Below are 56,584 nucleotides of genomic sequence, written 5' to 3'. Positions count from 1 at the left end.
TGCTGGCCGACCTGCGTGACGGCTGGCGGGAGTTCAGCTCCCGGCAGTGGATCTGGGTCGTGGTCGCGCAGTTCTCGCTGCTGGTCATGGCCATCCAGGCCGGGCACGGCGTGCTCGGGCCGCTGCTGGCCAAGGAGAGCCTGGGCGGGCCGCTGGCCTGGTCGGGCTTCCTGGCGGGCGAGGCCGTCGGGACGATCGTCGGCGTGCTGGTGTCGCTGCGGGTGCGGCCGCGCCGCCCGATCCTGGTCGGGGTGCTGCTCTGCTTCCCTGCCGCGCTGCCGTACCTGCTGCTCGGGCTGGACGCGCCGCTGTGGGCGATCGTCGGCGGGGCGTTCGTGCTCGGCGTGTGCTTCGACGTGTTCGGCGTGCTCTGGCAGACCACGATGCAGCGCGAGATCCCGGCCGAGTCGTTGTCGCGGGTCAGCTCGTACGACCTGCTCGGCTCGCTGATGTTCGGCCCGATCGGGCTGCTGCTGGCCGGGCCCGCGGCGGGCTGGTTCGGCACCCGGGAGTCGCTGCTCGGCTGCGCGGTCATCGTGGTGATCTCCACGCTGGCCGCGCTGCTGTCGCCCGGCGTGCGCAACCTGCGCGCGCCGGAGCCACGGGCCACCGCTCACGCCGACCTGAAGTAGGCGTTGGCCCTGGGCTGGAACATCAGCACCAGCGCCCCCAGCACGGCCAGCACGTGCAGCACCCGGCTGGCCGCGAAGACCCACGCCATCGCGTCGGCCCCGGCCATGGCCTCGGCGATCGAGCCGCCCGCGAGCAGCCACTCGATCGGCTCCTTGACCAGCGAGATCGTGCCGAACACGCCGAGCGTCCCCGCCAGCGTCCAGCGGGCCCAGTTCGCGCCGCCCTTCAGCTTCAGCGCCAGGAAGACCGCACCGGCGAAGACGGCCAGCCGGAACCCGCCCTGCGGCAGCACGTCGAGCACCGGCGTGCCCTCGTACAGCAGCTTGCCGATCATCAGCACGGCCTCGAACGCGCCGAACGCGACGGCCGACAGCCACAGCATGGCGGCGGTGTGCACGACGGGCGGGGCCGGCTCGATCCTGACGGCAGTGGTGGTGGTGCTCATGACGGAACCTCCGGAAAAAGTGGTGATACCGCAGTCTCCGTCGCGCACCCTGTCCGGATCATGCCCGCCGTCCCCCGAGTTCCGGTGGGGTGCGCCCTACCCCGTCTGACCGCTTGTCCGCAGGCCACGGGTAGGGACACGCTCGTGCAGCCCGAAGCGCGGGTCCGGCGCGTGCTCGCCGTCCAGGACGCCCGCCACGTACCCGGCCAGCGCCGGCGCGTGCTTGAACCCGTGCCCCGAGTCCCCGCCGAGCAGCCACACGCCGGGTGCGGTCTCGGCGAGCAGCCATTCGGCGTCCGGCGTGAGCGCGTACTGGCAGACCTGGCTGAACAGCACCGGCGCCTGCGCCAGCGCGGGGAACCTGCGGCCCAGGTAGCCCGCGGCCCGCTCGACGCTGTCCGCGTCGACCGCGCGGCTGCCGTGCTCCGGCTCGTACGGCCGCCCCTCCGCGTCGGAGGTGGACTTCATGCCCACCCCGTCCACGTCGCCGTGCCCGTAGGCGGAGGCGTCGTAGTCGACCCAGGCCGGGGTCTCGGGGACCGACCAGGCGGGCGGAACCGCGAAGTGCAGCGTGTCCTGCTTGGTCACGGTGATCGGCAGCCCGTCGAAGAGCTGGGGCAGCCAGGCGCCGCACGCCCACACCACCCGGTCGGCGCGGTGGAGCTCGCCGTCGACCATGACCGCGCTCTCCTCCGGCACGGGCAGCGCCCGCGCCCTGACCAGCCGGACCCCGGCGTACGCCGCCAGGCCGGCGGTCACCTGGGTGGCCCGCCTGGCCCTGATCACGCCCGCGTTCGGCTCCCAGAGCAGGAAGCTGAGGCCGTCGCCGCTGAAGTCGGGGAAGAACCTGGCGCCGTCGGCCGGGTCCAGCTCCTCGCACTCGATGTCCAGTCCTTTCAGCACCTGGGCGCTGGCGTGCTCCCACCCGCCGGGGGTCCTGGCGAACCACACCATCCCGGCCTCCAGGTAGAGCTCCTCCCCCGCCCGCTCGCCCAGCCGCCGCCAGCCGTCCCTGGCCTCCCACGCGCGGCGGGCGTACCAGTCGTCGGCCCCGTGGGCGCAGCGCAGCAGCCGCGTCTCGCCGGCGCTGGCCTGCCGTACGTGCCCCGGCCTGTGCTGCTCGACCAGCGTCACCCGCCAGCCGGTTTCGGCCAGCCGCAATGCCAGCGACGACCCCCAAATGCCCGCTCCGACCACAATGACCGATTTCATGAGACCACGGTGACCGGAAACCGGGCCCCGCCACAAGACTCAGACGATGATGAGCCGGACGACCACGCCGGCGCAGTTGCCCGCCACGCAGATGCGCACCGGCACCTCGGAGATGCCGGGCGCGGCGGGGACGCCGCCCACCTGGCCGTCGGGGCCGATGCTCACGCCCTCGGGCACCTTGTCGTGGTCGGTCACGGTGAAGGTGGGCACCACCCCCGCGGGGCCGCCGTTGATGCCGATCTCACCGCTCAGCGCCGTGCCGGCCTTGCCGGGGAAGGTCAGCTCGCGCGGCTCCCACGGCACGTTGGCCAGCACCACGAGCGTGACGTCCTGCTGGCGGCACGACGCCCCGGAGCAGACCTGCACGGTGGCGACGAACGTGCCGGAGCGCTGCGGTTTGCCGTACAGGCGGCCGCCCTGGTCGACCTTGACGCCGACCGCGAGGTAGGCGGGGCGGAAGGTGGCGCCCTTGGCGACGGGCAGCAGCGACTGGTTCACCTCGATGCCCACGGTGACGTAGAACGTGCTCTCCACCAGGCTCTGGTCGGCGGGCGTCTCGCGGGCCATCGGGACCATGGGCGTGGTGAGCGAGGGCATGGCAGGCGAAAGGGCGCACATCGCCAACCCGGCAAGCAGGAGAACCCACGTTTGCCGCATCATTACCCCCCTGCTCTTCTACGCCGATACGTACCCCCTTCACCGTCCCCTTCACAGCAGAGCGTGACTCCATAATCGGTCGCATGGCCGCTGAATCAGCTCAGACCCTGGAACGCGGGCTCCGCCTGCTCCGACTGCTCGCCGACGGCAAGGGCGGGCGCACGCCGACCGAGCTGAGCGCCGAGCTGTCGCTGAGCCGCCCCGTGGTGTACCGGCTGCTGACGACGCTGCTGGGCGAGGGGTTCGTGCGCAGGGACGCCGAGGGGCGGGTGCATCTCGGGTTCGGGGTGCTGGCGCTGGCGCAGGCCGTGCAGCCGCTGCTGCGCGCGGCGGCGGTGCCGACGTTGCGGCGGCTGGCCGAGCAGGTGGGCGCGACCGCGCACCTGACCGTGGCCGAGGGTGACGACGGGCTGGCCGTCGCGGTGGTCGAGCCGTCCTGGACGAAGATGCACGTGGCCTACCGCGAGGGCTCGCGCCATCCGCTGGCCAAGGGCGCGGCGGGGCAGGCGATTCTCGCCCTGCGGGAGGGGCGGCACGACTACTTCGTGACGGAGGGGCAGTTGCAGGAGGGGGCACGAGGCGTCGCCGCGCCCGTGACCGGGCTGCCGTGGCTGGAGGCGTCGGTGGGGGTGGTGACGTTCGGGCCGCTGGAGGAGTCCACGGGGCCGCGCGTGGTGGCCGCCGCCGCGGAGCTGGCCGCCGCTCTGGGTTGACATCTCCTCGCCGATGGCGGACGGTAGTTTCATATAGAGGACACTTACGTCCGATAGTCGGACAGGCATGGAGGGGCCGATGCCGTACTACCGGGTCGTGGGAGAGGTGCCGCGCAAGCGGCACACGCAGTTCAGACGGCCGGACGGCGGTCTGTACGCGGAGGAGCTGATGGGCGAGGAGGGTTTCTCGTCCGACTCCTCGCTGCTCTACCACCGCCACCTGCCTACCGCGATCATCAAGGCCGACGCGGTCACGCCGGCCGTGGAGACGCGGCTCGAACCCAACCTGCCGCTCTCGCCGCGCCACTTCCGCACCCAGGACCTCATCAGCGCGGGCGACCTGGTCACCGGCCGGATGACGCTGGCCGGCAACGGCGACGTCCGATTGTCGTACGCGACCAGTGACCAGCCCAGCGAGCTCTACCGCAACTCCATGGGCGACGAGTGCGTCTACGTCCAGCGGGGGCGGGCGCGCTTCGAGTCCACGTACGGCGTGATCGAGGCCGCCGAGGGCGACTACGTGGTGATCCCGACCGGCACCATCCACCGCTGGGTCCCGCAGGGCGGCCCGGCGAACGTGCTGGCCATCGAGGCGGCCGGGCACATCAGGCCGCCCAAGCGCTACCTGTCGCAGTACGGCCAGTTCCTGGAGCACGCGCCCTACTGCGAGCGCGACCTGCGCGCCCCGTCCGAGCCGCTCGTCGTCGAGGGCGAGGAGGTGCCGGTCCTGGTCCGCACGCGCGGCGGGCTGACCAGGCTCGTCTACCGCAACCACCCGTTCGACGTGGTGGGCTGGGACGGATACCTCTATCCGTTCGCGTTCAACATCGAGGACTTCGAGCCGATCGTGAAGAAGACGCACGCGCCGCCGCCGGTGCACCAGACGTTCGAGGGGCCGGGGTTCGTGGTGTGCTCGTTCTGCCCACGGCCGCTCGACTACCACCCGGAGGCCGTGCCGATCCCGTACAACCACCACAACGTGGACTCCGACGAGTTCATGTTCTACGTCGGCGGCGACTACTCGGCCCGCGCGGGCTCCGGCATCGACGTGGGCTCGATCTCGCTGCACCCGGCCGGCTTCACGCACGGGCCGCAGCCGGGAGCCGTGGAGGCGGTGATCGACGCCGTCTCGCGCGGCGTCACGACGACCAGCGAGGTGGCCGTCATGGTGGACACGTTCCGCCCGCTCGACCTCGGCCAGGGCGCACTGTCCTGCGAGGACCCCGGATACGCCTGGACCTGGGCACGATGAATCTCTACACCGCACTGGTGGACGACGCGGGCCTGTTCCCGCCGACGTCCCTGCACATGGACGAGGCCCTGAAGCGCAACCGGCGCGACCTGGAGCGGGGCAGCGAGGTGCTCACCCACCGCTTCCTCTGCCCGGCCAGCCGCCTGGAGCGGCTGCGCGGCATGGACTACCGGCCGCGCAGGATCGGGCTGATCGCGGACACCAGCACGCTGCCCGACTGGGGCGACCTGCCGGTCGACTACGTCGAGATGCGGCTGCCGCCCGACACCTCCGTAGAGGAGCTGGCCGGACGGCTGGAGTTGCGCGACGGCGTGCGGCTGTTCGCCGAGGTGCCCCCGCGCAAGATGGCCGTGGACGTGCCCGACGGCGTCGGGCTGAAGGTGCGCTGCGGCGGCACGACGGCCGAGGCGTTCCCGCCCGTCGAGCACCTGGGGCAGTTCATCAGGTCCTGCGCGGAGAGCGGCATCCCGTTCAAGGCCTCGGCCGGGCTGCACCACGCCGTACGCCACTTCGACCCCTCGCTCGGCGTGGACCGGCACGGCTTCCTGAACCTGCTGCTGGGCGTCTGCGAGGCCGTGGAGGGCCGCGACCCGGCGCCCGTGCTGCGCACGACCGACGTCGGCCATCTCGTACGGATGGCGAACGCCGTCCAGGAGGACACGGCACGGCGGGCGCGGCAACTGCTGGTGAGCTACGGCTCGTGCAACACCAGCGCGCCCATCGACGACCTGCGCACGCTGGGGCTGATCTCATGAGCTGGGATGTGGACAACCTGCCGTACGGCGTCTTCTCCTGCCCGGGGCAGGAGCCCAGGGTCGGCGTCCGGTACGGCGACAAGGTGCTCGACCTGGCCGCCGCCCTGCACGACGAGGTCTTCGCCGCCCCCTCGCTCAACCCGTTCATGGCCAGGGGCCGCGTGGCCTGGCACGACACCAGGGCCCTGATCAGGAACAAGCTCACCGGCGACCGGTCCGTCACCGAGCGGCACCTGATCCCGCTGGACCAGGTGCGGCTGCACCTGCCGTTCGAGGTGGCCGACTACGTCGACTTCTACTGCTCGATCGACCACGCGAGCAACATCGGCAAGATCTTCCGCCCGGGCTCGGAGCCGCTGCAGCCGAACTGGCGGCACCTGCCCGTCGGCTACCACGGCAGGTCGGGCACGGTCGTGGTGTCGGGCACGCCGGTCAGGCGGCCCCAGGGGCAGCTCGGGGCGGGGGTGTTCGGGCCGTGCCAGAAGCTCGACATCGAGGCGGAGCTGGGCTTCGTGGTGGGCGTGCCGACCACGATGGGCTCGCCCGCGGGGGCGTTCGAGGACCACGTGTTCGGGGTGACGCTGGTCAACGACTGGAGCGCGCGGGACATCCAGGCGTGGGAGTACGTGCCGCTGGGGCCGTTCCTGGCCAAGTCGTTCGCCACGTCGGTCTCGCCCTGGGTCACGCCGCTGGAGGCGCTGCCCAGGATCCCCGGCAGGGCCCAGGACCCGGAGCCGGCCGCGTACCTGCGCAGGCAGGGTGACTGGGGCCTGGACATCGAGCTGGAGATCCTGCTCAACGGCGAGGTCGTGTCGCGGCCGCCGTACTCGGCCATGTACTGGACGCCCGACCAGATGCTCGCCCACCTGACGGTGAACGGGGCCTCGCTGCGGACCGGGGACCTGTTCGCCAGCGGCACGATCTCGGGCCCCGAGCGGGGCGAGCGCGGCTCGCTCATCGAGCTGACCTGGAACGGCACCGATCCGATCAAGCTGTCGGGCGGCGAGACGCGCACGTTCCTGCAGGACGGCGACACGGTGACGATCCGGGCCACCGCTGGCGGGCTGACATTGGGCGAAGTTTCCGGAACTGTCGGATAGCTGACTCCGTGTGCTTGCACGGTGACTCCCCGCTACCCTGGGACCACCCCTTCCCTCGGAAAGCAGGAGTCACATGCGGCGTGCCGCGACGTTTTGTGTCGCCTTTCTCCTGGTCTGCGGGTGCTTGCTCCTGGTCGGTGGCTGCGGTTCCGGCGCGGCAGGGCCTCCGGCGGCGCCGCCCGTCGTACAGGTCTGGCCGCCGTTCGACTCCAAGCGCGCCCGGACCGATCGCGGCCTGGTGATCAGGTCGCAGGGCGGCACGCTCACCCAGGTGCTGGTCTACGAGAGCGGCGAGCCGGTGCCCGGCCGGCTCGACGACTCTCGCACGACGTGGCGCACCGACTGGACTCTCCGGCCCGGGGCCGAATACACGGTGACCGCCACCGCCACCCGCGAGGGCGCGCCCGCCACGGTCGCGATGGGCCGCCTGCGCACCCGCACCGCCGCCCGGACGTTCCAGGTGGCCACCACCGCGCCGCTGCCCGGCGAGACGGTCGGCGTGGGCATGCCGATCGTCATCGACTTCGACGCGCCCATCGAGGACAAGGCGGCCGTCGAGCGCGCGCTCGAGGTGCGGGCGCAGGCGCCGCTGGAAGGCGCCTGGCGGTGGACCTCCGACACGCAGGTGGTCTACCGCACCCGGCGGCTGTGGTCGTCCAGGCAGCAGGTCACGGTCACGGCGCACCTGGCGGGCGTGCGCGCGGGCGACGGCCTCTACGGCGCCACCGACTCCACCTTCGCCTTCACCGTCGGCCGCAGGCAGACCAGCACCATCGACACCAGGACCCATCAGATGGTCGTCCTGCGCGACGGCACGGTCGCCCAGCGCATGGCCATCAGCGCCGGCATGGCCACCACCACCGAATACACCACGACCAGCGGCATTCATCTGACCATGGACAAGGGAAATCCGGTGCGCATGATCTCCCCCGGCCGGCAAAAAGGTGATCCCGGTTATTACGACCTGATGATCGACCATGCCGTGCGCATTTCCAACAGCGGGGAATACGTGCACGCCAAGGACAACGTGTGGGCCCAGGGCCGGTCGAACGTCAGCCACGGCTGCGTCAACGCCAGGCCTGACCAGGCGGCCTGGTTCTACGCCTCCTCGCTGCGCGGCGACCCCGTCACGATCACGGGCACCGACCGCGTCCTCGAATGGGACAACGGCTGGGGTTTCTGGCAACTGCCGTGGGAGAAATGGCGGCAGGGCAGCGCGCTGCCGGAAATCGACGACCCAGGCGCGAGGGTCCCGCAGCGCTGATATCGGGACTACGGTAGAGGGAGGAGGAACCACTCGCGGATGCAGGCCCGTTGTCCCACCAGGAGGGCCAGGACATGGATGAATGGATCATCTGGATAATCCTCGCGGTCGTCCTCGGCGTGGCCGAAATATTCACGCTCACGGCCTCGCTCGGCCTGCTGGGCGCCGCGGCTCTGCTGACAGCCGCCACGGCGGCCCTCGGTCTGCCCGTGCCTCTGCAGTTGATCTTCTTCGCGGTGTCCTCCGCGGCCGGCCTGCTGGTGCTCAGGCCGATCGCGATGCGTCATATCAACCAGCCGCCGTTGCAGCGGTTCGGTGTGGAAGCGCTCGTCGGTAAACCCGCGTACGTCGTGTCCGAAGTGACGGGCCGCGACGGCCGCGTGCGCGTCGGGGGCGAGGAATGGTCGGCGCGTGCCTACGACGAGACGCTCGTGATCCCCACTGGGGCGACGGTCGACATCATCGAGATCGAAGGGGCGACAGCCCTCGTATATCCCCGGGAGTGACCCATGGATCCGCTGTTGCTGGTCGGACTGTTCGTCATACTTTTTGCCGTGATGACCCTGCTGAAGGCGGTGCGGATCATCCCGCAGGCCCGTGCCCGCAACGTCGAGCGCCTCGGCCGCTACCACCGGACGCTCAAACCCGGGCTCAACTTCGTCATCCCGTACATCGACCGCGTCTACCCCGTGATCGATCTGCGTGAGCAGGTCGTCTCCTTCCGCCCCCAGCCCGTCATCACCGAGGACAACCTGGTCGTCGAGATCGACACCGTCCTGTACTTCCAGGTGACCGACCCGCGGGCGGCGGCGTACGAGATCGCCAACTACATCACCGGCGTCGAGCAGCTCACCGTCACCACCCTGCGCAACGTCGTCGGCTCCATGGACCTGGAGAAGACCCTCACCTCCCGCGACACCATCAACAGCCAGCTGCGCGGCGTGCTCGACGAGGCCACCGGCAAGTGGGGGCTGCGGGTCAACCGCGTCGAGATCAAGGCCATCGACCCGCCGAAGACCATCAAGGACGCGATGGAGAAGCAGATGCGGGCCGAGCGCGACAAGCGCGCGGCGATCCTGAACGCCGAGGGCCAGCGGCAGTCGCAGATCCTCACGGCGGAGGGCGACAAGCAGAGCCGCATCCTGCGCGCCGAGGGCCAGCGCACGGCCGCGATCCTGGAGGCCGAGGGCCAGTCGCGCGCCATCGACCAGGTCTTCCAGGCGGTCCACCGCAACGACCCCGACCCGAAGCTGCTGGCCTACCAGTACCTGCAGGTGCTCCCGCAGCTCGCGCAGGGCGACGGCAACACGTTCTGGGTGATCCCGAGCGAGGTCACCTCGGCCCTGCAGGGCGTCTCGAAGGCGTTCACGGAGGCCCTGCCGCGCTCGGCGGCCACGCGGGACGAGGTGCCCGACACCTCGGCGGCCGACGAGGAGGCGGCCAAGGCCTCGGAGGCCGCGGCCGAAGCGGTGGCCGACGCCCAGGAGGCGGAGAGCCCGAACGGGCCGCGGCAGATCACTCAGGCGGTCAAGGAGCCGTCGCCCTTCCCCGACCTGGACAAGAAGCCTTCCGAGGCCGAGCGCTGAGCCTGGCGGCGCCTGCCGCGTGCGCGGCGGCAGGCGCCCTCGCCCTTCCCCGCCCCGGCGAGGGCGCCGTTCCTGGGAGCCGCGCCCCGATCAGTGCGACAGCGGCGCCTCGGTGGTGTCCACCAGGGTGCACTCGGCGATCGGCCCCTCGCCCACCCGGGCCCAGATCCCCGCGATGACCCCTCCGTTGTTCTCCGACACGCTGAACTCCAGGACCCCCGTCCGGTCCGGCCCGATCACGCGGGGATCGATGACGAAGCCCGGCCCGGCGTCCTCGGGCGTGGGGAACACGTGCAGCGGGGCCTCCTCCGTGCTGAGGAAGTGGCTGCTGCGGGGCTGGGGCTCGCACTTCTTGCCCTGGGGGATGTAGTCCACGACCACGTTCGCCCCCATGTCGCGCAGGTCCGCCTCCAGCTTGTCCGGGTCCTTGGCCTCCCTGATGTCGATGTGGATCAGCCCGTCAGGCAGCTTGGACACCGCGTAGGCGGGCGAGCCGCCCAGGAACAGCGGCACCGCCACCGCCGCGGCGGCCGCCAGCCCCAGGGCGGGGGCCAGGACGGTGAGGCGGGGCAGGCGGCGCCTGCGCGGGGTCGCGTCGATCTCGGTCATCACGAACTCCTTGAGCAGTCGGTGACGGCCCTCGGGAAGATCGCGTTCAGCCGGCATGTTCATCGGATCTCCTCCTTCGCCGGGCCTTGGTCACCTACTACCTGTCGGCTGCCGGGAGGGGGTTCCCCCGCGTCGGCGAGTTTCTTGCGGGCCCGCGAGAGCCGCGAGCGCACCGTGCCCACCGGGATGCCGAGCGCCTCCGCCGCCTGGGCGTAGTCGAGCCCGGCCCAGACGCACAACGCGAAGACGTCCTGCTCCTGGCGGCGCAGCCGCCCGTACGCCGCGCGCACGGCGGCCAGGCGCTCGGCGTCGTCGATGCGGCCCACGACCTCCTCGGCGAAGTCCGGCACCGTCTCGCCCCTGGGCATCCTGGCCAGCGCGTCGTCGTGCCTGCGGGCGGCCCGGCGCACGTTGCGGTGCACGTTGGTGGCAATGCCCAGCAGCCAGGGCCGCAGCGAGCCGCCCTCGGGATCGATCCGCTCCCGTAAGCGCCAGGCCTCCAGGAAGGTCAGCGCCATCACGTCCTCGGCGGTGGACCAGTTGCCGGTCAGCCGGAAGGCATGGTTGTAGACGGCCTTCGCGCATTCGTCGAAGAGCCGTCCGAACGCCTCTTGGTCGCCGGCACGGATGCGGGCGCGTGTCGACATATCCACATATGTCTACTGTCCGGACGCGCTCCCCGGTTCCGTCTGGCCGCGGTCGAAGTACGCCGCCAGGTCCGCGTCCAGGGCCGGCACGTCGTACGGCATGCCGCCGTCCCGCAGCGACATCGTCGCCATGTACCCGGCCGCCACGCTCATCCTGGCCGCCACCGGCGAGGTGTCGGTCGCCCCGCCTTCCCTGACGAACCTGAGGAACTCCGTGACGATCTCCATGTCCGCGCCCCCGTGCGAGCCCGTCGCCGCCGGCACCCTGTACGCGATGTCGCAGTCGTCCCGGTACCCGGTGGGCCCGGTGTTCCACACCTTGACCGTGTCCCCGGGCCCGTCGCCGAAGTTCTCCAGGCGGCCCTCGGTGCCGATCACCGTGTAGTTGCGCACGTAGTCGGGCGAGAAGTGGCACTGCTGGTAGGCCGCGATGACCCCGTTGTCCAGGCGCATGTTCATCACCGACACGTCCTCGACGTCCACGACGTGGTGCAGGTTCCTGCGTGCGGTGGGCGGCCACTCGTACTCCTGGAGCCAGCCGTCGGGCCGCGGGGTGCCGGGCGCGCGGCGCGGCAGGTCGCCGTGGAGCATGAGGTCGCCCAGGGCGTTCACCCTGGTCGTGTAGCCGCCGGCGAGCCAGTGGATCACGTCGAGGTCGTGCGCCGCCTTCTGCAGGAGCAGGCCGGTGGTACGGGTGCGGTCGGCGTGCCAGTCCTTGAAGTAGTAGTCGCCCCCGTACGAGACGAAGTGGCGCACCCAGACCGTCTTCGGCTCGCCGATGACGCCCTTGGCGATGATGTCGCGCATCAGCCTCACCACGCCCATGTGCCGCATGTTGTGCCCGACGTACAGCCTGGTGCCGCTCTCGCGGGCGGCGCGCAGGATGTTGTCGCAGCCCTCCACCGTGATGGCCATCGGCTTCTCCAGGTAGACGGCCTTGCCGGCGCGCAGGCAGTCGATGGCCAGGCGCTCGTGCGTGTCGTCGGGCGTGTTCACCACGACGGCGTCGAGGTCGGGCCGGTCGAGCAGCTCGCGGTAGTCCTCGGTGAGGAGTTCTGCCTCGAACTTGCCCGCCTGCCTCTTGAGCACCGCCGGGTCGGAGTCGCACAGCGCGGCCACCACCGCGCCCTTGCCGGGCCGGTGCGCCGCCAGGGCGAGGCTGGTCCGCAGGCCGAGGCCGATGACTCCGATGCGCAGGTCTTCCACGGGGGTTCCTTCCGACAGCGCCGATTTATCCAAGAAGCCAGCTTAAATCATGCGGTTCTACGCAAACATGATTGGTATGCCCTCTTTTCCGGCAGATCTCTTCACGGCGCGGGCGTAAAGAGCTGCCGGTCGGCATGCTCGAGCGCCAGCCTGACCGCCCCCAGCGCGATGCACTCGCCGCCGAGACCCGAGGCCACCACGACCGGCGGGTAGAGGCAGACCTCCGCGAACCTCTCCCTGATGGGCTCGATGAGCAGGTCACCGGCCCTGGCCAGGCTGCCGCCGATCACCACCATCTCCGGGTCCAGCGGGTTGACCACCGTGATCAGGCCCTCGCCGAGATGGCGGGCGAAGTCCCTGACGGCACGCACGGCCTGCTCGTCGCCCGCTCGGGCCCGCTGGATCGCGAACTCGGCGGCCTCGCGCTGCGAGCGCATCTCCCCGGGCTCGACCGAGATCGCGTAGTCGGTCATGTGCCGGTAGGCCCGCCAGTGGTCGCCGGGCTGCCGCCCGATCTCGCCCGAGGCGGCGTGCGCGCCGCGATGCGGCCTGCCGCCGATGAGCAGCCCCAGCCCCAGCCTGCTGCCGGTGAAGAGGTAGACCACGTCCTGGCGGCCCCGCGCCTGGCCGCGCCAGTGCTCGGCCAGCACGGCCAGCCGCATGTCGTTGTCCACCAGCACCGGCGCGGGGATCCTGCGGGACAGCTCGCCCCGCAGGTCGAGCCCCGTCCACCCGGCCAGCGCGACGCTCTTGACGACCCTGCCCGAGCCGTCCACCGTCCCGGTGGTGCCGACGCCCACGGCGGCCACGTCCGGCACCGTCAGCCCCGCCTCGGCCACCACCGCGCCGACCAGCTCCGCGATGGCGTCGAGCCGGTCGCCCGCGGGCGCCGAGGGGTGGCCGGGCACGCGGCGCGCGGCCACGACGGCGCCGTTGAGGTCGGTGACCATGGCCCGCAGCCCGGACGCGCCCACGCCGACCCCCACCACGTGCCCGGCCGCCGCGCGGAACCGGAAGCGCCTGGCCGGCCGCCCGCGCCGGCGGTCCCCCTGCTCCTCGCCGCACTCCTCCGCCCACCCCTCGGCGAGCAGGTCCTCCACGACGACCTCGGCGGTCGGCCTGGATACGCGGGCCGCCCTCGCCAGCTCCGACAGCGTGGCCACCTCGGTCTCGCGCAGGATGCGCAGGATCGCCGCCGAGTTGAGCCTGCGCAGGAGAGAGGCGTCACCGCCCTGCTGTCGCACCTGACCTCCAACCGCTTATTTCAAGAAGTTTGTCTAATTCTGCCAGGTACGGCGGTCGCGTGAAGCAGAGCTGTGGGGGCACTTAAGAACTCCTCGATGGACACGTCCCGTGCCTGGCGGGCACAGTGCACTAGGTTCGTAACGGCGAAAGTGGGGGGCCATGAAAGCGCTGGTCAAAGAGCGGGCCGAGGCCGGCCTGTGGCTGGTGGACGTGCCCGAGCCCGAGGTCGGTCCCGGCGAGGTGAAGATCCGGGTGCTGCGGACCGGCATCTGCGGCACAGACCTACATATTCGGAAATTTGACGATTGGGCGCGGCACGCGCTGGAGCTCCCGCTCATCGTCGGGCACGAGTTCTCCGGTCACGTGGTCGAGGTGGCGCCGGGCGTCGAGGACATCGCCGTCGGCGACCTCGTCAGCGGCGAGGGACACATCGTCTGCGGCAAGTGCCGCAACTGCATGGCCGGCCGCAGGCACCTGTGCGCCAACACGATCGGGCTCGGCGTCAACAGGGACGGCGCCTTCGCCGAGTACGTCACGCTGCCCGCCTCGAACGTCTGGGTGCACCGCGTGCCCGTCCACCCCGACGTGGCGGCCATCTTCGACCCGTTCGGCAACGCCGTGCACACCGCGCTGTCCTTCCCCCTGGTCGGCGAGGACGTGCTGATCACCGGCGCCGGCCCGATCGGCCTGATGGCGGCGGCCGTGGCCACGCACGTCGGCGCGCGCAACGTGATGATCACCGACGTCAGCGACGAGCGCCTCGACCTGGCCGGCAAGCTCGGCGTCTCCCTCGCCCTGAACGTCTCCCGCTCCTCGATCGCCGAGGGCATGCGCCAGCTCCACCTGCGCGAGGGCTTCGACGTCGGGCTGGAGATGTCCGGCAACCCGGTGGCCGTGCGCGACATGATCGCCAGTATGGCCCACGGCGGGAAGATCGCCATGCTGGGCCTGCCCGCCGAGGAGTTCGCCGTCGACTGGTCCACCATCGTCACCTCCATGATCACGATCAAGGGTGTGTACGGCCGGGAGATGTACGAGACCTGGTACAACATGTCCGTCCTGCTGGAGAAGGGCCTCGACCTCTCCCCCGTGATCACCGACCGGTTCTCGTACCGGGACTTCGACGCCGCCTTCGACACGGCGGCCAGCGGCCGGACCGGCAAGGTCATCCTGGATTGGAGTCTGTGATGTTCACGAACGTGCGCCAGCAACTGCGTACGACGCTCGACGAGATCACCGAGGCGGGCCTGCTCAAGCCCGAACGCGTGATCTCCACCCCGCAGAGCTCCCAGGTGAGCGTGGCCGGCCGCGAGGTGCTCAACTTCTGCGCCAACAACTACCTGGGCCTGGCCGACGAGCCCACCGTGGTCGAGGCCGCCAAGCAGGCGCTGGACCGGTGGGGGTTCGGCATGGCCTCCGTACGCTTCATCTGCGGCACCCAGGAGGTGCACAAGGAGCTCGAAGCCCGCCTGTCCGATTTCCTCGGCATGGAGGACACCGTCCTCTACAGCTCCTGCTTCGACGCCAACGGCGGCGTGTTCGAGACCCTGCTCGACGCCCAGGACGCGGTGATCTCCGACGCGCTCAACCACGCCAGCATCATCGACGGCATCCGCCTGTCCAAGGCCCAGCGCTTCCGGTACGCCAACCGCGACATGTCCGAGCTGGAGGCCCGCCTGAAGGAGGCGTCGCAGGCGCGGCGGCGGCTGATCGTCACCGACGGCGTGTTCTCCATGGACGGATATCTCGCGCCGTTGCGGGAGATCTGCGACCTGGCCGAGCAGTACGACGCCATGGTCATGGTCGACGACTCCCACGCCGTCGGCTTCGTCGGCCCGACCGGCCGCGGCACCCCCGAGCTGCACGGCGTCACCGACAGGATCGACATCATCACCGGCACGCTCGGCAAGGCCCTGGGCGGGGCCAGCGGCGGCTACGTCGCGGCCCGCAAGGAGATCTGCGAGCTGCTGCGGCAGCGCTCGCGCCCGTACCTGTTCTCCAACTCCCTCGCGCCCGTCATCGCCTCGGCGTCGCTGCGCATCCTCGACCTGCTGGAGACCTCGAACGAAGCCCGCGAGCGGCTGCGCACCAACACCGCCCGCTTCCGCAGCGAGATGACCAGGAACGGGTTCGACATCCTGCCGGGCGACCACCCGATCGTGCCCGTCATGATCGGCGACGCCGCCGAGGCCGGCGCCATGGCCGAACGCCTGCTCGACCTGGGCATCTACGTGATCGGCTTCTCGTACCCCGTCGTGCCGCACGGGCAGGCCAGGATCCGCGTGCAGCTCTCGGCCGCCCACTCCGAGCAGGACGTGGACCGCGCCGTCCAGGCGTTCGCCCAGGCACGGGGCTGAGCCCTCGCTCGCCGGCGAGCTGAGTATCCTCGCTGCGTGATAGACACGCGGCGGTTGCGTACGCTGCGCGCGGTGGCCGACCACGGCACGGTCACCGCCGCGGCGGCCGCTCTGCACCTGACGCCTTCCGCCGTGTCCCAGCAGCTCGTGGCGCTGGAGCACGAGGTGGGGCACCGCCTGCTGACCCGTGACGGGCGCGGCGTGCACCTCACCGCCGTGGGCAGGATCATGCTGGGTCACGCGAACCAGGTCCTCGCCCAGCTCGAACGCGCCGAGGCCGAGGTGGCGGCGTACACGACGGGCGAGGCGGGCGAGGTCACCGTGGCCTGCTTCGCCACCGCGATCAGCGCCGTGCTCTCCCCCGCCATCGCCGCCCTGCGCGAGACGTCGCCCGGCGTGCGCGTACGCGTGCAGGACGCCGAGGGCGACCACAGCCTGGCCATGCTGCTGGACGGCCAGGCGGACCTGGCCATCACCGTGGAGTACCGCGGTGCCCCCGACGCCGCCGACCCCCGGCTGTCGCGCCGTCCGCTGTACGCCGAGCCGTTCGACCTGGTGCTCCCCCGCGACCACCCGCTGGCCGGCTCGGCCACGCTGGTGTCGCTGGCCTCCGAGACGTGGATCGGCCCCTACCCGGGCAACCCGGTGCACGACGTGATCACCTTCGCCTGCCAGCAGGCGGGCTTCACGCCGGGCCTGGTGCACTGCTCCGACGACTTCCGCGCCGTGGTCGCCCTGGTCGGGGCGGGGGCCGGGGTGGCGCTGGTGCCACGGCTGGCGCTGCGCGACATGGCGCTGTCCGGGGTGGTGGTGCGGCAGACGCCGGGCCCCGAGCGCCGCGTCTTCGCCGCCGTACGCCGCGGCTCCGACGCCCATCCCCTCCTGCGCCCGCTCCTCGCGGCCCTCCGCGAGGTGGCCGGATCCCTCGGAACGGGCTGAAACACTCCGCCCATCCGCGCTCGTCGGCAACGACGACGGCAGCGACCTCAGGACCTCGGTGCCCGGCACCTGGCACGTCGACGGCGGCTTCCTCACCGAGCCCGGCGTGGCCACCCTCTCGGTCTCGGAGACGCCGATGCCGGAGGAGGAGATCACCTTGCGGAACGAGAAGTCGCAGAGAGCGTACGGCTGCTCCATCTTCTGATCTTCAGGGGTAGCGTGCGGCACATGACACGGAACGGGCCGGGCGGCCTCCCCTACCGGAGGTTGCTCGGCCTGCCCGGGGTCGCGCCGCAGGCCGTGCTCGGGTTCCTGGCCCAGCTCACGCAGCAGGTGGCGCCCGTCGGGATCGTGCTCGTGGCGCAGGGCGCGAGCGGTTCGCTGGCCCTGGCGGGGGCGGCGACGGCGGCGTTCTCCGTCGGGGCCGGCATGGGCCGGCCGGTGCAGGGGCGGCTCATGGACCGCCACGGGGCCAGGATCGTGCTGGCGGGCACCGCCCTCCTACACGTGGCGGCCCTGCTGGCGCTGCTCGCGAGCGCGCGGCCCGGCTCGCCGTGGTGGCCCATGGTGGTGCTGGCCTGGATCGCGGGCATCGGGCTGCCGCCGGTCTCCGTCAGCATGCGGGTCGAGTGGGGCCGCAGGGTCGCCGGCGGGGGCCGCACGGCCGCCTACAGCCTGGTCTACCTGGTGCAGGAGCTGGCCATGCTCACCGGGCCGTTGGTGTTCGGGCTGCTGATCGCGGTGGCCTCGGCGTCGCTCGCGCTGGGCCTGGTCGCGGGGGCGGCCGGGGCCGGCACGCTGGCCTTCGCCCGGGCGCTCCAGGCGGGCGGGGACGGGCACCGGCGCGAGCGGGGGCGGGCCTTCGCCGACCGCCGGATGCTGGTGCTGATGGCCGTCGTGCTGCTGCACGGCGGCACCTTCGGGGCGCTGCAGGTGGGGCTGCCCGCGCTGGCCACCGCCCGCGACGTGCCCGCCGCCACGGGGGTGCTGGTGGCGGCGCTGTCGCTGGGCGGCATCACGGGGGCCGCCGCCTACGGGGCCCGCGCGTGGCGCGCCCCGGCCCGGGTGCGGCTGGTGGGGCTGATGCTGCTGCTCGGGCTCGCGCTGGCGCCGCTGGTGCTGATCGAGCCGCTGCCGGTGTTCTGCGTGGTGCTGTTCGCCGGCGGGCTGGTGCTCAACCCGGCGCTGACCACGTCGTCACTGCTCGTGGACGAGTACGCGCCCACCGCGCAGGCGGAGGCGTTCGGCTGGGTCTCGACCGGGCTCGGGGTGGGCGGCGCGGCGGGAGCGGCGGTGGCCGGGATCGTCGGGGAGCGCTTCGGCCACGGCGCTCCCTTCCTGGCGGGCGCCGCGTTCGCGCTGGCGGGGGCGGTGCTGGCGACCCCGCTGCTCCGGCGCCGCTGATCAGGTGGAGGCGCGGGCCAGCTCCAGAGCCTCGGTGAAGCGCGCGTACGTGTCCAGCTCCGCCTCCACCGGCTCCAGCACGAGCTTTCTGCCGACCCCGCCGATGGACTCGCGCAGCGCCCTGGCCGTGCGGCGGGCCCTGCGCCTGCCGCCCGCCCAGGCCGCCAGCCTCGACAGCAGCGCGATCAGCACCCCCGCCAGCGCGCCGCCCACCAGCAGCACCGTCGGCCACGGCACCACCCCGGCGGTCGGCAGCGGCGGCTGAGGCAGGCGCAGGTAGTCCATCCCGAACAGCACGCCCAGCCACAGGGCACCGGCCAGCATGGCCGCGAACACCAGCCACTGCAGCACGTTCACGGCCCGCCACCACCGCGGCCGCCTCGTGCCGACGGCGGACGTCGTGGCCACCGCCCGGTCCACCGCGTCCGCCAGCTCCTGAGCGCGTGACCTGGCCGCCTGCCGCACCGCCACCGCCCACGCCGCGGGCAGCCCGGCAGCCGCCACCTCGCCGACGTCCCTGACCGCCGTCTCGACCTGTGCCCGCTGCACGGCCGACGCCGCCGGCACGGACGTACGGCCGACGATCTCCCCGCCCGCCTGCCCGCCGCCCGATCGGCCCCTGGGCGCCATGCCGCCGAGCCGCAGCCTGCGCAGGGGATCGGGGCGGAACTTCCTGATCCACCTGGTGACCGGCCATCCGGTGGCGACGACGGCCCGGTGCCGGTGCCCCTTCGCCACGGCCTCCACGACCACGGGCACCCCGGCCGCCGCGCACAACGTACCGGTGAGCGCCCGCTCCGCCCCGGCCACGCGCTTGGCGACGCCGCCGCTCCTCGCCTGCGCCTCGCCCTCACCGGACGCCCCCGCCCCGCCGGGCTCCTCCCGCCCGAGCGCCAGCGCCCCACGCTCCGCCACCGCGCCGGCCGGGGGAAGGCCTGGCATGTCGCCGTCGTCCTCCACAGCCTGTGGAGGGCCGGCGGCGGCGAGGCTGCCGGCGGCGGTGGTGATGTCGGCGGCCACCCGGGCCGACCAGGACCTGCGTTCCGAGACCCGCTCCCCGAGCAGCGCCCGGAGCTCGTCCATGCCCCGCCCCGTACGGGCCGAGACGGCGAGCACCGGGATCCCCGGCAGCCCGTCGTCGTCCAGGAGGCGGCGCAGGTCGCGCAGGCAGCGCTCCACCGCGTCGGCCGGCAGCCGGTCGACCTGGTTGAGCACCACGACCATCACGTCCCGGTGCCCGGCCAGCGGGCGCAGGTATCGCTCGTGGAGCGCGGCGTCGGCGTACTTCTGCGGGTCCACCACCCACACCAGCAGATCGACCTGCTCCACCAGCCGGTCCACCTCCAGGCGGTGGGACAGCCGGATGGAGTCGTGGTCGGGCAGGTCCAGCAGGACGAGCCCGGACAGGCCCGGGTCGGCGGCGGAGTGGCGGCGCGGGATGTCCAGCCAGTCCAGCAGCGGCCCCGCGCCCTCGCCGTCCCACAGCGCCGCCTGGGCGGTCGAGGTCGTGGGCCTGGTGACGCCCACGTCCGCCAGGTTCTCACCAGCCAGCGCGTTGTAGAGCGAGGACTTGCCGCTGCCCGTGGCTCCGGCCAGGGCGGCCACGGTGTGGTCGATGGAGAGCTCGCGGCGTACCCCGGCGCGTTCCGCCACGGCACGCGCGCCCGACACCGCCCGCTCGGACAGCCGCCCCTCGCCCAGCGTGGCCGCCTCCAGCAGGGCGGCCAGCCGGGAGTCGAGCGACGGCCCTTCCTTGCGCCGCAGCAGCTTCACGGCCCCTCCTCGCGCCGCAGCAGCTTCACGGCCTCTCCTCCGGCGTGTCCCCGGCCTCCGGTACGTCCTTCACCCTTGTCACGTCCGCAGCCCCCAGTACGGGCAGCTCCGCCGTCACCGCCGCGGGCAGCTCGGCGCGGTGGTCGCGGATGCGTCCGGCTGCCGCGCGCAGTGCCTCCGCCGTGCCCCGGGGCGGCTCCACCGGCTCCAGCCGGGCGGTGAACCTGGCCGCGTCCTCATCCAGCAGCCCGCGCACCCGTTCCCGCAGGTCCTCCCTGGCCCGCGCGGTCAGCGACCGCACCGCCTGGTCGCCGAACACGGCCTCCAGCAGCTTCTGCGACAGCACGCTCGTCCCGCCCGCGATCCCCACCTCGATCCCCGTCAGCCCGCCCGTGGAGGCGAACACGGCCAGCATGAGCAGCAGCCCGGCCCCGTTCACCCCGAACGAGGCCACCCTGGCGGTGGTGCGCCGTTCGGCTCCCTCCTCGCGGACCAGGTCGAGGACGTACTCCTGCCATCCCCGCACCGCCGACTCGGCCCGCTTGGCGAGGTCGGCCGAGGCGCGCCCGAGCCGGGCGGACTCGACGGCCCCGAGCCGTTCGAGGAGACCGGGGCCGCCGGGCGCGGCCGACCAGCCCTCCAGGGCTCGCTCGGCGGCCCCGTCGGCGGCGCCCCTGATCAGCGCCTCGACGCCGCTCTCCAGCGCGTCCCTGAGCTGGACCTCCGGCATCCGTCCCGTGAAGAAGCCGACGACGCGGTCGCGCAGCCATCCGACGCGGCTCTCCAGGGTGCGCATGAGGTCGCCGGTGCCGATGAAGTCCTGCCAGCGGGCCAGCACCTCGCCGCGCAGCAGCGAGCCGTCCCGCATGCCCTCGTCGAAGTCGGCCATCCCGCCCGCGTACGCGCCCGCCACGATGGAGCGCAGCCCGTCGAAGGCGGCCTGCTGGCGTTCGACGGCGGCGGCCAGCGAGGGCACCCGGGTGGCCAGGCTGTCGAGCGCTCCGGACAGCGTCTGGCGGACGACCCGCGAGCGTTCCGCGGCGTCGGCGGCCAGGCCCGTGAGCCAGGAGGAGATGTCCTCGACGAAGGCGGCGGGCAGCCTGGCCTTCTCGTCGGGCAGCGCCGCCTCGGGCACGGTGAACAGCCGGCTGCCTTCGAGGCCGTTCTCGGCGAGCAGGCGGGCGAGGTCGCGGGAGACGGGCTCGACGGCCTCCGGGGGCACCCGGTCGAGCACGACGGCCAGCGCGGTGCTGCGTTCGCGGGCGGAGCGCAGGAAGCTCCACGGCACCTCGTCGGCGTACCGGGCGGCGGTGGTGACGAACAGCCACAGGTCGGCGGCGGCGAGGAGCTGGGAGGCCAGCTCGCGGTTGGCGGTCACCACGGAGTCGATGTCGGGCGCGTCGAGCAGCGCCAGCCCCGCTCCCAGCGCGGGCGAGGTCACCACGCGCAGCGCACCCGGGCCTTCGCCGGTGGCGCGGGACAGGCCGGGCAGCACGTTCTGGCCCATGAACCAGGAGCGGTCGGCGGGGCTGACCACGAGCGTGGGCACCAGCGTGGTGGGGCGCAGCACGCCCGGCTCGGCCACGTCCGTGCCGACCAGCGAGTTGACCAGCGTGGACTTGCCGGCGCCCGTCGAGCCGCCGACGACGGCGAGCAGCGGGGCGTCCAGGGCGCGCAGGCGGGGCAGCAGGTAGTCGTCGAGCTGGCCGGTCAGCTCGCGCAGCGCGCGCCGGTCGGCGTCCGCCTCGCCGACCGCCAGCGGGAACAGCTCCCTGTCCAGCGGTCGCCGCAGCGACTCCAGCGCGTGCAGCAGGTCCATAGGACCACGCTAACCCCGTTTTCGGCCGGTCCAGGGGACTGACCCGCATTCCGCCTCACCCGCCGCACCGCCGTGCGGGTCCTGCCGGGCTCGGGCGTGGTGGTCAGCCGGAGGCAGGGGGTTCGCGCAGGACGTAGCCGACGCTGCGCAGCGTGTGGATGAGCCGGGGCTCGACGTCGTCCACCTTCCGCCGCAGGTACGACACGTACGACTCGACCACGCCGGCGTCCCCGCCGAAGTCGTAGTTCCACACGTGATCGAGGATCTGCGCCTTCGACAGCACCCTCCCGGCGTTGACCATGAAGTAGTGCAGCAGCTTGAACTCGGTGGGCGACAACCGCACCTGACGGCCCCCGCGCGACACCTCGCGCGCCTCCTCGTCCAGCTCCAGATCGGCCACCTTCAGCTTGCTCGCGGGCGCGGCCTCCCCCCGCGTGCGCCGCAGCACCGCCCGGATCCTGGCCTGCACCTCCTCCAGGCTGAACGGCTTGGTCACGTAGTCGTCCCCCACCCGCAACCCCGCGATCTTGTCCTCGGTGGCGTCGCGAGCGGTCAGGAACAGCACGGGCGCGTCGATCCGCCTGGCCACCTCGAACCCGTCGAGGTCGGGCAGCATCACGTCGAGCACCACCAGGTCGGGCGAGGTCCGGACGGCCACCTCCACGGCCTCCTCACCGTCGGCGGCCGTCAGCACCTCGAACCCGGAGAAGCGCAGGCTGGCGGCGAGCAGATCCCTGATGCTGGGCTCGTCGTCCACCACCATGATCAGCGCCTCGGGTTTCGTCACCTACTTAGAGTGACAAAACGACCTGAGGGTTAGCTGAAGGCTCACTCCAAGGCGAGTGGGAGTTCGACGCGGAAGGTGGAGCCCCCTTCGGGGGAGCTGTCCACGGTGACGGTGCCGTCGTGGGCGCGGACGAGCGCCTGCACGATGGCCAGGCCGAGCCCGCTGCCGCGGTCCTCGGCCGAGCGGCGGCGGGACCTGGCGGAGTCGGCCCGGTAGAAGCGCTCGAAGACGTGCTCGACCTGCTCGGGCGTGAGGCCGGGGCCGTGGTCGACGACCTCGACGAAGAGCTTGTCGCCGCTCGCCCCGGCCCGGACGATGATCGGGGAGCCGGGCTCGGTGTGCACGATGGCGTTGGTGACGAGGTTCGTGACGACCTGGCGCAGGCGTACCTCGTCGCCGGAGACGATCAGGGCCGCGCCGCCGACCACGTCCAGCTTGATCAGCCGGTCGGGGGCGAGGATGCGGGCGTCGTGCACGGCGTCGGCGGCCAGCGCCAGCATGTCCACCGGCCGCATCTTCAGCGGGCGCTGCTGGTCCACCCTGGCCAGCAGGAGCAGGTCGTCCACCAGCACGCTCATCCGGCCCGCCGCCTTCTCCACGCGCTGCATCAGCTCGACGGGGTCGGCGCCGGGGTTCTGCCTGGCGTACTCGGCAAAGCCGCGGATGGAGGTGAGCGGGGTGCGCAGCTCGTGGGAGGCGTCGCCGACGAACTGCCGCATACGGTCCTCGGAGCGGCGGGCCGCCGCCTCGGACGCGGACCTGGCGGCGAACGCGGCCTCGATCTGGGCCAGCATCCCGTTCAGCGACCTGGCCAGGCCGCCCACCTCGGTACGCGGGTCGCCGTCCGGCACCCGGCGCCCCAGCTCGCCCCCGGCGATGGCCTCGGCCGTACGCTCGATCTCGCGCAGCGGCCGCATGCTGTGCCGGACGATCGTGACCCCGGCCACGGCCAGGATGAGCAGGATGCCGCCGCCGCCCAGCAGCTCGATGAGCACGAGCCGGGTGGTGATCGCGTCCACCTCCTCCAGGCTCACGGCGACCACGAGCGTGCGCCGCTGGGCCACGACGCTGCCCAGCACCCGCCATTCGCCGTCGCCGCTGATGGCGGGCGCCGTGTAGGGCTCGGGGCCGGGCGAGCGCGGCAGCACGGGCATCGGCTTCTTGTCCACGTCGCGGTCGGTCAGCATCGGCACGTACGGGCCGCCGGGCTCCTTGACCAGGGCGATCGCGTCGGACTCGATGAGGATCGGGTGCTCGGCGGTCTCCCTGTCCTTCCTCCAGTCGCTCCTGACCTTCTTGTCCATGCGCGCGCTGAGCAGGTGGAGCTGGCTGTCCACGCGGTCGAGCAGATAGCCGTGCAGCACCGAGACGCTGACCACGCCGATGAAGAACATGCCGAAGCCCAGCAGCGCCAGCATCGACGCGATCAGCTTGATCCTCAGCGGCAAGCCGCGCATCAGGGGCTCGGCGGCAGGCGCAGGACGTACCCGACGCCGCGCAGGGTGTGGATGAGCCGCGGGCTCCGGTTGTCGATCTTCCGGCGGAGCACGGACACGTACGACTCGACGATGCCCACCTCGCCCCGGAAGTCGTAGTCCCACACGTGGTCGAGGATCTGCGGCTTGGACAGGACCCGCCCGGCGTTCGTCATGAAGTAGCGCAGCAGCTTGAACTCGGTCGGTGACAGCGCGACCGCGTTGCCTCCGCGCCACACCTCGTGGCTCTCCTCGTCCAGCTCGATGTCGGCGAACGTCAGCCGCGGCGGCGCCGCCTGCGTCTCCCCCGCGGTACGGCGCAGCACGGCGTGGATCCTGGCGACCACCTCCTCCAGGCTGAACGGCTTGGTGACGTAGTCGTCGCCGCCGAGCGTGAGCCCGCGGATCTTGTCCTCGGTCTCGTCACGGGCGGTGAGGAACACCACCGGCGTGTGCAGCCCGCCGCCGCGCAACCGCTTGACGATCTCGAAACCGTCCAGGTCGGGCAGCATGACGTCGAGCACGACGAGGTCGGGGCGGTGCCGTTGCACGGCGGCCACGGCGTCGAGACCGCTCTTCGCCGTGGTCACGTCGAAACCCGCGAACCTCAGGCTCGCGGCGAGGAGTTCGAGGATGTTCGGATCGTCCTCGACTATCAGCAGGCGTGATTCCATCACATCCAAGGATGCCCTCATCGGACGAGTGCTGGGACAATTCCGGCAATATGCCGGGCAATGGCCAGACTTGAGGTGGCGGCCGGGGAAGGGGCATTCCTCACCAGAACTACCTTTCCCTGGACATCCACCACGAAGTCATCCACCAGACTTCCGTCCCTGGCGACGGCCTGCGCGCGTACGCCACCGGGAGCCCGCTCCAGGTCTGCGGCGGTGAGCTCGGGCACGTAGCGGCGGGCACCCATGAGGAACGCGCCCTTGACCACGGATCCATAGACTTCCTTAAGTCCGGTACGCCAGTGCGTCCTGGCCATGCGCAGCGTTCCCGGCCAACCAAGAATTTGCCGAACATTACGGAAATTCGACCATCGGTACCCTTCGTACGCCGTGGCCAGCACCGCGTTCGGCCCCACCAGCACGCCGCCGCCGATCCGCCGGGTCAGGTGCACCCCGAGGAACGGGTAGCGCGGGTCAGGCACGGGATAGATCAGCCCCCGCACCAGGTCCCGGGCGGCGCCCCTGAGCGCGTAGTACTCGCCCCTGAACGGCACGATCCGCACGTCACCGCCCGCCCCGGCCATCCCCGCCACCGCGTCGGTGCCGAGCCCGGCGCACACCACCAGGCGGTCGAAGGCGAACCTGCGCTTCCCCGCCACCACCTCGACCTTGCCCGCCCGCTCCCTGAGCGCCCTGACGGGGTGCGCCAGGCGTACGGACCCGCCCAGCTCGGCCACGTCCAGCGCGAGCCGGCGCGCGACGGCCGGGAAGTCGCAGATCGCCGTGTGCGGCGAGTGGACGGCGGCCACGCCGACCGCGTGCGGCTCGATCTCGCGCAGCGCGAGCGCGTCCAGCTCGGCGATGCCCGGCACGCCGTTGGCGCGCGCCCGCTCGGCCAGCGCCGCCAGCCGCGGCCGCTCGGCCCGGCCGGCGGCCACGACCAGCTTGCCGACCTCCTCGTACGGCAGCGCGTGCGCCGCGCAGTACTCCTTGAGCAGCGCCACGCCCTCCCGGCAGAGCCTGGCCTTGAGCGAGCCCGGCGGATAGTAGATCCCCGCGTGCACGACGCCGCTGTTGTGCCCGGTCTGGTGGGCGCCGACGCGCCCCTCCTTCTCCAGCACGGTCACCTCGGCCCCTCTGGTGGTGGCCAGCTCGCGCGCCACCGCGAGCCCGACGATGCCGGCGCCCACGACTCCGATCTTCTCCGTCACATGATGATTTTCCGCGTTACCCGCCATCCCCGCCATATCCGGGCGAATCGAACATGAGTACGATGTCCGTATGTACGTCCCACCGGAATGGCCCGCGGAGGTCCGGCCTCCCAGCGTGCCCGACTGGGAGACCTCGGCAGTGGCCTGGCTGCTCGACGCGGTGCCGCCGGACTACCGGGCGTACGAGGTGCTCAGACGGCATCCCGTGGCGCTGGCCGCGATGGCCCGCCACCACGTCAGGTCGGCCGTCGAGGCGGCCCGCGCCGGCTACCGGGCGGCCGCGGTCGACCTCAAGGGACACCTGCCGCCGCACGCCATCGAGGCGGTGCTCGACACCTACCGGGAGGAGGGGCCGCGGCTGGTGCGGCTGTCACGCTCGATCGAGGTGGTCGAGCGCGCCCTGAGGGGCGACATCTTCACCGCCACCATGCGCCGCGAGCCCTGAGCCCTCAGCGTGTTCGGCGGGCCAGGAAGGTGATCACGCCGATCGCGGCCGCCGCCGCGGCGAGCCAGATGAGCACGTCCCTGATCGTCAACCCCGTGCCGTCGCTCTCGCCGGCCCGCGCCACCGGGGCCGGCTCCTTCTCCTCCTCGGCCCTGACCGGGCTCGGCGTGGGCGTGCTCCCGGCCGGGAGGGGCACCCGGTAGACGGGGCTGCGCGGCCCCTCGGTACCGGCGAGCAACGACCGCCCGTCGGAGGTGTAGGCGATCGACTCGGCCTGCTCCAGCTCCGGCATCGTCACCCTGCCGATCGTCTCACCGGAGGGGCGGTAGAGGGTGGCGGAGAAGTAGGTGCGCACGACGTACGACGAGCCGTCGGGGGCGTAGGCGGCGTCGGTGGCCATGAGGGGCGCGCTCGCGACCTTGCGCAGGACGTTCACCCGGTCCGTACGCAGCTCCTGCGGCGCCGCGTACACCGAGCCGGAGAACTCCTTGGACACCACGTACAGCCGCCCGGTCCGCGGGTGCACCATGAGGCCCTCGGCGTTGCGCGCGCCGTCGGCGTACCGGAACCGGTAGCGGGTGGCGGGCAGCGTGGCGTCGGCGATCGTCCGCGGCTCGGTCACCTTGTAGACCGACACGTTCGGCCAGGCGCCGTCGAGGTTGTCGCCGATGTCGGCGAACCAGAGCACCCCGCGCCCGGTCCGCGGGTCCTTCGTGGCCGCCATGGCCTCCCAGTCGCGCGCCTGCGCGCCGCGCACCTGGAACGTGGCCCGCGTGCGCCCCTGGCCGTCCACCGCGTAGAACGTCGGGGTGGCCGCGCTGTCGTTGTGGGTGTAGTAGACGCCGTCGTGCGTGGGCGACACGGCCAGCCCGCTCGACTCGGTGATCCGCTGGTCCCTGAAGGTGAACAGCTTCTCCATCCCGTCGTCGGCCGGAGCCGCCGCGGCGAAGGCCGGCGCGGCGGGCAGCAGGCACATGGCCGCCACGACGAGCATCCTGGTCACGAAGTCCCCCACGCCAGCCATCATGCCCCACCCACGGCGCGACCAAGGGAGTCAACCCGCGCCCGCCCGACACGATCGCCGCCGTGGGCGTCACCACCTGGCCAGGAGCTGACGAGGGCGGCGCTGCGCCACGCGCCCCCTACCGTGCCTGGGCGGGCGCCCTCGTGCTGCCCGGGTTCTGACCGACCTTGGCGCTGTGGCGGTGGAAGCCGGTGCCCTGCAACACCACCAGGAGCCCGTTGGCCACCGCCATGGCCGTCCACAGCCCGTCGATCCCCCAGGTCCTGCCGACGGGCACGGCGGCCACGACCAGCAGGCCGTACCCGATGACGAAGAAGAGCAGGCTGGACGCGGAGCGCTTGAGCGCGGTCAGCCCGGTGCCCTGCACCGCCTGGGCCGCGTCGAGCACCGACGACAGCAACATCAGCGGCAGCAGCCCGAGCGCCCGCTCCCGCACCGCGACGTCGTCGGTGAAGAGCGCCAGCACGTTCTCCCCGAGCCCGAGCAGCAAACCCGCCACCACGAGCGTCCCTGTGACGGCGAGCAGGGCCGCGCCCCGCTGAGCCCGCCGTGCCCCGGCCGCGTCGGGCGCGCGGGCCACCTCGGGCACCGCGGCCTGCGCGACGGACAACGAGGCCAGCATGATCAGGCCGGTGAGCGTGCTCAGCACCGCGTGGGCGGCGGTGTCCCGCGGGCCCGTGGTGCTCGCGGCGAAGGTCACCACCCCCAGCACGCCGAACTTGATGAGCACGGTCCCGGCCAGCGGGATGCTGACCTTCGCCAGCTTCACGATCTCGCGTGTCCTGGGCCGTCCCTGCCCGATGGGCCGGCCCAGCGCCCGCCGCAGGCTGATCGCGGCCACGCCCGCCGCCCCCGCGCCGGAGACCACCCAGGCGATGCCCACCCCGGTCAGCCCGAGCCCCGGCACCAGCAGGGCGGTGAGCCCGCCCACCCCCACCCCGAACACCAGGGTCGGCCAGAGCACGTCACGGCTGCGCCCCAGCGCGACCAGGATGGTGCCCGCCCCGCCGGTGGAGGCGAAGACCAGCAGATACACCGCCAGGAGCCACGGCAGCGCGCCCATCTCCCGCACCACCTCGTCCGGCACCCCGGTGACGCGGGCGAGCAGCGGCACGCAGAGCACCGCGAGGGCGCCCAGCATGCCCGTGGCCAGGCTGAGCCAGCGCGCGTCCCGCACGACCGGCACGGCCGCCGCGGGCTCCTCCCTGAACGGGGCCACGAACGGCCCGAGCCCGCGCAACGCGCCCTGCACGGCGGCGGCCGCGGCGCTGAGCACGGCGCTGACCACGGCGAACGCGGCCAGCGTGACCGTGTCGTGGTTACCCAGCACCGAGGTGACCACCAGCGATCCCGCCGTGCCCGCGACCATCGCGAGGAAGATCGGCACGGCGGCGCGCAGCAGCGCGATCACGAGAGGGAGAGATCCGGCAGGGGTTCCGAGATCATGAAGCGAGTCTATGGCCTGGAGTGCGCTCCAGGTCCTTAGGGTTGAGTGCATGGACTACGTCAACCTCGGACGCAGCGGTCTCCTGGTGAGCCCGCTCTGCCTCGGCACCATGAACTTCGGCCCGCGCACCACGGAGGAGGACTCCTTCGCGATCATGGACCGGGCTCACGAGCTGGGGCTGAACTTCTTCGACTCGGCGAACGTCTATGGAGGTCAGAAGGGCGAGGGCATCACCGAGCAGATCATCGGCCGGTGGTTCGCCCAGGGCGGCGGGCGCCGGGAGAAGACGGTCCTGGCCACCAAGGTCTACGGCGACATGGGCGACTGGCCCAACGAGCGAGGGCTGTCCGCGCTCAACATCCGCCGGGCCTGCGACGCCTCGCTGAAGCGCCTGCAGACCGACTACATCGACATCTACCAGGCTCACCACGTGCACCGCACGACCCCGTTCGAGGAGTTCTGGGAGGCCATGGAGGTCCTGCGGCAGCAGGGCAAGATCCTGTACGTCGGCTCGTCCAACTTCGCGGGCTGGCACCTGGCCAAGGCCCAGGAGACGGCGGCCCGCCGCAACTTCCTCGGCCTGGTCAGCGAGCAGACCCACTACAACCTGCTCACGCGCGCGCCGGAGCTCGAGGTGCTGCCGGCCGCCGAGGACTACGGCCTCGGCGTCATCCCGTGGAGCCCGCTGGCCGGCGGCCTCCTCGGCGGCGTCCTGCGCAAGCTCGACAAGGGCCGCTCGGGCGCCGAGCACATGCTCAAGCAGCTGGAGAGGCACCGCGACAAGATCGAGCAGTACGAGAAGTTCTGCGACGAGCTGGGCGAGGAACCGGCGGACGTCGCCCTGGCCTGGCTGCTCAAGCAGCGCGCAGTCGTCTCGCCGATCATCGGCCCGCGCACGATGCAGCAGCTCGAAGGCAGCCTGCGCGCCCTGGAGATCGACCTCGGCGAGGCCGCCCTGGCCCGCCTCGACGAGATCTTCCCCGGCCACCGCACCGCCCCTGAGGACTACGCCTGGTAGGCCTTCCGCAGGGCCTGGAGTGCCGCGCCTGGCCGCCGCCGCTTCACGACGGCCCGGCGGGCCGCTCCGCACGGCGGGCCGCTCCGCACGGCAGCGGCCCTGACGGCGTGCGCGGCGTCAGCTCAGCAGGGCGCCGACGATGACGATCAGCAGCAGCAGGCCGAGCACGACGGGCAGCAGCCAGGAGCGAGGACGATCCACGACCTGGAGCCTAGCTCTGCTCAGCGGGTGCCAGCGCCCATTCGGCGAGTGACTCGTACCTCACCTGCGCCCCCGTGTGACTGCGGACGAGCCGGACGCGCTCGGCCCGCCACGGCGACCCCCTGAACCCCGACAGCGACTCCACCAGCTCCCGCAGGTCCGTCTCGGCCTTGGCCCGGGCGAGCGTGAGATGGGGGTGGAAGCGCTTCTCGTCGGTCTGCGCCGCTCCCGCGCGGCGCGCGCCCGCCTTGACGGAGTCGGCGAGCCTGGTCATGGAATCGCCGCTGACACCCACCCAGAAGACCCGTGCCCGCCGCACGGAGGAGAAGGCGCCGAAGCCGTCGAAGGCCAGGTTCAGCACGGGGTAGCGGCGTACGGCACGGGCCAGGCGGATCTCCAGCTCGGGCAGCACCGGCTCGGGCACCTCACCGAAGAACCCGAGCGTGATGTGCCAGGTCTGCCGATCGGGCCAGCGCAACCCCGGCACCTGCCCGACGTGCGGCGCGATGGCACGCGCGATCTCGTCCAGCACGTCGTCGGGCGGCACCAGCGCCGCGAAGAGCCTCATACCCCACGATTCTTCCCCCGCCCGCCCCCGCCCCTCACACCGCCCGTACGACAAGAGCGGGCACCCGCATGCCACGAGTGCCCGCCCAGCGGCCCGGCGACGACGGCGCCGGGCGAATGACTCATGCCATGGCGAGCGCCGGCTTGCCCACGCGCGAGCTGATCAACCGTGTCATCAGCACGGCCAGCCCCGTCCCGGCCAGGACCAGCACGCCGGACAGGATGACCCCCGTCCGTGGCCCGCCCAGCTCGGACAGCCACCCGATCAGCGGCGCCCCCAGGGGAGCCCCGCCGGTGAAGACCAGCATGTAGATCCCCATGACCCGCCCCCGCATGTCGGGCGAGGTGGCGATCTGGACGCTGGCGTTGGCGACGGTGTTGATGGTGATCAGCGCGATCCCCGTGGGGATCAGCAGCAGCAGGTACACGGGGTAGAACGGCGCCACCCCGGTGGCGATCTGGAACAGCCCGAACCCGATCGCCCCGGCGAAGAGCACCTTGCGCGACAGCCGCGCCCGGCGCGCCGCGAGCAGCGCCCCGCCGAGTGCCCCCACCGCGAACATGCTGGACGCCAGCCCGAACGACGACGCCCCGGCCCCGAACACCTCACGCGCCATGAGCGCGATCGACATCGAGAACGACTGCGAGAACATCGACACGAAGGCGATCAGCAGCACCGGCATGAGCAGCTCCTCGCGCTGGAGCACGTACCGGAGCCCCTCGCGGAGCTGGCCCTTGGCCCGCGGGACGGGCGCGGTCACGTTCAGCTCGGCCTTGCGCATGAAGATCAGGCTGGAGATCACCCCGCCGAACGTCAGCGCGTTGATCAGGAAGATCGGCCCCGTCCCGCCCAGCACGTAGATCAGCACGCCGGCGAGCGCCGGGCCGACCACGCGGGCCAGGTTGAAGATGGAGCTGTTGAGGGCGATCGCGTTGGGCAGGTCCGCGCGGCCGACCATCTCGACCACGAACGCCTGCCGCGTCGGCACCTCCACGCAGGAGATCATGCCGAGCAGGAACGCCATCACGTACACGTGCCAGACCTGGGCGGCGCCCGTCATCGTGAGGATGCCGATGGTGAGCGCCAGCCCGGCCATGAGCGTCTGGGCGCCGATGAGGATGGGCCGCTTGGGATAGCGGTCGGCGAGCACGCCGCCGAACATCCCGAACAGCAGCATCGGCAGGAACTGCAGCGCGGTCGCCGTGCCGAGTGCCGCCGCGCTGCCGTGGACGTTGCCGGGGCCGGCGGTCAGGTCGAGCACCAGCCAGTCCTGGGCGGTGCGCTGCAGCCAGGTGCCGATGTTGGAGACCGTGCCGCCCGCCGCGAACATGCGGTAGTTACGAATCCTGAGTGACCGGAACATCCCGGTCCTGGGTTCTTCGGGCTCTAGATCTTGCTGAGCTTCTCCAGGATCGGCGCCGCCTGCCTGAGGATCGACCTCTCCTCCGGGGACAACTCCTTCAACCGCTGTGTCAGCCACGCCTCCTTGCGGCGGCGCTCCTCCTTCAGCAGCTTCTCGGCGGCCTCGGTCACCGAGACGGTCACCTGGCGCCGGTCGGTCGGATGCGGGGTGCGGGCGACCAGGCCGCGCTCCTCGAGAGCGGCGATCACGCGCGTCATCGAGGGCGGTTGCACCTTCTCGAGCTCGGCCAATTCGCCGGGGGTTATCCCGGAATGCCGTTCCACCGCGGCGAGGGTCGCGAACTGTGTGGGCGTCAGCGAGTGCACTGCCGCCTGTCGTCGTAGGCGTCGGTTCAGCCTTGCCAGCGACACGCGCAGGGCTGAAGCCAGGCCTGCGTCGCTGCGCAGGTTCATCTTGGGCTGGGTTTTGGTTAGCATGAGTCATTACCTTTGCTAACTATACGGCAAGGCGGGATATTTCCGGACACAACTGTCGTTCCACCCCTTGATACCCCGAAGCCGCCCCGCGTGTGCGGGACGGCTTCGAAGGTGTGACGGTCAGGTACGGGCTCAGAGGCCGAGCATCGCCCGGATCGGGCCGATGGCGAAGTAGAGCGCGAACAGCGCGGCCACGCCCCACAGCAGCGGGTGCACCTCGCGCGCCTTCCCGCGCACCACCTTGATCAGCACGTAGCTGATGAACCCGGCGCCGATCCCGTTCGAGATCGAGTACGTGAACGGCATGATCACGATGGTGAGGAAGGCCGGGATCGCGATGTCGAAGTCGTTCCAGTCGACGTCCCTGATGGCGGTCATCATCAGGAAGCCGACGATGACCAGCGCCGGCGCGGCGGCCTCGTAGGGCACGACGGTGACGAGCGGCGCGAAGAAGATGGCCACGAGGAACAGCAACCCCGTGACCACGCTGGCGAGACCAGTGCGAGCGCCCTCGCCGACCCCCGCGGCCGACTCGATGTAGGTGGTGTTCGAGGAGACGGAGCCGGCGCCGCCGGCGGCGGCCCCGAGCGAGTCGACGAGCAGGATCTCCCTGGTACGCGGCAGCGTCCCGTCCTCCTGCACCAGGTTCGCCTGGCGGCCGACGCCCACGATGGTGCCCATCGTGTCGAAGAAGTCGGTGATGAGCAGGGTGAAGACGAGCAGGGCGGCCAGCAGCACGTCCACCCGGATGAAACCGCCGAACGGGTCGAACTCGGTGAACAGGACGAGCGGGTTGTTGAAGCCGAAGATCTGGTCGGGCACGACGGGCCGGTTGAGCTGCCAGCCGCCCGGGTTGTCGGCCGACGAGGCGCCTGCCTTGGCGATCGCCTCGACGATGATGGCCAGGATCGTGGTGCCGACGATCCCGATGAGGATGGCGCCCTTGACCTTGCGCGCCACCATCGCCGCCGTGGCCAGCAGCCCGACGATGAACACGAAGATCGGCCAAGAGGTCAGGGCGCCGCCGATGCCCAGCTCCAGGGGCGTGCCGGCGGCCTTGCGCACGAAGCCGGCGTCCACGAACCCGATCAGCGCGATGAACAGGCCGATGCCCACGCTGATGGCGGTCTTCAACTGGGCGGGGATGGCGTGGAAGATCGCCGTCCTGAGCCCCGTCAGCACCAGCACGGCGATGATGATCCCTTCGAGGAAGACCAGGCCCATGGCCTCCTCCCAGGTCATCACCGTGGCGATCTGGAAGGTGACGAAGGCGTTCAGGCCGAGCCCGGCCGCCATCGCGAACGGCACCTTGCCGATGACCCCCATGAGGATCGTCAGCACGCCGGCCACGAACGCCGTGCCCGCGGCGACGAGCGCCACGGGAGCGGTCGAGCTGTCGGCGATGAACTGGCCGTCCACGTCCTTGCCGTTGGCCAGGATCAACGGGTTGAGCACGACGATGTACGCCATCGTGAAGAACGTGGCGATGCCGCCCCGTACCTCTCGGGAGACGGTGGACCCTCGTGCGGAGATTGCGAAGAAACGGTCTATCGCATTACGTGTGTCACTCACGACGCGAAGAGTGACAGTAGTGATGAGCTGCGAAAAGAGCCAGTAATGAGATCGAGACCCGATTGGAAGCTAGGCTGGACAACGTGAAGCAGCAGTGGCACCCCGACCCCGAGCCGATCAAGACCAACGACACGGCCGCCATCGCCGTCGGCACGGCCGCCTGGGCGGTCGCCTTCGTCGCTCTGCTGATCTTCCGCCCCGCCCCCGAGAACACCTGGTGGATCTGGACCTGCTTGACGGGCGTGGGCTTCGGCTTCTTCGGCATCTGGTTCGTCCGGAGGCCCAGGCGGGGCTGACCCCCGCGCGGGAGGTGACATTCGTCATCTCCCGCTGTTCCCCGAAGTCACCTCTAAGTGGTGTTTCCGCCCACTACATCGGCATATGCCCGCCAACCCATGCTTGTTTGCATGAAGAAGCCCCTCGCAACCTTCCTCCTGGGCGCCGTGGTACTCACCTCCTGCAGCACTTCAGCACCGTCCGCCAAGAGCGGCACGTCGGGCACGGTGGCGTGGAGCACGTGCACCGACCTCGTCGGCCCCGACGGCAAGCAGCTCACCCCAGGCCCGGGCGTCGAGTGCGGCAAGCTTCCGGTCCCCCTGGACCACACCGAGCCCGACGGGGAGAAGATCGACCTCGCGCTCATCCGGGTCAAGGCCACCGGCGACCGTCTCGGCTCGCTGGTGTTCAACTTCGGCGGCCCCGGCGCGTCGGGCGTGGACTCGCTGGCCATGTCCGCCGCCGCGTTCAGCAAGCTCGGTACCCGCTACGACCTGGTCAGCTTCGACCCGCGCGGCGTCGACCGCAGCGCCGGCGTCACGTGCGGCAACGAGTACGCCGAGATGCTGGCTTCTGACGCGGACGCCGACCAGGACGCGCTGGCCAAGGAGTTCGTCCAGGCCTGCCGGCAGGAGTCGGGCAAGGTGCTGCCGCACGTGGGCACCGTCAACGCCGCCAAGGACCTCGACCTGCTCAGGGCCGCGCTCGGCGACGAGCAACTCAACTACCTCGGCTTCTCGTACGGCACCCACCTCGGCGCCGTCTACGCCACGCACTTCCCCAAGAACGTCGGCCGCTTCGTCCTGGACAGCGCCTTCGACCCCTCGGTCACCTACGAGGAGCGCGCCGTCATCCAGGCGACGGGCTTCGACCAGGCGCTGGAGGCGTTCGCCGAGGACTGCGTGGCGCAGAGCTGCGAGCTGGGCGCCACCCCCGCCGCCGTCGTCAAGAAGGTCGAGGACTTCGTCGAGGGACTCAAGACCAGGCCGATCAAGGTGGGTGACCGCGAGCTCACGTTCTGGCTGGGCCAGCTCGCCGTCATCACCCCGCTGTACGCCAAGCAGAGCTGGCCCGTGCTGGAGCAGGCGACCGCCGCCGCGCTCAAGGGCAACGCCACCATCCTGCTCGCCCTGGCCGACTCCTACACCGGCCGCCGTGCCGACGGCACGTACAACACGATGATGACCAGCCTGCAGGCGATCAACTGCGCGGACTACGCCGAGCGCCCGACCTCCGCGCAGATGGCGAAGATCAACGAGCGGGTGAAGGAGATCTTCCCGGTGCTGTCCTTCGACGGGCTCACCAGCGGGGCGTGCGAGTACTGGCCGGTGCGCGGGGACGACGCGGCCAAGCGCATCGACGCCACCGGCTCGGCGCCCATCGTGGTCATCGGCGGCAAGGGCGACCCGGCCACGCCGTTCCAGTGGGCCACGAGCCTGACGGAGAAGCTCAGGACGGGTGTCCTGGTCACCTACGAGGGCGAGGGGCACGGCGCCTACCTGACCGGCGACGGCTGCGTCATGAAGACCGTGGACGCGTACCTGATCGATGGCAAGGTGCCGGCCGCGGGCAGCACCTGCGGCGCCTGATCGCGATCCTGATCCGGGGAGGGCCTGCGGCGGCGCCTCCCCGGCGTGCCCGCGTCAGGACAGGTCGGCCTCGGCCAGCAGCAGCGGCACCGCCTCCGGGTCGCGCAGCAACGCGGCCACCGCGAGCCGGTCGTTCCACTGCCCGGTCGCCCAGGCCAGCCCCCTGGCCAGCCCGTCGACCCCGGTGCAGTGCACGGCGCCCTCGAAGAAGCGCCAGGCGCACTCCACGCCGTCCACCAGCAGCTTCTCGTGCTCGACGTACGTCTGCGGCGCGGTGGGCAGCAGCGAGCGCACCTCGGCGGGCACCTGCCGCGTCACCCCCTCCGAGGTGACCGCGCCCGAGGCGAGCTCGCCGGCGAGCGGCAGGTCGAGCAGCTCCGACAGGGCCTCGGCCAGGTCGTACGGGGCCAGCACCAGCGGCCGATCGGTGACGAGCTGCAGCAGGTCGGGCGCCTCCACCACCACGGCGTCCTCGGCGGAGGCCACCACGATCTCCCCGCGGAGGACCGCCCGCAAGTTCGAAGGCGGCGCCACCCGCGACGGGTCCACGGCCGCCAGCGCGATCCACAGCGCCCGGAGCTGGGCCCGGTCGACCTCGATCGACTCGTCGGCCATCAGGTCGAGCAGCTCCTCGGGGCCGCCGTGCGAGGCCAGCAGCTCCGGCAGCGTCGTGCGGACGCCGATCATCGACAGCGCCGCCTCGTCGAGCCCAGCCGGGGCGTCGGAATACAGGCCCTGCAGCAGCGGGTCGGCCCCGGGCAGCCGCAGCTCCAGCGGCTTGCGCCCGTCCAGCACCGGATGGTTGGCCAGCCACCACGCCGTGTAGGACGGCACCTCCACGCCCTCGACGCGCAGCGGGTGCAGCGCGGCCCGCAGCGGCGGCGTGGTCAGCAGCTCCAGCGCGGCCGGCCAGTCGGCCACCAGCTCCAGGTCACGCACCGCGAGGAACTCGGGCACCAGCGGCGGCACGTCCAGCTCGGGCAGCAGGTCGAGCACGTGGTCGAGCCAGTCGGCCTCGCCGTCGAGGTCGTGGTCGCACTCGTCGGGGTCGAGCAGCACGTCGGGCTCGTGCACCACGGCGAACCCGTCGAGCACCCCCGCCGCGGCCAGCACGCGCGGCCCGTAGGTCTCCTCCAGCTCGGCCGCGGCCACCCCGAGATGCGTGTCGGACTCCAGGACCGCCGCCAGCGCCCCGTCGGCCAGCATGAGCTCGCCGGCCGGGTAGAGCTCGCCGTCGGTGCCACGCAGCGCCAGCTCGGCCAGCCACGGCGCCTCGCCGGGCGCCAGCCCGGACGCCTCCACCAGCGACAGCACGGCCCTGGCCACCGGCTCGGGGTCGGGGCTGTCGAGCGACTGGGCGACGGCGGCCTTGGTCAGCGGGTCGTCCAGCACCGTGCGGGGCGAGGCCTCGGCGGCGCCCAGCCGCAGCAGCGCCGGGTGCGCCGCCTCCGGGTGCACGATGCGCAGCCCGAGGGGCGTCAGGTCGAGCTCGGCGCCGCCGTCGGCCAGGATGAGCGTGCCGCGCGGCCCGCGCACCAGCCGGCCGTCGGCCAGCGGCACCGGCAGCGCGCCCAGCGACTCGGGGTCGTCGGCCGGCAGCACCTCGTACAGCGAGCGCCACCACGACGGCTCGCGCGCCTCCACGGCCTCGCCCGACAGCAGGTCGACGATGTCGGACAGCTCCACCCTGCGCACCCCGAGCGCGGCCATGGCCGGATGGCGGGCGGGCCAGCCGGCGGGCAGCAGCCCCGGCACGAACTCGGCGACGGCGGTGAGCAGCCCGGGCGAGGCGGAGGCCACGACGGCCGCCTCGCGGCCCGTCACCACCCAGCCGTCGCCGTCGGGCTCGGGCGCAGGGTGCTCGACCTGCCACTGCGCGTCGGGCTCGTAGACCTTCTCCTCGGCGAACGACGGCGTCTGCACGGCCGGCGCGGGCGCCGACAGCGCGGGCAGCAGCGGCGTGCCGGGCAGCCGCGCCAGCACGGCCCGGCGGATGCGGGCGTCGAGCTCACCCTTGCCCATGAGGGAGGGCACGAGGTCGAGCAGCTTGGACGTGCGCGGCAGCTCGCGCAGCAGCCGCACGTAGGCGTCGGCGACCCGCTCGACCAGGAAGTCGGCCAGCGGGCCCTTGGCCACGTGGCGCCGGTCGGTGGCCATCGGGAACGAGGCGATCAGCAGCGCGGGCAGGTCGATGGGCTCGTCGCTGGGCGTCGGGGCGTGCACCACGGGCGGCACGGCGGCGGGCAGCGGGCCCGGCTCGCCGGTGCCGGTGACCGGCACCGCCCAGCGCAGCGACCAGTAAGGACGGGCGCGCTCCTCGGTGGGCCGGTCGGCGAAGAGCCTGCCCACCTCCTCGGGCGTGAACTCGCCGGACTCCGACACGACGTGCCAGCCGTCGGCCACCACCGTGCGCACGGAGCCGTCGACGTCGATCTCGATGCTCTCCAGCGCGGGCATGCCGAGCAGCAACGCCGGGCTGGCCTCGGCCAGCATCCGCCGCACGACCTCGACGCTCGCCTGGTCGCGCAGCGGCAGCCGGACCACCGTGTCGAAGCCCTCGGGGATGTCGATCATCGGCGGCTCGTCGAAGGGCAGCCGCAGCAGCGGCACGTGCCCGCGGCGCTCGGCCAGCTCGCCCGCGAGCGCGGGGATCTCGGCGACCAGGGCCGCGGTCTCCGTGCGGGACCAGCGCACGGCGGGGGCGCCGCGCGAGCCGATGGAGGGCGCGTCGCAGACGGACACCACCGCCGCGAACCCGACCCCGAACCGGCCCGCCGCGCCCGCCTCGTCACGCTTGCCCGAGGCGCGCAGCGTGGACAGGCTCTCCACGCCGGTGGCGTCGAGCGGGGCGCCGGTGTTGGCGGCCGTCAGCACCTCGCCGCGCAGCGTCAGCCGCAGCACCCCTGGCACGCCCGCCCGCAGCGCCGCGTCGGCGGCGTTCTGCGCCAGCTCGACGATCAGCCGATCGCGGTAACCGCCGAGCGCGAAGTCCTCCTCCGCGTTGGCGTCTTCGCGGAACCGGGCGGGCGAGGCCGTCCACGCCGAGAGGACGGCTGCGCGCATCCGGTCAGTGCCGTAGGTGTCGCTCATCGATCACGATCCTGGTTGGAGGGTAGGGGGCCACCGTAGGTTAGCGGCCTTCACCGACACTCTCGGTCAGGAATGGCCGAGCTCCTCGGAAGCCGACTCGTCCACCGAACCTGCTTCCTCCTCCATGAGGTCGTAACCCAGATCGTCGAGGATCGGGATGGCCTGCTCCACGGGCGGGGGCAGCACGGCGGCCTCCGAGTGGGCGCCGCAGCCGTGGTCGGCGGCCACGACCCTGCCGTCGTCGGGGGCGTACTCGTTAGCGCAGACCCCGAACATCCGCCGCAAGCCACCCGCCAGCGGCCAGTAGAAGCCGCAGGTGGAACATTGCGCGGGAGCGGCGTGTGCGATCGGCGTATGCGGCCCGTGCTCGCCCGAGTGCCAGCGTCTGGCCGCCCGGTCCTTGCCGATGGCCGAGAGCACACGGGCTCGGCCCAGGCCGTACTCGAAAACCGCCTGATGGTCGGCGTCGTCGTCGGTCTCGGTGAAACCCGGCGCGAGCCTGTCGTCATCGTCCGCGGTCGGCAGCAGGTCGCCCACGCCCAGGTCGCCGGGGCGCAGGCGCTCGCTCCACGGCAGCCACTCGGGCGCGAGCAGCGCCCCGGAGCCGGGCAGCAGGACGGCCTCGCTGACCGTGACCTTCTTCGCGCGGGAGGCACGCGTGACCGTGACAGCCCAGCGCCAGCCGCGGTAGGCCCGATCCAGGCAGGCGAAGTAGTGGGTGACGATCCGGTCGCCTTCGCTCTCGTAACCGAGGTGCTCGCCGGGCTCGCCCGGCCGCGCTAGCTCCTCGGCCGCGGCGCGCGCCAGATCGACCGCGGCGACACAGGCCTGGTCGGGAGCGGAGACGCGGGCCCTGGTGCGGCTCATCGGGCCGCCTTCGCCGAAAGGTGCTGTTCGCTCACACTTCATTCTCACCCATCACGGGACCTGCGGGGGCCCACACGGCTGAGATCGGGCCAGGATCGGGTAAGACTGGTAGTCGTGGAGGGAGGCTGGGAGCGGGCACGCCACATCTCCCGGCGCGTGGCGCGTGGCGCCGCGGACGCCGGTCGTGCGACCGCGCGCGCGACCAGAGCCACGGCGAGCGGCACCGCGCGGGCGGGCAAGGCCACCGCCAGGGGCGCGCGGAAGGTCGGCAAGGCCACGCGCAGGCTCACGTACGCGGGCGGCGCGGGCCGCACCGGGCTCGGCCGGCTGATCGAGCTGTCGGCCGGCAACAGCGCCTGCGACGCGCTCGTCACGGTGGCGCTGGCCAGCACCGTGTTCTTCGGCGTGCCGGTGGGCGAGGCGCGCGGCTCGGTCGCTCTCTACCTCGTCATCACGATGTTGCCGTTCGCGCTGCTCGCGCCGTTCGTGGGGCCGATACTCGACCGGTTCAGGTCGGGCCGGCGCTACGTGATGGCGGGCACGCTGTTCGGGCGCGGCCTGCTGTGCTTCGCCATGGCGGCGGCCGTGGGCCCCGGCGACCTGCCGACGCTGTTCATCGGGGCGCTGGGCGTGCTGGTGCTGTCGAAGGCCTACAACGTGTCGCGGGCGGCGATCATGCCGAGCGTGCTGCCCGCCGATATCACGCTGGTGTCGGCGAACGCGCGGGTGGCGCTGTTCACGCTGGTCTCGGCCGGGGTGGCGGTGCCGGTCGGCGCGGGCCTGACCGCGTGGCTGGGCAGCGCGATGATCCTGCGCGTCGCCATGGTGGGCTTCCTGCTGCTCGGCGTCGTCGCGGTACGCCTGCCGCGCCACATCGACTCCCCCGACACGGAGGAGGAGGGCGCCGCCCCCCGCTGGCGCACCCTGCTGAAGGTGGGGCCCGCGGTGGCCGAGGCGGTCTGGGCGAACGTGGCCATCCGCGTCTTCTCCGGGTTCCTGCTGTTCTTCCTGCTGTTCCTGGTGCAGGACGAGGCGGTGCCGTGGCTGGCCGCCGCGGAGCCGTGGGCGCGCGACCCGTTCTTCGACATCCCCAAGACGATCGCGCTGCTCGCGGGCGCGGCCGGGCTGGGCGGCCTGGCGGGCGCCGCGGTGGCGAACTGGACGCGCAACCACGCGCCTCAGCTCATCGTGCTGGCCACGCTGGCCATGACCGTGGTGACCGCCATCGTCACCGCCGTCTTCTTCGGGGTGTGGACGGCGCTGGCGATCTCGCTGGTCGCGGCCTTCTCGCAGGAGCTGGGCAAGCTGGCGCTCGACGCGATCGTGCAGCGGGAGATCGGCGAGGAGGTGCGCTCGTCCACCTTCGGCGTGGTGGAGGCGGTGTTGCAGCTCGCCTGGGTGTTCGGCGGGCTGGTGGGGCTGGTGCTCTCGCTCACCGGGAGCAGCCTGGCGGGGCTGGTGACGCTGTCGGTCGCGCTGACCGCGGCGCTGGGGTGGCTGCTGATCTCCCGGCGGAAGCGGGTCCGCGCGACCAAGGCCGAGCTGCGCCGCCGGCGTGCCGAGGCCGCCGGCCCGGCCGAGGCGGCCACGGCCCACGCCGAGCCCGGCACCCGCGGCGAGACCGCCACGTACGACTCGGCCTCCGTCAACGGCTCGGCCCCCGCCGACGGCCCGGCCGCCGCGTACGACTCGGCCACCGTCAACGGCTCGGCCGCCGCCCACGATTCGGCCTCCGCCTACGACGAGCCCACCCCGTACGACGAGACCCTGCCCTACGACGAGCCGCGGGGCGGCGAGGAGCCGCCGCCGCGGAAGGAGAAGCTCGACTCCACCAAGCCCCTCACCAACCCGAACGGCTGACCCGCCCGGGGAGGGCGGGCCGCTGGGATATCGCGAGGAGGTCAGGCGTCGAGGTCGTCGGCGACCGCCCGGAGCACCTGGGCGATCTTCTTGGCGTGCGCCGCGTCCGGGTGCTTGCCCCGCTGGTACGAGGTCGAGACCCCGTCGAGCAACTTGATCAGATCCTCGACGATGACCACCATCTCGTCCGGCTTCTTCCGCTTGCCCTTCGGCTTGGTCTTGGCCAGCGTCGGCGGCTGCTCCAGGATCCTGACGGAGAGCGCCTGCTGGCCCCTGCGGCCCTCGGCCACGCCGAACTCGACCTTCTGGCCGGGCTTGAGCGGGCCTGCGCCGGCGGGCAGCGCGGATGAATGCACGAAGACCTCACCGCCGTCGTCGCGGGTGAGGAAGCCGAAACCCTTGTCGGCGTCGTACCACTTGACCTTGCCACTCGGCACAGGAGGACCTCGTTCAAACAGTCGAAAAGAAGGATGGATGGATGTAGGTTATGCCCCGCGAAGCACCGAGGCGACCGGGTAAATGGGGGACAATTACCGAAGCGCATCATGCTCGCGCCAACCGGCGAACCAGGCGGCGAATTCGGTCAGGTCGCCCAGTGCCACATCTGCTCCGTGATCACGCAGCTCTCCCACTGTGTAAGGGCCGGTCGCGACTGTCACGCTCACGGCGCCGCCCGCGCGTGCCGCCTGGATGTCCGCGACATGGTCACCAACATAAGCCGCCGCGCCGAAGCGCGCGAGTGCCGATCCCTTGTCGGCGCCGAAAACCGAGCCGACCACTTCGTCCACGTCGAGCCCGAGAACCTTGACCGTGCCCCTGGCGTCGCGGACGTTCTTGCCCGTCACCACGATGACCCCGCCACCGGCCCGGCGCACGGCCTCGATGGCCTCGTGCGCGCCGGCCATGGCCGTGTGCACCGGAACCCCCATTTCCGGATATATCTCTCGATAGAGGTCGGCGGCGGCCGGCACCTCCTCCGAGGGCAGCCAGTTGGCCAGCTCCACCTCCAGCGGCGGCCCCAACCGGCTCACGATCGCCGCGCTGTCAAATGGCACGCCCAATCGCACAGCCAGCTCGTCGTAAACGGCCGCGATCCCCGCCCGCGTGTCGGCCAATGTCATGTCAAGGTCGAATCCCACCGAAGTCATCACAGGTTGCAGGATGCCAAACGACCCCCTGCCCCGCGTAACGGCCCTTGTTCCGCGGCAAGAGAAATGGGAAGAAAGGAGTTACTTATCGGAGAGGAGCGGCCTTGACCGACACCCCTGAGCCCGGCGACCGGCTCGTCGCCTCCTCCGCTCCGCCCCGCCCCCACCGCCCGGCCCGCCCCGGAGGGCGCCAGGTGACGGTCAGGCAGCGCGTCGCCACGACGCTGGCCGGCCTGGTACGGCTGGCCTCCAGGGTGGCCGCGCTGGCCCTGCTGCTCCACGCGCTCTTCACGGTCTTCCGGGCCAATCCGGGCAACCTGTGGTACCAGCTCGTCGAACTGCTGGCGACGTGGCTGTCACTGGGCCTGGCCAACCTCTTCCAGCTCGCCGACCCGCGCTGGACGGCGCTGGTCAACTACGGGCTCGCCGCGATCGTCTGGCTGATCGCCGGCTCCGCGCTGGCGGGCCTGATCCGGCGCGCGGGCGCCTGAGTGCAAAGTCCGATCTTCGCAGCGTGCCGCCTGAACCGCGGCCCGCGGAAGCGATTACTCTCCTTACGGAGGTATCAGCGTAGATATGAGTAGATCGACCCGTGAGCGGATCATCGATGAGTCCCTGCGGCTGTTCGCCGAGCGGGGTTACTCCGCCACTTCCGTGGCCGAGATCGAGGCCGCCTCAGGGCTGTCTCCCGGCGCCGGTGGGCTCTACCGGCACTTCAAGTCCAAGTACGAGGTGCTGGCCGCCGCCATCAACGAGCACGCCAGCCGTACGCGGCTCCAGGTGGCCGAGAGCCTGGCCGCGCTGAGCACCATGGAGGCGTCGGTCGACCTGGAGGAGCGCCTGTCCCACGTGTGCCGCGCCGGCCTGGCCAAGGTGCGCGAGGAGTCGGAGCTGACCCGCGTCTTCTTCCGCGACCTGAGCCAGTTCCCCGAGCTGGTCGCGGTGGTGCGCGAGGGGCTGATGCAGCCGATGTTCGACGCCATCGTGACCTGGTTCCAGGCGCAGCCCGAGTACCGCGACGTCAAGCTCGACTGGCCCGGCATCGCGACCGTGCTCGGCGGCTCCGTGGTGCACTACCGGCTGTTCCAGGAGACCGTGGGCGAGCTGCCGGGGCACGCGGAGAAGGACCAGTTCGTGGCCGCCTGGGTACGCCTGGCGGTCGGCCTGCTGCCCAGCCCGGCGCCGGTCAGTTGACGTCGAGCAGGCGGTAGGCCAGCCAGACCACGCCCACACCCGTGCCGATCATGAACATCGTGCCGCTGACGTCGAAGAACTGCTGGACGAACGCCTGCATCCCGGCCTCGATGCCCACCCGCAGGCCGCCGATGACCACCCCGCCCACCGAGTAACCCAGCAGCGGCGCGCCGATCCCGAGGAACTTGTCGCGCAGGCCCCAGCTCTCGCTGAACAGCACCAGCGCCGCGCCCACCGCCCACACCACCAGGGGCACCTCGAAGATCGCCAGCGGCGGCAGGTCGACCGGCACCAGCAGCGCCGCCACCACCAGGATCACGATGGCCGACACGTCGCGGGGCTGCTCCTTGACGATGGTCCTGGCGTCCCTGCCGCCGGTGGCCATCGGGTTGGCGCTGGACATGGCCGCCCTGCGCAGCCCCGCGAACGGCATCCCGAGGCCCTGCCGCTGCGTGCCGAGCCGCTCCTGCGCGACCCTCCGGTACGTGCGGACGCCGGGCGGCGCGTCACGGTCGTCCACGATGGCGGGGAACCTCCGCGTACCCGCCGGGCCCTCCGGCTCCGCGTCCACGACCGTCCCGCCGGGAACAGCCGCCCCGCCGCCGGTCGACCCGGCACCGGCCGAGCCACCCGCGCCCGGCGCGCCCGGGGCGGCCGACGCGCCCAGCGGGGTCAGGTCTCGCTTGGTGGGGACCCCCTGCTCGGCCAGCCTCCTGGCCTCGCGCTCGACCAGGGCGGCCGGATCGCCGAACCGCGCCAGCACCTTCGCCACCTCGCGCGCGCTCTGGCTGCCGCGCCGCTCGGCCTCGATCCTGGCCCGCAGCCGCTTAGCGAAGTCGAGCCGCTGGTCGGCCCTGAGCACGCCGTGGGCGGCGTCGGCCGCCTTCGAGACGTAGTTCAGCACCAGCTGGTCCGCGCGCTCTATCACGTCTAGCAATGCTGCCCCAATCAGGGGGGACATACCATGGCAACGATGGAGTTCACGGAGTGGATCAGGGGGCGCACCGACGAACAGCTACGGGCGCTCGTCTCCGCGCGTCCCGAGCTGATCACTCCGGTGCCCGCGCATCTGGAGGGTCTCGCCTCGCGGGCCGCCAGTCCTTCGGCGATCGGCAGGGTGCTGGACCGGCTCGACCGGTTCACGCTGGCGGTCGTGGAGACGCTGGCGGTGCGCGACGAGCCGATCGCGAAGGACGCGCTGCACGACCTCATCGGCAGGGCGCTGGGGTCCGGCGACCCCACGCACCCGCGAGCGGCCGAAGGCGGCGAGCCAGGGGATCCGGAGCCCGCGCTGTCCGCCGCGCTCGACAGGCTGCGCGACCTCGCGCTGGTCTACGGGCCCGACGACGCGCTGGAGCTGGGCCCCGGCGTACGCAAGGTGCTCGACGACCCGGCCGGGCTCGGCCCGAGGGCGGCCGAGGCGTTCCGGCACCACGCGCCCGAGCAGCTCGACGAGATGGCCGACGACATCGCCCCCGGCACTGCGGGCTCCGGCAAGGAGCGCCTGGCGGCGGCGCTGGCCGAGCCGGCCGCGCTCGTCGCGTCCGTCTCGCCCGAGGCGAGGGGCGCGCTCGACCAGCTCGTCTGGGGCCCGCCGACCGGCCGCGTGCCCAACGCCAGGCGTGAGGTGCGGATCGAGTCGGCCCGCTCCCCCATCGAGGAGCTGCTCGCCCGCGGCCTGCTGGCCGCCACGGGCGAGGAGAGCGTGACGCTGCCCCGCGAGGTCGGCCTCTTCCTGCGTGGCGGCCGGGTGCACCGCGACCTGCTGGCCGTGCCGCCGCCGCTGCACGGCGCCACGCGCGACCCGTCCCTGGCCGACCGTACGGCGGCGGGGCAGGCGTTCTCGTTCGTCAGGGCCGTCGAGGAGCTGTGCGAGCGGTGGAGCGTCGAGCCGCCGGGCGTGCTGCGTACCGGCGGGCTCGGCGTGCGCGACCTGAAGCGCGCGGCGGGCGAGCTGGACCTGCCGGAGTGGGTGACGGCGCTGGTGGTCGAGGTGGCGCACGCGGCCGGGCTGATCGCCGCCGGCGGCGGCGTGGACGGCGAGTGGCTGCCGACCTCCGGCTACGACCTGTGGCGGGTCAGGTCCACCGCCGACCGGTGGACGGCGCTGGCGGCCACGTGGCTGCACATGGACCGGGTGCCCGGCCTGGTCGGCGAGCGCGACGACCGCGACAGGCCGCTCAACGCCCTGCACACCGACCTGCGCCGTTCCTCCGCGCCGGGCGTCAGGGCGGCCACGCTGGGCGTGCTCGCCGCGGCGCCGGGCCTGGCGCCCGACCGCGACTCCGTACTGGAACGGCTGGCGTGGGAGCAGCCGCGCCGCCGCGGCCCGCTGCGCGAGCAGCTCGTCGACTTCACGCTGCGGGAGGCCGAGCAGGTCGGCGTGACAGGGCTGGGCGCGCTGTCGGGGCACGGGCGAGCGCTGGTCGAAGGCGGCGGGGCGGCCGAAATGCTGGCGCCGCTGCTGCCGGAGCCCGTCGATCACGTGCTGCTGCAGGCCGATCTCACGGCCGTCGCGCCCGGGCCGCTCACGAGCGAGCTCAACCGCTGGATGACGCTCACCGCCGACGTCGAGTCCAAGGGCGGGGCCACGGTCTACCGGTTCAGCGAGAGCTCGATCCGGCGGGCGCTCGACGCGGGCCACGGCGGCGAGGAGCTGGTGGCGATGCTGGCCCGGCACTCGGCCACGCCGGTGCCGCAGGCGCTGTCGTACCTGGTGACCGACGTGGCCAGGCGGCACGGGCGGATCCGGGTGGGCACCGCGAGCGCCTACATCCGCTGCGACGACCCCGCGCTGCTCGACCAGATCACCGCCGACCGCCGCTCGGCCGCGCTGCGGCTGCGCCGGCTCGCGCCCACCGTCATCGCCTCCCGCTCGTCCAGGGCGGCGCTGGTCGACTCGTTGCGGGCCATGGGGTACGCGCCGGTCGCCGAGTCGCTCGACGGCGACGTGATCATCTCGCAGCTCGAGAGCCGGCGCACCGAGGGGGTGGCCCCCGCCCGCGCCGTGGCCTCGCCCAACGGCCTCGACCCCGAGGTCGCGGTGGCGGCCGTACGCGCGCTGCGGGCCGGCGACGCCGCCCACCTGGCCCGGCGGGAGCCGGTGGACGCCCCGGGCGGCCAGGTGCCGCGCGGGCCCGCCACGGCCACGATCTCGGCGCTGCAGGAGGCGATCAAGCAGGGCGTGCGGGTGTGGATCGGCTACCTCGACTCCCAGGGCAACGCGACCTCACGCATCCTGGAGCCGGCGCGGATGGAGGGCGGATACCTGACCGCCTACGACGAGACGCGAGCGGCCGTGCACCGCTTCGCCCTGCACCGCATCACCGGCGTCGCGGGCCTCTGAAAGCGGCAGAACCGCCCGCGTCACCAGCGTGGGGCGCCTCTGAAGCGGCAGAACCGCCCGCGTCACCGGCGTCGCAGGGCTCTGAGTGACTGGGCCGCCACCGGCGCCGCCGGGCCGCCCAGCGACTCCAGGCGGCGCAGCAGCCGGGCGCAGTCGCCGGGGTAGCGCACGGACAGCCCGGCGCCCAGCGCCACGGCCGCCGTCGTCGCCCTGATGTCCGCCGGGTCGGCGGCCCAGCCCAGCGCGATCCCGAGCGCCTCGGGGGCGAGGCTGTCGTCGGCGCACATGTACGACAGCACGTTGGCCGCCGCCACCCGCTCGGCCGCGCTCCCCTGGGCCCAGACCTCCAGGAACTCCTGCCGGACCTCCTTCATCGAGTGCCGGGCCAGCAGCGCCACGCCTGCCGCCGCCCGTACCTGGACGGCCGGCCCCTGCCCCGGCAGCGACCTGACCCACTCGCGCAGCGGCTGCCACAGCCAGAACCCGTACCGGCCGGCCAGCTCGCCGAGCACCCGCGTGCGCTGGTGCGCCGCCCGGAAGCCGACGAGGCCGTCCTCGACGCCGATCAGCGGGCCGGTGAGCGGGCGGCTTCCGATCTCGCGGCAGCGCCGTTCGAGCCGGGAGAGCTGCTCGTCGAAGGCGGGCTCGGCCAGCCGGTGCGTGAACGCCAGCGCCGCCACGGCGAGCACCTCGCGCATGGGCGGCTTGGTGTCGAGCCAGGCCGCCACCTCCTCACCGGCGGGCTCGCCGCCGGGCGCGAGGCGCGAGGCGAGACGGACGACCTCGGCGGGCGTCGGCAGCGTCAGCGCCACCTCCCTGGCCCGGGTCAGCTCCTCGGCGGACAGCCCGGCACGCAGGTCGTACGTGCTCAGGCACAGCTCGAACAGCTCCCCGGGCTCGGGCGCGGCCCACGCGTGCTCCACCTCGACCGCCTGTGACGGCCCGCCGCTCCTGGTGATCACCAGGTACGAGCCCAGCTCGGCCAGCTTGCGCGCCAGGTTGACCAGCTCGGTGCGGTCGGTGCTGGCCACGATCCAGTCATGCAGCAGGTACGCCCGGCCGGGCTCGTACTCGGTGCCGGTCAGCAGGTCGTACGCGTCGGCGGCCGGCGACAGCACGGTGATCGTGCTCTCGGCCAGCGACATGCGCGACAGCAGCGCCAGCGCCCCCAGGCGCCGCCCCGTCTCCTGCTCGCCGACGAGAACCAGCAGGTGGCGGCCGGCCAGGCGGCGCACCGCGTCGGGGAAGCAGCCAGGCTCCAGGTACGAGCGGAGCAGCGTGTCGGCCTCCCTTCTGGTCAGGTCTCGGGTGGCCGGGCCGGCCACGGCGCGGAGGTGCTCGGTGACGGCCATGAGGCTCCCCGTGAGCGTCATGTTGTGGAGCTCGATCTCGCCCGGTTCAGGCGTTTCGGTCACGAAGCCACCTCGGAAGTTAACTGGAAACTTTTCTACAGGAATTATGGCAAGACAACGAGTTTCTTCGTTTTATTCACCAGCGTTACCGAGCGTCACCACCCGGCTGCTGAACTGCGAAGACAGGCGGCCAGGACTGGCCTGCGATCCTCGGCACCCCACCTTTACACGATTTGAACCATCATGAAAACACGAATGGCGACAGAGGAAGCTTTATGCCTGTTTACGGGCTACAAGAACACCCTCCACAAGGACCAGTCAAGGGGGCGAGGCTTGACTGGGCCTGCTCGCAAGCATCAGGTTGTGCATGTGACCGAGCAAACGCTGGGCAGGCTGGCGGAGGAGTCGTGGAGCCGGTTCGACGACCACGACTCGGTGTACTACGAAGGCGTCTGGCACCGCAGCCACGCGCTCGCCGAACGGGCGCGCCGGATGTGCGGCGGCTTCGCCGAGGCAGGCATCCGGCCGGGCGACCGGGTGGCCGTCATGATGGCCAACTCCCCCGAGGTGCCGATCGTCTACCAGGCCCTGTGGGCGGCGGGCGCGGTGGTGACGCCTGTGGTGTTCCTGGTGGGGCCGGAGGAGCTGCGCCACCTCCTGCTCGACAGCGGCGCGAGCGCGATCGTCACCTCGCCCGAGCTGGCGGACCACGTACGCGCCGCGAACGTCGACATCCCCGTCCACATGGACACGGCGGAGCTGGAGCGGGCGGCCGAACGCGGCCCCGTCTCCCGCGACCCCGACGACCTGGCCGCGCTCCTCTACACCGGCGGCACGACCGGCAGGGCCAAGGGGGTCATGCTCAGCCACCACGGCCTGTGGCACGTGGCCAAGGACGCCTTCGAGCTGTCCCACCAGAAGGGCAAGAACCGCGCGCTGGTGCCCGTGCCGCTGTCGCACTCGTACGGGCTGATCATCACGATCGCCTCGCTGCACGCCACCGAGCCGCAGCAGGCGGTGCTGATGCGCTGGTTCGAGCCGCGGGCGTTCCTGGAGCTGGCGGCCGAGCAGCGCGTGCACTACGCCACCGTGGTCCCCTCCATGATCCACCTCCTGCTCGCCGAGCCGCTGGAGCAGCACCCGCTGCCCGACCTGGCCTACCTCACCTGCGGCGCGGCGCCGCTCGGCAGGCAGACGCTGGAGGAGTTCGAGCGCAGGGTGCCGGGCGTGCAGATCCTGGAGGGTTACGGCCTGACCGAGACCAGCGCGGTCACCACGTTCAACCCGCCGGGCAGGCGGCGGGCCGGCAGCGTCGGCCTCCCGCTGGCCGGCTACACGATCACCATCCGCGACGGCGACGGCGAGACGATGGAGACGGGGGACGTCGGCGAGATCTGCGTCTCCGGCGACTCGCTGATGCTCGGCTACTGGGGCGAGCACCAGCCCGATCCCGAGGGGACCGCGCTGGTCGGCAAGGAGTTGCGGACCGGCGACATCGGGTGCGTGGACGACGACGGCTACCTGTACATCGTGGACAGGAAGAAGGACCTGATCATCCGCGGCGGCTTCAACGTGTTCCCGCGCGACGTCGAGGACGCCCTCAACCGGCACCCCGACGTCGTGGCGTCGGGCGTCGTGGGCCGGCCCGACCCTCGCACCGGGGAGGAGGTCGTCGCGTTCGTGCAGCTCAGGCCCGATGCTACGGTGACGGCCGAGGAGCTGATCGAGTGGGCCCGCGAGCGGGTGGGGCGGGTGAAGTACCCGCGCGAGGTGCGCTTCGTCGACTCCGTGCCGCTGACGAGCGTGCTCAAGCTCGACCGCAAGGCGCTGCGGAGCCGGCTCGGCTGAGCCCTCCCTGTGGATCTAGGGTGATCTCGTGCTCTCGGTCAGACGCGTGTCAATTCCGTGATAAGTGTTGACCTGTCTGGAGGTGAACATGAGTCAGGGTGACCCGTCGGGATATCCGTACCAGCCATATGGCGCGCCCTACGGCGAGCAGCCGCCCCCGCCGTACGGCTACGGCTATCCGCCTCCCCCGCGCAGCAACGGGCCGAGCGCCAACGCGATCGTCTCTCTCGTGCTCAACCTCTTCGCGCTGGTCTCCTGCTGCAACGTCCTGGGCATCCCCGGCGCGATCCTGGCCGGCCTGGCCATCAGCAAGTCCAGCACGCAGCCGGAGACGGCGCGCACCATGGTCATCTGGAGCTGGGTGCTGTTCGGGCTGGGCTTCGTGCTCACCATCGGCACGTTCGTCGCCCTCGGGGTCAGCGGCGCCTTCGACGAGTGACCCGGCGATCCTGAGGACTAATCCTGGCCCTGCCGTTGTTGGAGACTCGGAGCGGGGGAGCCGGGATCAGGAGACGATGGTCCTGTTGCGCCAGGCCCCCGTCCGAAACCCCACGGAGATAGCCAGTGAGCGATGGACCGCTGATCGTCCAGTCGGACAAGACGCTGCTGCTCGAGGTCGACCACGAGCGGGCCGACGCCTGCCGTAAGGCGATCGCGCCGTTCGCCGAGCTGGAGCGCGCGCCTGAACACGTGCACACCTACCGCGTCACCCCGCTGGCGCTGTGGAACGCGCGCGCCGCCGGGCACGACGCCGAGCAGGTCATCGACGCGCTCATCAGCTACAGCCGCTACCCGGTGCCGCACGCGCTGCTGGTGGACATCGCCGAGACGATGGCCCGCTACGGGCGGCTGCGGCTGGAGAAGGACCCGGTCCACGGCCTGATCCTGACCTCCACCGACCGGGCCGTGCTCGAAGAGGTGCTGCGCTCGAGGAAGATCCAGCCGATGCTGGGCGAGCGGGTCGGCGACGACACGGTGGTCGTGCACCCCAGCGACCGGGGCAACGTCAAGCAGGCCCTGCTCAAGCTGGGCTGGCCGGCCGAGGATCTGGCCGGGTACGTCGACGGCGAGGCCCACCCGATCACGCTGTGCGAGGACGGCTGGGAGCTGCGGACGTACCAGCGGGAGGCGGCCGAGGCGTTCTGGAACGGCGGCTCCGGCGTGGTCGTGCTGCCCTGCGGCGCCGGCAAGACCATCGTCGGCGCGGCCGCCATGGCCCAGGCCCAGGCCACCACGCTCATCCTGGTCACGAACACGGTCTCGGCCCACCAGTGGAAGACCGAGCTGCTCAAGCGCACGTCGCTGACCGAGGACGAGATCGGCGAGTACTCCGGCACCAAGAAGGAGATCCGCCCGGTCACCATCGCCACCTACCAGGTGATGACCACCCGGCGCAAAGGCGTCTACAGCCACCTGGAGCTCTTCGACGCCCGCGACTGGGGGCTGATCGTCTACGACGAGGTGCACCTGCTGCCCGCGCCGATCTTCCGGATGACCGCCGACCTGCAGGCCCGCAGGCGTGTCGGGCTGACCGCGACGCTGGTGCGCGAGGACGGGCGCGAGGGCGACGTGTTCTCGCTGATCGGCCCCAAGCGGTACGACGCGCCCTGGAAGGAGATGGAGAACCAGGGCTGGATCGCGCCGGCCGACTGCGTCGAGGTCCGCGTGACGCTGACGGACGAGGAGCGGCTGGCGTACGCGATGGCCGAGTCCGAGGAGCGTTACCGCTTCTGTGCCACCACGCCGTCCAAGACGCAGGTGACCGAGGCCCTGGTCCGCCGCCACCTGGGCGAGCAGGTGCTGGTCATCGGCCAGTACATCGACCAGCTCGACGAGCTCGGCGAGCACCTGAACGCCCCGGTCATCAAGGGCGAGACCAGGGTGAAGGAGCGCGAGCGGCTCTACCAGGCCTTCCGCGACAAGGAGATCCAGGTGCTGGTGGTGTCGAAGGTGGCCAACTTCTCCATCGACCTGCCGGAGGCGACGGTCGCGATCCAGGTGTCGGGCACGTTCGGCTCGCGCCAGGAGGAGGCGCAGCGGCTGGGGCGGGTGCTGCGGCCCAAGTCCGACGGCGGGGGCGCCCGGTTCTACACGGTGGTCAGCCGCGACACGGTGGACCAGGAGTTCGCGGCGCACCGGCAGCGGTTCCTGGCCGAGCAGGGGTACGCGTACCAGATCATCGACGCCGACGACGTGCTGGGCGGGGTGTGACGGTGGTGATGCCCGGCCGCTCGTCCTGAGCGGCCAGGCATTCTGCGTGGCGTCACGTCCACGAGACTCCGCGGGCCGACATTCGAACCACCCCCCTCACCTGCGTACTATCACGCCGCCTGCGACATACCCTCATGATCCGGCAAACGCACCTGATATGCCCGAATTTTTCGGTATTCCCAGGTTCGTTACAGCTTGCGAGGTCAGCGCACCAGCAGGCCCCCCAGGAAGAGCACGCCCTCCGCCACGATCCAGGCCAGCACCCCGGCGCCCATCAGGCGCGCGAACGCCCGCGAGTCCTGCCTCGACCACGGCAGCAGCCAGGCGGCCACCGTGCAGCAGGCGGCCAGCACGGCGAACAGCCCCGACACGGTGGAGACCGTGCCGAGCCGCTGCGAGCACGCGGTGGCGGCCTCGCCGCCCGCGCAGAACGCCTCCAGCCCCCACCCCGCGAACACCGACAGTCCCCACAACGCCGCGAGCAGGAAGCTCGCGATCGTGGGGATGATCGGCGAGAAACGGAGCTGCACCCGCGCCACCTCCTGTCCCTACCCCACCCCTCGCCGGTAAATGCTTTGGAAGCACGCGGAAGTCGCCACTAGACTGGCCGATTCGCTGCCTTTGACCACCTCCGTTTCGAACCAGGGAGGCGCTTTCGCATGCCCACCCACAAGCTGGCCCCGGACATACCCACCGACGTGCTGGCCGCCGAGCAGGCACACCTCGCCGAGTCCAGGGCCGCACTCAAGGCCATGCGCGCCCACGCGCAGTCGCTGTCCGCCGACGCGGCGGGCGACTGGGTGTCGCAGCAGATCCTCCAGTCGCTGCTCGACCAGCGCGTGGCCGCACTGGCCGACCACCCCGACACCCCGCTGTTCTTCGGCCGCCTCGACCGAGCCGCAGGTGACGACCTGCCCGGCACGATCTACGTCGGCCGCCGCCACGTGCACGACGGCGGCAGCAAGCCGCTGGTCATCGACTGGCGGGCGCCGGTCTCCCGGGCGTTCTACCAGGCCAGCCCCGCCGACCCGATGGGCATCGTACGCCGCCGCCGCTTCGGCTACCACGGCGGCGAGCTCACCGCGTTCGAGGACGAGCCGCTCGGCGAGGGCGGCGAGATCGGCCCCTCGAAGATCCTCACCGAGGAGATCGAGCGCCCGCGCACCGGCCCCATGCGCGACATCGTGGCCACCATCCAGCCCGACCAGGACGAGATCGTCCGCTCCACCCTGACCCAGACCGTGTGCGTCCAGGGCGCGCCGGGCACCGGGAAGACCGCCGTCGGCCTGCACCGCGCGGCCTACCTGCTGTTCACCCACCGCGAGCGGCTGGCCAGGTCCGGCGTCATGATCGTCGGCCCCAACCGGGCCTTCCTGTCCTACATCTCCTCCGTGCTCCCCGCCCTCGGCGAGGTCAAGGTCGACCAGACCACGGTGGCGGGCCTGCTCGGCGAGCACTCGGCGCCCGAGGACCCGCTCGTCGCGGCCGTGAAGGGCGACGCCAGGATGGCGGTGGTGCTCGAACGCGCCCTCTGGATGCACATCGTGAAACCGTCGGAAGGCGTGGTGTTCACCAAGGGCGCCTACCGCTACCGGGTGGCCGACTACGAGGTGCGCGAGATCGTGGCCTCCCTGCGCGGCACCACCCGCTACAACCCCGGCCGGGCCGCGCTGGCGCAGCGCCTGGCCCACATGGTGCTGGTCAGGATGGAGCAGCGCGGCGAGTCGCCCGACGACCGGGTGCAGGACGCGGTGGCCAGGTCGAAGCCGGTCAAGCAGCTCGTGGACGCGGTGTGGCCCAAGCTGACGCCCGAGCAGGTGCTGTACCGGCTGCTGTCGGACCCCGAGTTCCTCGCCAAGGCCGCCAAGGGCGATCTGTCGGCCGAGGAGCAGGAGACGCTGGTCTGGCGCAAGCCGTACCGGAGCTGGAAGTCCGCGAAGTGGTCGGCGGCGGACGCCGCGCTCCTCGACGAGCTGCGCGACCTCATGGAGCGCACGCCCTCGCTCGGCCACCTCGTCGTGGACGAGGCCCAGGACCTGTCCGAGATGCAGCTCAGGGCGCTGGGCCGGCGCTGCCGCAACGGCTCGGCCACCGTGCTCGGCGACCTCGCCCAGGGCACCACGCCCTGGTCGACCAGCTCGTGGGAGTCGGTGCTTGAGCACCTCGGGCAGCGCGAGGGCGAGGTGACGGAGCTGACGCTCGGCTTCCGCGTGCCCCGCGAGGTCCTCGACTACGCCGCCCGCCTGCTCCCCTCCATCGCCCCCGACCTGGCCGCCCCGCGCTCGCTGCGCCCCGGCGCCGGCTCGCTCACCGTCCGGCAGGGACTCGCGGTGGCGCAGGCCGCCGAGGAGGCGCTCGCCAAGGAGGGCTCCATCGGCGTCATCGTGCCCGACGCGCTGGTCGGGGAGGTCTCCGCGGCGCTGGCGAGCCTGCCGCACGCCGTGCTCGACCCCGACTCCACCGAGGAGCACCGCCTCCTGATCGTCCCGGCCACGCTGGCCAAGGGTCTGGAGTACGACCACGTCATCGTCGTCGAGCCGGCGGACATCGTCTCGGCCGAGCCGCGCGGGCTGGCCCGGCTGTACGTCGTGCTGACCCGAGCCGTGACCTCCTTGACGGTCCTGCACGAGAAGGCTCTGCCGGCACAGCTCGTGGCATGACGGACGCGGGCACGGCCGCTTCTAGGATGGTTGAGCAAGCAGCTACTCACTCCAGGAGGATGCCGTGCCCGCACCCCTTCCCCACGAGTTCCTGCCGCCGGTGCCCGCGCTCGCGGTCGAGAGCGACGACATCCAGGACGGCCGGACGCTCGCAGATCTCCACGTCTTCAACGACTGGGGCATGAGCGGCCAGAACCAGTCTCCCCACCTACGCTGGTCCGGCGCCCCCGAGGGCACCCGCGGCTACGCCGTCACCTGCTACGACCCCGACGCCCCCACGGGCAGCGGCTTCTGGCACTGGGTCCTGTTCGACCTGCCTGCCTCGGTGACGGAGCTGCCCGCGGGCGCGGGCACGGCCCCCGACTTCAAGGGCCTGCCCGACGGCGCGGTCCACGCCCGCAACGACTACGGCACCAAGGCGTACGGCGGCGCGGCCCCGCCCCCCGGAGACCCGCACCGCTACGTGTTCACGGTGCACGCGCTGGGCGTGGACAAGCTCGGGGTGGACAGCGACGCCAGCCCGGCCGTGGTGGGCTTCAACATCACCGCCAACACCTTGGCCCGGGGCCACGTCACCGCCCTCTACGGCGTCTGAGCCGCTCGTCGCCGGGTGCCTGACCGGCACCCGGGCCTCAGCCCTCCGGTGCGGGCGCCGGATCAGCCCTCCGGTGCGGGCGCCGGGCAGCCCATGAGCCGTGGCAGCACGTCGCTGACGATCGGGATGCGGAGATCGGGCTCGGACGTGCAGAGGGGGAACCACAGCTCGCGCGGGAGCACGACGTCGCGCATCGGCTCGCCGATGAGGCGCACCTGGGGCCCCTCGTCATCGGCGTACACGTGCAACCAGGCCTTCGTGTCGGCCTCGACCTCCCCGGCCGCCGTGATGCCCGCGTCGTCGCCGGCGTGCGCGGGAGCGGCCATGGTGGTGGCGGCCATGGTCAGGGCGGTGATACCGAGAATTCTCCTGCTGCGGAAATGCACTGTTTGCTCCTTCGGTCGAGGTGTAAACGCCACCACCTTCCCTCACTCCAGGTAACTGATCAATTGTGAAACGTAATAGCACCTAAACAAAACAAGAGCGACCCGGGAAAAAACCCGGGCCGCTCTTCGTCCGCGCGGCGAGAAAAAGACCTAGAAGTCCATGTCGCCGCCGCCCGGCATGGCCGGGGCAGCGGGGGTCTTCTCGGGCTTCTCGGCGATGACGGCCTCGGTCGTCAGGAAGAGCGCCGCGATGGAGGCGGCGTTCTGCAGCGCCGAGCGCGTCACCTT

At 72.0% G+C, this 56,584-nt stretch carries 53 protein-coding genes (1 of these 53 cut by a window edge); 26 read left to right on the top strand and 27 right to left on the bottom strand.

Annotated elements, in window-relative coordinates; genetic code table 11:
• Positions 1-632 carry the 3' portion of an MFS transporter gene (locus AB0I79_RS57790; RefSeq protein ID WP_357893622.1) on the top strand. Its footprint begins 625 nt before the window's first position, so 632 of the gene's 1,257 nt are visible here — the last part of the coding sequence; its start codon lies beyond the left edge, outside the window; its stop codon occupies positions 630-632.
• Here the strand turns inward: AB0I79_RS57790 and AB0I79_RS57785 are convergent.
• The 3 genes from AB0I79_RS57785 to AB0I79_RS57775 all read right to left on the bottom strand — a co-directional run bounded on the left by AB0I79_RS57785 (position 614) and on the right by AB0I79_RS57775 (position 2,887).
• Positions 614-1,078 carry a hypothetical protein gene (locus AB0I79_RS57785; protein ID WP_357893620.1) on the bottom strand — a complete coding sequence of 155 codons (465 nt, stop codon included), beginning with the start codon at positions 1,076-1,078 and terminating at the stop codon, positions 614-616. The genes AB0I79_RS57790 and AB0I79_RS57785 overlap by 19 nt on opposite strands.
• 96 nt (positions 1,079-1,174) lie before the next feature.
• The gene (locus AB0I79_RS57780; protein WP_357893618.1) at positions 1,175-2,290 is read right to left on the bottom strand and encodes an FAD-dependent oxidoreductase; all 1,116 of its coding nucleotides are present in this window, start codon (positions 2,288-2,290) and stop codon (positions 1,175-1,177) included.
• Between the two features lie 39 nt (positions 2,291-2,329).
• Positions 2,330-2,887, bottom strand: a complete 558-nt coding sequence (locus AB0I79_RS57775; protein WP_357893616.1) for a hypothetical protein — start codon at positions 2,885-2,887, stop codon at positions 2,330-2,332.
• Positions 2,888-3,030: 143 nt separating this feature from the next.
• On the opposite strand from AB0I79_RS57775, the gene AB0I79_RS57770 reads away from it, so the two are divergent.
• From AB0I79_RS57770 to AB0I79_RS57740, 7 genes are all read left to right on the top strand, one after another.
• Positions 3,031-3,660 carry a helix-turn-helix domain-containing protein gene (locus AB0I79_RS57770; protein WP_185100440.1) on the top strand — a complete coding sequence of 210 codons (630 nt, stop codon included), beginning with the start codon at positions 3,031-3,033 and terminating at the stop codon, positions 3,658-3,660.
• Positions 3,661-3,739: 79 nt separating this feature from the next.
• Positions 3,740-4,912: a homogentisate 1,2-dioxygenase domain-containing protein gene (locus AB0I79_RS57765; RefSeq protein ID WP_357893615.1), complete on the top strand. Its 1,173-nt coding sequence runs from the start codon at positions 3,740-3,742 to the stop codon at positions 4,910-4,912.
• Positions 4,909-5,667 carry a hypothetical protein gene (locus AB0I79_RS57760; RefSeq protein ID WP_357893614.1) on the top strand — a complete coding sequence of 253 codons (759 nt, stop codon included), beginning with the start codon at positions 4,909-4,911 and terminating at the stop codon, positions 5,665-5,667. The genes AB0I79_RS57765 and AB0I79_RS57760 overlap by 4 nt, the downstream gene beginning before the upstream one ends.
• Positions 5,664-6,767, top strand: a complete 1,104-nt coding sequence (gene fahA, locus AB0I79_RS57755) for a fumarylacetoacetase (RefSeq protein WP_357893612.1) — start codon at positions 5,664-5,666, stop codon at positions 6,765-6,767. The genes AB0I79_RS57760 and fahA overlap by 4 nt, the downstream gene beginning before the upstream one ends.
• Positions 6,768-6,891: 124 nt before the next feature.
• Positions 6,892-8,031 (top strand): Ig-like domain-containing protein, encoded by a 1,140-nt coding sequence (locus AB0I79_RS57750; protein WP_357893610.1) that lies wholly within the window; start codon positions 6,892-6,894, stop codon positions 8,029-8,031.
• 74 nt (positions 8,032-8,105) lie between these two features.
• Positions 8,106-8,537 carry an NfeD family protein gene (locus AB0I79_RS57745; protein ID WP_357893608.1) on the top strand — a complete coding sequence of 144 codons (432 nt, stop codon included), beginning with the start codon at positions 8,106-8,108 and terminating at the stop codon, positions 8,535-8,537.
• A gap of 3 nt (positions 8,538-8,540) precedes the next feature.
• The gene (locus AB0I79_RS57740; RefSeq protein WP_357893606.1) at positions 8,541-9,617 is read left to right on the top strand and encodes an SPFH domain-containing protein; all 1,077 of its coding nucleotides are present in this window, start codon (positions 8,541-8,543) and stop codon (positions 9,615-9,617) included.
• A gap of 90 nt (positions 9,618-9,707) precedes the next feature.
• On the opposite strand, the gene AB0I79_RS57735 is transcribed toward AB0I79_RS57740, so the two are convergent.
• The 4 genes from AB0I79_RS57735 to AB0I79_RS57720 all read right to left on the bottom strand — a co-directional run bounded on the left by AB0I79_RS57735 (position 9,708) and on the right by AB0I79_RS57720 (position 13,323).
• A complete protein-coding gene (locus tag AB0I79_RS57735; protein ID WP_357893604.1) occupies positions 9,708-10,289 on the bottom strand; it encodes a hypothetical protein in 582 nt (193 codons plus the stop codon).
• Positions 10,286-10,873: an RNA polymerase sigma factor gene (locus AB0I79_RS57730; RefSeq protein WP_357893602.1), complete on the bottom strand. Its 588-nt coding sequence runs from the start codon at positions 10,871-10,873 to the stop codon at positions 10,286-10,288. The genes AB0I79_RS57735 and AB0I79_RS57730 overlap by 4 nt, the downstream gene beginning before the upstream one ends.
• A 12-nt stretch (positions 10,874-10,885) precedes the next feature.
• The gene (locus AB0I79_RS57725; RefSeq protein WP_357893600.1) at positions 10,886-12,079 is read right to left on the bottom strand and encodes a Gfo/Idh/MocA family oxidoreductase; all 1,194 of its coding nucleotides are present in this window, start codon (positions 12,077-12,079) and stop codon (positions 10,886-10,888) included.
• Between the two features lie 101 nt (positions 12,080-12,180).
• Entirely contained in the window at positions 12,181-13,323 is a 1,143-nt protein-coding gene (locus AB0I79_RS57720; RefSeq protein WP_357893598.1) for an ROK family protein, read from the bottom strand.
• A gap of 160 nt (positions 13,324-13,483) precedes the next feature.
• Between AB0I79_RS57720 and tdh the strand changes: the two genes are divergently transcribed.
• The 5 genes from tdh to AB0I79_RS57695 are packed head-to-tail and all read left to right on the top strand — an operon-like array spanning position 13,484 to position 18,024.
• Positions 13,484-14,512 (top strand): L-threonine 3-dehydrogenase, encoded by a 1,029-nt coding sequence (gene tdh, locus AB0I79_RS57715; RefSeq protein ID WP_357893596.1) that lies wholly within the window; start codon positions 13,484-13,486, stop codon positions 14,510-14,512.
• Positions 14,512-15,681 (top strand): glycine C-acetyltransferase, encoded by a 1,170-nt coding sequence (locus AB0I79_RS57710; RefSeq protein ID WP_357893594.1) that lies wholly within the window; start codon positions 14,512-14,514, stop codon positions 15,679-15,681. Before tdh ends, AB0I79_RS57710 begins: the two co-directional genes overlap by 1 nt.
• A 36-nt stretch (positions 15,682-15,717) precedes the next feature.
• Complete coding sequence (locus tag AB0I79_RS57705) at positions 15,718-16,620, top strand: LysR family transcriptional regulator (protein WP_357893592.1); 903 nt, start codon at positions 15,718-15,720, stop codon at positions 16,618-16,620.
• Positions 16,621-16,678: 58 nt separating this feature from the next.
• Positions 16,679-16,825: a hypothetical protein gene (locus tag AB0I79_RS57700; protein WP_357893590.1), complete on the top strand. Its 147-nt coding sequence runs from the start codon at positions 16,679-16,681 to the stop codon at positions 16,823-16,825.
• Positions 16,826-16,848: 23 nt separating this feature from the next.
• Positions 16,849-18,024: an MFS transporter gene (locus tag AB0I79_RS57695; protein ID WP_357893588.1), complete on the top strand. Its 1,176-nt coding sequence runs from the start codon at positions 16,849-16,851 to the stop codon at positions 18,022-18,024.
• Here AB0I79_RS57695 and AB0I79_RS57690 read toward each other — a convergent pair whose 3' ends face one another.
• The 6 genes from AB0I79_RS57690 to lhgO all read right to left on the bottom strand — a co-directional run bounded on the left by AB0I79_RS57690 (position 18,025) and on the right by lhgO (position 25,760).
• The gene (locus tag AB0I79_RS57690) at positions 18,025-19,797 is read right to left on the bottom strand and encodes a YfjP family GTPase (protein WP_357893586.1); all 1,773 of its coding nucleotides are present in this window, start codon (positions 19,795-19,797) and stop codon (positions 18,025-18,027) included.
• Between the two features lie 25 nt (positions 19,798-19,822).
• Positions 19,823-21,616 carry an ABC transporter gene (locus AB0I79_RS57685; protein WP_357893584.1) on the bottom strand — a complete coding sequence of 598 codons (1,794 nt, stop codon included), beginning with the start codon at positions 21,614-21,616 and terminating at the stop codon, positions 19,823-19,825.
• Between the two features lie 103 nt (positions 21,617-21,719).
• Positions 21,720-22,379, bottom strand: coding sequence for a response regulator transcription factor (locus AB0I79_RS57680; protein WP_357893634.1), 660 nt, complete (start codon positions 22,377-22,379; stop codon positions 21,720-21,722).
• Positions 22,380-22,444: 65 nt separating this feature from the next.
• A complete protein-coding gene (locus AB0I79_RS57675) occupies positions 22,445-23,860 on the bottom strand; it encodes a HAMP domain-containing sensor histidine kinase (protein WP_357893582.1) in 1,416 nt (471 codons plus the stop codon).
• Positions 23,860-24,552: a response regulator transcription factor gene (locus tag AB0I79_RS57670; RefSeq protein WP_357893580.1), complete on the bottom strand. Its 693-nt coding sequence runs from the start codon at positions 24,550-24,552 to the stop codon at positions 23,860-23,862. Before AB0I79_RS57670 ends, AB0I79_RS57675 begins: the two co-directional genes overlap by 1 nt.
• A 17-nt stretch (positions 24,553-24,569) precedes the next feature.
• On the bottom strand, positions 24,570-25,760 hold the full coding sequence (gene lhgO / locus AB0I79_RS57665; RefSeq protein ID WP_357893578.1) for an L-2-hydroxyglutarate oxidase: 1,191 nt from the start codon (positions 25,758-25,760) through the stop codon (positions 24,570-24,572).
• Between the two features lie 70 nt (positions 25,761-25,830).
• Between lhgO and AB0I79_RS57660 the strand changes: the two genes are divergently transcribed.
• On the top strand, positions 25,831-26,205 hold the full coding sequence (locus AB0I79_RS57660; protein ID WP_185100420.1) for a hypothetical protein: 375 nt from the start codon (positions 25,831-25,833) through the stop codon (positions 26,203-26,205).
• 4 nt (positions 26,206-26,209) lie between these two features.
• Here the strand turns inward: AB0I79_RS57660 and AB0I79_RS57655 are convergent, their stop codons facing one another.
• Both AB0I79_RS57655 and AB0I79_RS57650 read right to left on the bottom strand, forming a co-directional pair.
• Positions 26,210-27,220 carry a hypothetical protein gene (locus AB0I79_RS57655; RefSeq protein WP_357893576.1) on the bottom strand — a complete coding sequence of 337 codons (1,011 nt, stop codon included), beginning with the start codon at positions 27,218-27,220 and terminating at the stop codon, positions 26,210-26,212.
• A gap of 127 nt (positions 27,221-27,347) precedes the next feature.
• Positions 27,348-28,640 (bottom strand): MATE family efflux transporter, encoded by a 1,293-nt coding sequence (locus AB0I79_RS57650; RefSeq protein ID WP_357893574.1) that lies wholly within the window; start codon positions 28,638-28,640, stop codon positions 27,348-27,350.
• 85 nt (positions 28,641-28,725) lie between these two features.
• Between AB0I79_RS57650 and AB0I79_RS57645 the strand changes: the two genes are divergently transcribed.
• Positions 28,726-29,694, top strand: a complete 969-nt coding sequence (locus AB0I79_RS57645) for an aldo/keto reductase (RefSeq protein ID WP_357893572.1) — start codon at positions 28,726-28,728, stop codon at positions 29,692-29,694.
• Between the two features lie 211 nt (positions 29,695-29,905).
• On the opposite strand, the gene thpR is transcribed toward AB0I79_RS57645, so the two are convergent.
• The 4 genes from thpR to AB0I79_RS57625 form a co-directional block, all read right to left on the bottom strand.
• Positions 29,906-30,463 carry an RNA 2',3'-cyclic phosphodiesterase gene (gene thpR, locus AB0I79_RS57640; protein WP_357893570.1) on the bottom strand — a complete coding sequence of 186 codons (558 nt, stop codon included), beginning with the start codon at positions 30,461-30,463 and terminating at the stop codon, positions 29,906-29,908.
• Positions 30,464-30,584: 121 nt separating this feature from the next.
• The gene (locus AB0I79_RS57635; RefSeq protein WP_357893568.1) at positions 30,585-31,826 is read right to left on the bottom strand and encodes an MFS transporter; all 1,242 of its coding nucleotides are present in this window, start codon (positions 31,824-31,826) and stop codon (positions 30,585-30,587) included.
• A 23-nt stretch (positions 31,827-31,849) separates the two neighbouring features.
• The gene (locus AB0I79_RS57630) at positions 31,850-32,302 is read right to left on the bottom strand and encodes a MarR family transcriptional regulator (RefSeq protein WP_357893566.1); all 453 of its coding nucleotides are present in this window, start codon (positions 32,300-32,302) and stop codon (positions 31,850-31,852) included.
• Positions 32,303-32,434: 132 nt separating this feature from the next.
• Positions 32,435-33,874, bottom strand: a complete 1,440-nt coding sequence (locus AB0I79_RS57625; RefSeq protein ID WP_357893564.1) for an NCS2 family permease — start codon at positions 33,872-33,874, stop codon at positions 32,435-32,437.
• An 83-nt stretch (positions 33,875-33,957) separates the two neighbouring features.
• On the opposite strand from AB0I79_RS57625, the gene AB0I79_RS57620 reads away from it, so the two are divergent.
• Both AB0I79_RS57620 and AB0I79_RS57615 read left to right on the top strand, forming a co-directional pair.
• Positions 33,958-34,170, top strand: a complete 213-nt coding sequence (locus AB0I79_RS57620; protein ID WP_357893562.1) for a DUF2530 domain-containing protein — start codon at positions 33,958-33,960, stop codon at positions 34,168-34,170.
• A gap of 111 nt (positions 34,171-34,281) precedes the next feature.
• On the top strand, positions 34,282-35,739 hold the full coding sequence (locus AB0I79_RS57615; protein WP_357893560.1) for an alpha/beta hydrolase: 1,458 nt from the start codon (positions 34,282-34,284) through the stop codon (positions 35,737-35,739).
• Between the two features lie 54 nt (positions 35,740-35,793).
• Here AB0I79_RS57615 and AB0I79_RS57610 read toward each other — a convergent pair whose 3' ends face one another.
• Positions 35,794-38,829, bottom strand: coding sequence for a hypothetical protein (locus AB0I79_RS57610; protein ID WP_357893558.1), 3,036 nt, complete (start codon positions 38,827-38,829; stop codon positions 35,794-35,796).
• Positions 38,830-38,895: 66 nt separating this feature from the next.
• Entirely contained in the window at positions 38,896-39,696 is an 801-nt protein-coding gene (locus AB0I79_RS57605) for a DUF3027 domain-containing protein (RefSeq protein WP_357893556.1), read from the bottom strand.
• 114 nt (positions 39,697-39,810) lie between these two features.
• Here AB0I79_RS57605 and AB0I79_RS57600 point away from each other — a divergent pair, with 114 nt between their 5' ends.
• Positions 39,811-41,556, top strand: a complete 1,746-nt coding sequence (locus AB0I79_RS57600) for an MFS transporter (RefSeq protein ID WP_357893554.1) — start codon at positions 39,811-39,813, stop codon at positions 41,554-41,556.
• Between the two features lie 41 nt (positions 41,557-41,597).
• Here AB0I79_RS57600 and AB0I79_RS57595 read toward each other — a convergent pair whose 3' ends face one another.
• Entirely contained in the window at positions 41,598-41,993 is a 396-nt protein-coding gene (locus tag AB0I79_RS57595) for a cold-shock protein (RefSeq protein ID WP_101789277.1), read from the bottom strand.
• Positions 41,994-42,086: 93 nt separating this feature from the next.
• Entirely contained in the window at positions 42,087-42,704 is a 618-nt protein-coding gene (locus tag AB0I79_RS57590; protein ID WP_357893632.1) for an HAD family hydrolase, read from the bottom strand.
• Between the two features lie 104 nt (positions 42,705-42,808).
• On the opposite strand from AB0I79_RS57590, the gene AB0I79_RS57585 reads away from it, so the two are divergent.
• Both AB0I79_RS57585 and AB0I79_RS57580 read left to right on the top strand, forming a co-directional pair.
• Positions 42,809-43,195, top strand: a complete 387-nt coding sequence (locus AB0I79_RS57585) for a hypothetical protein (RefSeq protein ID WP_357893552.1) — start codon at positions 42,809-42,811, stop codon at positions 43,193-43,195.
• Between the two features lie 85 nt (positions 43,196-43,280).
• A complete protein-coding gene (locus tag AB0I79_RS57580) occupies positions 43,281-43,898 on the top strand; it encodes a TetR/AcrR family transcriptional regulator (RefSeq protein ID WP_185100404.1) in 618 nt (205 codons plus the stop codon).
• On the opposite strand, the gene AB0I79_RS57575 is transcribed toward AB0I79_RS57580, so the two are convergent.
• The gene (locus AB0I79_RS57575) at positions 43,891-44,826 is read right to left on the bottom strand and encodes a hypothetical protein (protein ID WP_357893550.1); all 936 of its coding nucleotides are present in this window, start codon (positions 44,824-44,826) and stop codon (positions 43,891-43,893) included. The two genes, AB0I79_RS57580 and AB0I79_RS57575, sit on opposite strands and share 8 nt — an antisense overlap.
• Positions 44,827-44,871: 45 nt before the next feature.
• Between AB0I79_RS57575 and AB0I79_RS57570 the strand changes: the two genes are divergently transcribed.
• Positions 44,872-47,244, top strand: coding sequence for a helicase C-terminal domain-containing protein (locus AB0I79_RS57570; RefSeq protein ID WP_357893548.1), 2,373 nt, complete (start codon positions 44,872-44,874; stop codon positions 47,242-47,244).
• A 62-nt stretch (positions 47,245-47,306) separates the two neighbouring features.
• On the opposite strand, the gene AB0I79_RS57565 is transcribed toward AB0I79_RS57570, so the two are convergent.
• Positions 47,307-48,659 (bottom strand): hypothetical protein, encoded by a 1,353-nt coding sequence (locus tag AB0I79_RS57565; RefSeq protein WP_357893546.1) that lies wholly within the window; start codon positions 48,657-48,659, stop codon positions 47,307-47,309.
• Between the two features lie 306 nt (positions 48,660-48,965).
• Between AB0I79_RS57565 and AB0I79_RS57560 the strand changes: the two genes are divergently transcribed.
• The 3 genes from AB0I79_RS57560 (at position 48,966) to AB0I79_RS57550 (ending at position 52,655) form a co-directional block, all read left to right on the top strand.
• Positions 48,966-50,444, top strand: a complete 1,479-nt coding sequence (locus AB0I79_RS57560; protein ID WP_357893544.1) for an AMP-binding protein — start codon at positions 48,966-48,968, stop codon at positions 50,442-50,444.
• An 88-nt stretch (positions 50,445-50,532) separates the two neighbouring features.
• Positions 50,533-50,883: a hypothetical protein gene (locus AB0I79_RS57555; RefSeq protein WP_357893542.1), complete on the top strand. Its 351-nt coding sequence runs from the start codon at positions 50,533-50,535 to the stop codon at positions 50,881-50,883.
• A gap of 125 nt (positions 50,884-51,008) precedes the next feature.
• The gene (locus AB0I79_RS57550; RefSeq protein ID WP_357893540.1) at positions 51,009-52,655 is read left to right on the top strand and encodes a DNA repair helicase XPB; all 1,647 of its coding nucleotides are present in this window, start codon (positions 51,009-51,011) and stop codon (positions 52,653-52,655) included.
• Positions 52,656-52,858: 203 nt separating this feature from the next.
• Here the strand turns inward: AB0I79_RS57550 and AB0I79_RS57545 are convergent, their stop codons facing one another.
• Complete coding sequence (locus AB0I79_RS57545; RefSeq protein ID WP_357893538.1) at positions 52,859-53,185, bottom strand: hypothetical protein; 327 nt, start codon at positions 53,183-53,185, stop codon at positions 52,859-52,861.
• 129 nt (positions 53,186-53,314) lie between these two features.
• On the opposite strand from AB0I79_RS57545, the gene AB0I79_RS57540 reads away from it, so the two are divergent.
• Both AB0I79_RS57540 and AB0I79_RS57535 read left to right on the top strand, forming a co-directional pair.
• Positions 53,315-55,315, top strand: a complete 2,001-nt coding sequence (locus AB0I79_RS57540) for an AAA family ATPase (RefSeq protein WP_357893536.1) — start codon at positions 53,315-53,317, stop codon at positions 55,313-55,315.
• Positions 55,316-55,379: 64 nt separating this feature from the next.
• Positions 55,380-55,910: a YbhB/YbcL family Raf kinase inhibitor-like protein gene (locus tag AB0I79_RS57535; protein WP_357893534.1), complete on the top strand. Its 531-nt coding sequence runs from the start codon at positions 55,380-55,382 to the stop codon at positions 55,908-55,910.
• Between the two features lie 62 nt (positions 55,911-55,972).
• Here AB0I79_RS57535 and AB0I79_RS57530 read toward each other — a convergent pair whose 3' ends face one another.
• Positions 55,973-56,296, bottom strand: a complete 324-nt coding sequence (locus AB0I79_RS57530; protein WP_357893532.1) for a hypothetical protein — start codon at positions 56,294-56,296, stop codon at positions 55,973-55,975.
• Positions 56,297-56,584: the final 288 nt, after the last annotated feature.

Origin of the sequence: Nonomuraea sp. NPDC050202, from assembly GCF_040656115.1 — a bacterium.
Lineage (GTDB): Bacteria > Actinomycetota > Actinomycetes > Streptosporangiales > Streptosporangiaceae > Nonomuraea.
Note: the sequence above shows the minus strand (reverse complement) of the source record. Positions and strands in the feature narration are given on the sequence as shown.

Excerpts from the sequence above, each read along its gene's own strand:
- AB0I79_RS57695 (WP_357893588.1), top strand. The coding sequence starts at position 16,849 with ATGACACGGAACGGGCCGGGCGGCCTCCCCTACCGGAGGTTGCTCGGC.
- AB0I79_RS57760 (WP_357893614.1), top strand. The coding sequence starts at position 4,909 with ATGAATCTCTACACCGCACTGGTGGACGACGCGGGCCTGTTCCCGCCG.
- AB0I79_RS57735 (WP_357893604.1), bottom strand. The coding sequence starts at position 10,289 with ATGAACATGCCGGCTGAACGCGATCTTCCCGAGGGCCGTCACCGACTG.
- AB0I79_RS57685 (WP_357893584.1), bottom strand. The coding sequence starts at position 21,616 with ATGGACCTGCTGCACGCGCTGGAGTCGCTGCGGCGACCGCTGGACAGG.
- AB0I79_RS57580 (WP_185100404.1), top strand. The coding sequence starts at position 43,281 with ATGAGTAGATCGACCCGTGAGCGGATCATCGATGAGTCCCTGCGGCTG.
- AB0I79_RS57785 (WP_357893620.1), bottom strand. The coding sequence starts at position 1,078 with ATGAGCACCACCACCACTGCCGTCAGGATCGAGCCGGCCCCGCCCGTC.
- AB0I79_RS57555 (WP_357893542.1), top strand. The coding sequence starts at position 50,533 with ATGAGTCAGGGTGACCCGTCGGGATATCCGTACCAGCCATATGGCGCG.
- AB0I79_RS57765 (WP_357893615.1), top strand. The coding sequence starts at position 3,740 with ATGCCGTACTACCGGGTCGTGGGAGAGGTGCCGCGCAAGCGGCACACG.
- AB0I79_RS57675 (WP_357893582.1), bottom strand. The coding sequence starts at position 23,860 with ATGCGCGGCTTGCCGCTGAGGATCAAGCTGATCGCGTCGATGCTGGCG.
- thpR (WP_357893570.1), bottom strand. The coding sequence starts at position 30,463 with ATGAGGCTCTTCGCGGCGCTGGTGCCGCCCGACGACGTGCTGGACGAG.
- AB0I79_RS57680 (WP_357893634.1), bottom strand. The coding sequence starts at position 22,379 with ATGGTGGTGGACGACGAGCCCAGCATCAGGGATCTGCTCGCCGCCAGC.
- AB0I79_RS57775 (WP_357893616.1), bottom strand. The coding sequence starts at position 2,887 with ATGCCCTCGCTCACCACGCCCATGGTCCCGATGGCCCGCGAGACGCCC.
- AB0I79_RS57590 (WP_357893632.1), bottom strand. The coding sequence starts at position 42,704 with ATGACTTCGGTGGGATTCGACCTTGACATGACATTGGCCGACACGCGG.
- AB0I79_RS57710 (WP_357893594.1), top strand. The coding sequence starts at position 14,512 with ATGTTCACGAACGTGCGCCAGCAACTGCGTACGACGCTCGACGAGATC.
- AB0I79_RS57770 (WP_185100440.1), top strand. The coding sequence starts at position 3,031 with ATGGCCGCTGAATCAGCTCAGACCCTGGAACGCGGGCTCCGCCTGCTC.
- AB0I79_RS57745 (WP_357893608.1), top strand. The coding sequence starts at position 8,106 with ATGGATGAATGGATCATCTGGATAATCCTCGCGGTCGTCCTCGGCGTG.
- AB0I79_RS57645 (WP_357893572.1), top strand. The coding sequence starts at position 28,726 with ATGGACTACGTCAACCTCGGACGCAGCGGTCTCCTGGTGAGCCCGCTC.
- AB0I79_RS57670 (WP_357893580.1), bottom strand. The coding sequence starts at position 24,552 with ATGGAATCACGCCTGCTGATAGTCGAGGACGATCCGAACATCCTCGAA.
- AB0I79_RS57610 (WP_357893558.1), bottom strand. The coding sequence starts at position 38,829 with ATGAGCGACACCTACGGCACTGACCGGATGCGCGCAGCCGTCCTCTCG.
- AB0I79_RS57540 (WP_357893536.1), top strand. The coding sequence starts at position 53,315 with ATGCCCACCCACAAGCTGGCCCCGGACATACCCACCGACGTGCTGGCC.
- tdh (WP_357893596.1), top strand. The coding sequence starts at position 13,484 with ATGAAAGCGCTGGTCAAAGAGCGGGCCGAGGCCGGCCTGTGGCTGGTG.
- AB0I79_RS57730 (WP_357893602.1), bottom strand. The coding sequence starts at position 10,873 with ATGTCGACACGCGCCCGCATCCGTGCCGGCGACCAAGAGGCGTTCGGA.
- AB0I79_RS57570 (WP_357893548.1), top strand. The coding sequence starts at position 44,872 with ATGGAGTTCACGGAGTGGATCAGGGGGCGCACCGACGAACAGCTACGG.
- AB0I79_RS57630 (WP_357893566.1), bottom strand. The coding sequence starts at position 32,302 with ATGCTAACCAAAACCCAGCCCAAGATGAACCTGCGCAGCGACGCAGGC.
- AB0I79_RS57605 (WP_357893556.1), bottom strand. The coding sequence starts at position 39,696 with ATGAGCCGCACCAGGGCCCGCGTCTCCGCTCCCGACCAGGCCTGTGTC.
- AB0I79_RS57780 (WP_357893618.1), bottom strand. The coding sequence starts at position 2,290 with ATGAAATCGGTCATTGTGGTCGGAGCGGGCATTTGGGGGTCGTCGCTG.
- AB0I79_RS57615 (WP_357893560.1), top strand. The coding sequence starts at position 34,282 with ATGAAGAAGCCCCTCGCAACCTTCCTCCTGGGCGCCGTGGTACTCACC.
- AB0I79_RS57635 (WP_357893568.1), bottom strand. The coding sequence starts at position 31,826 with ATGTTCCGGTCACTCAGGATTCGTAACTACCGCATGTTCGCGGCGGGC.
- fahA (WP_357893612.1), top strand. The coding sequence starts at position 5,664 with ATGAGCTGGGATGTGGACAACCTGCCGTACGGCGTCTTCTCCTGCCCG.
- AB0I79_RS57660 (WP_185100420.1), top strand. The coding sequence starts at position 25,831 with ATGTACGTCCCACCGGAATGGCCCGCGGAGGTCCGGCCTCCCAGCGTG.
- AB0I79_RS57740 (WP_357893606.1), top strand. The coding sequence starts at position 8,541 with ATGGATCCGCTGTTGCTGGTCGGACTGTTCGTCATACTTTTTGCCGTG.